Annotated in this window: 51 protein-coding genes and 2 pseudogenes (1 of these 53 running past the window's edge); 40 read left to right on the forward strand and 13 right to left on the reverse strand. The window is 51.7% G+C overall.

Translation table 11 applies throughout. From position 1 onward, the window contains the following. The first annotated feature begins 449 nt into the window (after positions 1 to 449). The 7 genes from ppc to glmS all read left to right on the forward strand — a co-directional run bounded on the left by ppc (position 450) and on the right by glmS (position 11,139). Positions 450 to 3,245: a phosphoenolpyruvate carboxylase gene (gene ppc / locus PCH05_RS19385; RefSeq protein WP_127604906.1), complete on the forward strand. Its 2,796-nt coding sequence runs from the start codon at positions 450 to 452 to the stop codon at positions 3,243 to 3,245. Between the two features lie 261 nt (positions 3,246 to 3,506). Then, entirely contained in the window at positions 3,507 to 4,073 is a 567-nt protein-coding gene (gene sigW, locus PCH05_RS19390) for an RNA polymerase sigma factor SigW (RefSeq protein ID WP_127604908.1), read from the forward strand. 122 nt (positions 4,074 to 4,195) lie between these two features. Continuing rightward, positions 4,196 to 4,810, forward strand: a complete 615-nt coding sequence (locus PCH05_RS19395) for a zf-HC2 domain-containing protein (protein ID WP_127604910.1) — start codon at positions 4,196 to 4,198, stop codon at positions 4,808 to 4,810. A gap of 202 nt (positions 4,811 to 5,012) precedes the next feature. After that, entirely contained in the window at positions 5,013 to 5,843 is an 831-nt protein-coding gene (gene cdaA, locus PCH05_RS19400; RefSeq protein WP_127604912.1) for a diadenylate cyclase CdaA, read from the forward strand. Continuing rightward, complete coding sequence (locus PCH05_RS19405; RefSeq protein WP_164766720.1) at positions 5,836 to 7,239, forward strand: CdaR family protein; 1,404 nt, start codon at positions 5,836 to 5,838, stop codon at positions 7,237 to 7,239. The genes cdaA and PCH05_RS19405 overlap by 8 nt, the downstream gene beginning before the upstream one ends. A gap of 68 nt (positions 7,240 to 7,307) precedes the next feature. After that, positions 7,308 to 8,648, forward strand: coding sequence for a phosphoglucosamine mutase (glmM, locus tag PCH05_RS19410; protein WP_127604916.1), 1,341 nt, complete (start codon positions 7,308 to 7,310; stop codon positions 8,646 to 8,648). Positions 8,649 to 9,306: 658 nt separating this feature from the next. Beyond that, on the forward strand, positions 9,307 to 11,139 hold the full coding sequence (glmS, locus tag PCH05_RS19415; RefSeq protein WP_127604918.1) for a glutamine--fructose-6-phosphate transaminase (isomerizing): 1,833 nt from the start codon (positions 9,307 to 9,309) through the stop codon (positions 11,137 to 11,139). Between the two features lie 193 nt (positions 11,140 to 11,332). Here glmS and PCH05_RS19420 read toward each other — a convergent pair. Further along, positions 11,333 to 11,950: pseudogene (locus PCH05_RS19420) on the reverse strand (SDR family NAD(P)-dependent oxidoreductase); the annotation flags it as partial. Between the two features lie 198 nt (positions 11,951 to 12,148). On the opposite strand from PCH05_RS19420, the gene PCH05_RS19425 reads away from it, so the two are divergent. Further along, entirely contained in the window at positions 12,149 to 12,508 is a 360-nt protein-coding gene (locus PCH05_RS19425; RefSeq protein ID WP_127604920.1) for a MerR family transcriptional regulator, read from the forward strand. Between the two features lie 309 nt (positions 12,509 to 12,817). On the opposite strand, the gene PCH05_RS19430 is transcribed toward PCH05_RS19425, so the two are convergent. Next, the gene (locus PCH05_RS19430) at positions 12,818 to 13,291 is read right to left on the reverse strand and encodes an SRPBCC family protein (RefSeq protein WP_127604922.1); all 474 of its coding nucleotides are present in this window, start codon (positions 13,289 to 13,291) and stop codon (positions 12,818 to 12,820) included. A 109-nt stretch (positions 13,292 to 13,400) separates the two neighbouring features. Between PCH05_RS19430 and PCH05_RS19435 the strand changes: the two genes are divergently transcribed. Then, positions 13,401 to 13,814 carry a winged helix-turn-helix transcriptional regulator gene (locus tag PCH05_RS19435; protein WP_127604924.1) on the forward strand — a complete coding sequence of 138 codons (414 nt, stop codon included), beginning with the start codon at positions 13,401 to 13,403 and terminating at the stop codon, positions 13,812 to 13,814. A gap of 214 nt (positions 13,815 to 14,028) precedes the next feature. On the opposite strand, the gene PCH05_RS19440 is transcribed toward PCH05_RS19435, so the two are convergent. Then, a complete protein-coding gene (locus PCH05_RS19440; RefSeq protein ID WP_127604926.1) occupies positions 14,029 to 14,850 on the reverse strand; it encodes a DUF2785 domain-containing protein in 822 nt (273 codons plus the stop codon). 167 nt (positions 14,851 to 15,017) lie between these two features. Next, positions 15,018 to 16,213: pseudogene (locus tag PCH05_RS19445) on the reverse strand (MFS transporter). A gap of 329 nt (positions 16,214 to 16,542) precedes the next feature. Between PCH05_RS19445 and PCH05_RS19450 the strand changes: the two are divergent. Beyond that, positions 16,543 to 17,124, forward strand: a complete 582-nt coding sequence (locus PCH05_RS19450; RefSeq protein ID WP_127604928.1) for a TetR/AcrR family transcriptional regulator — start codon at positions 16,543 to 16,545, stop codon at positions 17,122 to 17,124. A gap of 114 nt (positions 17,125 to 17,238) precedes the next feature. On the opposite strand, the gene PCH05_RS19455 is transcribed toward PCH05_RS19450, so the two are convergent. Beyond that, positions 17,239 to 18,378 (reverse strand): tyrosine-protein phosphatase, encoded by a 1,140-nt coding sequence (locus PCH05_RS19455; protein ID WP_246049766.1) that lies wholly within the window; start codon positions 18,376 to 18,378, stop codon positions 17,239 to 17,241. Between the two features lie 178 nt (positions 18,379 to 18,556). On the opposite strand from PCH05_RS19455, the gene PCH05_RS19460 reads away from it, so the two are divergent. Continuing rightward, positions 18,557 to 18,988 carry an ester cyclase gene (locus tag PCH05_RS19460; RefSeq protein ID WP_127604930.1) on the forward strand — a complete coding sequence of 144 codons (432 nt, stop codon included), beginning with the start codon at positions 18,557 to 18,559 and terminating at the stop codon, positions 18,986 to 18,988. A gap of 70 nt (positions 18,989 to 19,058) precedes the next feature. Here PCH05_RS19460 and PCH05_RS19465 read toward each other — a convergent pair whose 3' ends face one another. Beyond that, positions 19,059 to 19,331 carry a CD3324 family protein gene (locus PCH05_RS19465; RefSeq protein ID WP_127604932.1) on the reverse strand — a complete coding sequence of 91 codons (273 nt, stop codon included), beginning with the start codon at positions 19,329 to 19,331 and terminating at the stop codon, positions 19,059 to 19,061. 707 nt (positions 19,332 to 20,038) lie between these two features. Here PCH05_RS19465 and PCH05_RS19470 point away from each other — a divergent pair. Genes PCH05_RS19470 through PCH05_RS19480 form a run of 3 tightly spaced genes read left to right on the forward strand, consistent with a single transcriptional unit; the run spans position 20,039 to position 23,122 of the window. Beyond that, the gene (locus PCH05_RS19470; protein WP_246049767.1) at positions 20,039 to 21,235 is read left to right on the forward strand and encodes a type 2 periplasmic-binding domain-containing protein; all 1,197 of its coding nucleotides are present in this window, start codon (positions 20,039 to 20,041) and stop codon (positions 21,233 to 21,235) included. A 60-nt stretch (positions 21,236 to 21,295) separates the two neighbouring features. Beyond that, positions 21,296 to 22,264, forward strand: a complete 969-nt coding sequence (locus tag PCH05_RS19475) for a carbohydrate ABC transporter permease (RefSeq protein WP_127604936.1) — start codon at positions 21,296 to 21,298, stop codon at positions 22,262 to 22,264. Between the two features lie 3 nt (positions 22,265 to 22,267). Then, complete coding sequence (locus PCH05_RS19480; protein ID WP_127604938.1) at positions 22,268 to 23,122, forward strand: carbohydrate ABC transporter permease; 855 nt, start codon at positions 22,268 to 22,270, stop codon at positions 23,120 to 23,122. A 164-nt stretch (positions 23,123 to 23,286) separates the two neighbouring features. Here the strand turns inward: PCH05_RS19480 and PCH05_RS19485 are convergent, their stop codons facing one another. Continuing rightward, positions 23,287 to 24,147 carry an EamA family transporter gene (locus tag PCH05_RS19485; protein WP_127604940.1) on the reverse strand — a complete coding sequence of 287 codons (861 nt, stop codon included), beginning with the start codon at positions 24,145 to 24,147 and terminating at the stop codon, positions 23,287 to 23,289. Positions 24,148 to 24,167: 20 nt separating this feature from the next. After that, positions 24,168 to 25,127 carry a metallophosphoesterase family protein gene (locus PCH05_RS19490; protein WP_127604942.1) on the reverse strand — a complete coding sequence of 320 codons (960 nt, stop codon included), beginning with the start codon at positions 25,125 to 25,127 and terminating at the stop codon, positions 24,168 to 24,170. Positions 25,128 to 25,396: 269 nt separating this feature from the next. Between PCH05_RS19490 and PCH05_RS19495 the strand changes: the two genes are divergently transcribed. The 6 genes from PCH05_RS19495 to PCH05_RS19520 all read left to right on the forward strand — a co-directional run bounded on the left by PCH05_RS19495 (position 25,397) and on the right by PCH05_RS19520 (position 29,271). Continuing rightward, positions 25,397 to 26,173, forward strand: a complete 777-nt coding sequence (locus tag PCH05_RS19495; RefSeq protein WP_127604944.1) for a DeoR/GlpR family DNA-binding transcription regulator — start codon at positions 25,397 to 25,399, stop codon at positions 26,171 to 26,173. Positions 26,174 to 26,332: 159 nt separating this feature from the next. Continuing rightward, the gene (locus PCH05_RS19500; RefSeq protein ID WP_246049769.1) at positions 26,333 to 26,734 is read left to right on the forward strand and encodes a YflT domain-containing protein; all 402 of its coding nucleotides are present in this window, start codon (positions 26,333 to 26,335) and stop codon (positions 26,732 to 26,734) included. A 209-nt stretch (positions 26,735 to 26,943) separates the two neighbouring features. After that, positions 26,944 to 27,462: a TetR/AcrR family transcriptional regulator gene (locus tag PCH05_RS19505; protein ID WP_127604948.1), complete on the forward strand. Its 519-nt coding sequence runs from the start codon at positions 26,944 to 26,946 to the stop codon at positions 27,460 to 27,462. A 92-nt stretch (positions 27,463 to 27,554) separates the two neighbouring features. Next, a complete protein-coding gene (locus PCH05_RS19510; RefSeq protein WP_127604951.1) occupies positions 27,555 to 28,121 on the forward strand; it encodes an NAD(P)H-dependent oxidoreductase in 567 nt (188 codons plus the stop codon). A 202-nt stretch (positions 28,122 to 28,323) separates the two neighbouring features. After that, positions 28,324 to 28,785 carry a DinB family protein gene (locus PCH05_RS19515; protein ID WP_127604953.1) on the forward strand — a complete coding sequence of 154 codons (462 nt, stop codon included), beginning with the start codon at positions 28,324 to 28,326 and terminating at the stop codon, positions 28,783 to 28,785. A gap of 9 nt (positions 28,786 to 28,794) precedes the next feature. Continuing rightward, positions 28,795 to 29,271, forward strand: a complete 477-nt coding sequence (locus PCH05_RS19520) for a GNAT family N-acetyltransferase (RefSeq protein ID WP_127604955.1) — start codon at positions 28,795 to 28,797, stop codon at positions 29,269 to 29,271. Between the two features lie 19 nt (positions 29,272 to 29,290). On the opposite strand, the gene PCH05_RS19525 is transcribed toward PCH05_RS19520, so the two are convergent. Next, positions 29,291 to 30,067 carry a WD40/YVTN/BNR-like repeat-containing protein gene (locus PCH05_RS19525; RefSeq protein WP_127604957.1) on the reverse strand — a complete coding sequence of 259 codons (777 nt, stop codon included), beginning with the start codon at positions 30,065 to 30,067 and terminating at the stop codon, positions 29,291 to 29,293. Positions 30,068 to 30,245: 178 nt separating this feature from the next. Between PCH05_RS19525 and PCH05_RS19530 the strand changes: the two genes are divergently transcribed. The 8 genes from PCH05_RS19530 (at position 30,246) to PCH05_RS19555 (ending at position 35,070) form a co-directional block, all read left to right on the forward strand. Continuing rightward, positions 30,246 to 30,512 carry a phage tail protein gene (locus PCH05_RS19530; protein WP_127604959.1) on the forward strand — a complete coding sequence of 89 codons (267 nt, stop codon included), beginning with the start codon at positions 30,246 to 30,248 and terminating at the stop codon, positions 30,510 to 30,512. 77 nt (positions 30,513 to 30,589) lie between these two features. Beyond that, positions 30,590 to 31,021 (forward strand): MarR family winged helix-turn-helix transcriptional regulator, encoded by a 432-nt coding sequence (locus tag PCH05_RS19535; RefSeq protein ID WP_127604961.1) that lies wholly within the window; start codon positions 30,590 to 30,592, stop codon positions 31,019 to 31,021. 52 nt (positions 31,022 to 31,073) lie between these two features. Next, complete coding sequence (locus PCH05_RS19540; RefSeq protein ID WP_127604963.1) at positions 31,074 to 31,634, forward strand: NADPH-dependent FMN reductase; 561 nt, start codon at positions 31,074 to 31,076, stop codon at positions 31,632 to 31,634. Positions 31,635 to 31,799: 165 nt separating this feature from the next. Continuing rightward, on the forward strand, positions 31,800 to 31,937 hold the full coding sequence (locus PCH05_RS27370; protein WP_164766721.1) for a hypothetical protein: 138 nt from the start codon (positions 31,800 to 31,802) through the stop codon (positions 31,935 to 31,937). 9 nt (positions 31,938 to 31,946) lie between these two features. Then, positions 31,947 to 32,147, forward strand: coding sequence for a DUF5684 domain-containing protein (locus tag PCH05_RS27375; RefSeq protein WP_281278783.1), 201 nt, complete (start codon positions 31,947 to 31,949; stop codon positions 32,145 to 32,147). A 199-nt stretch (positions 32,148 to 32,346) separates the two neighbouring features. Continuing rightward, a complete protein-coding gene (locus tag PCH05_RS19545; protein WP_246049771.1) occupies positions 32,347 to 33,882 on the forward strand; it encodes a glycoside hydrolase family 31 protein in 1,536 nt (511 codons plus the stop codon). Between the two features lie 237 nt (positions 33,883 to 34,119). Next, entirely contained in the window at positions 34,120 to 34,392 is a 273-nt protein-coding gene (locus PCH05_RS19550) for a CD3324 family protein (RefSeq protein WP_127604965.1), read from the forward strand. 132 nt (positions 34,393 to 34,524) lie between these two features. After that, complete coding sequence (locus PCH05_RS19555; protein WP_127604967.1) at positions 34,525 to 35,070, forward strand: GNAT family N-acetyltransferase; 546 nt, start codon at positions 34,525 to 34,527, stop codon at positions 35,068 to 35,070. A 9-nt stretch (positions 35,071 to 35,079) separates the two neighbouring features. Here the strand turns inward: PCH05_RS19555 and PCH05_RS19560 are convergent, their stop codons facing one another. Next, a complete protein-coding gene (locus PCH05_RS19560) occupies positions 35,080 to 35,532 on the reverse strand; it encodes a GNAT family N-acetyltransferase (protein WP_127604969.1) in 453 nt (150 codons plus the stop codon). Next, entirely contained in the window at positions 35,529 to 35,903 is a 375-nt protein-coding gene (locus PCH05_RS27380) for a hypothetical protein (RefSeq protein ID WP_164766723.1), read from the reverse strand. Before PCH05_RS27380 ends, PCH05_RS19560 begins: the two co-directional genes overlap by 4 nt. Between PCH05_RS27380 and PCH05_RS19565 the strand changes: the two genes are divergently transcribed. The 5 genes from PCH05_RS19565 (at position 35,881) to PCH05_RS19585 (ending at position 43,688) form a co-directional block, all read left to right on the forward strand. After that, positions 35,881 to 37,494, forward strand: a complete 1,614-nt coding sequence (locus tag PCH05_RS19565) for a methyl-accepting chemotaxis protein (RefSeq protein ID WP_164766724.1) — start codon at positions 35,881 to 35,883, stop codon at positions 37,492 to 37,494. The two genes, PCH05_RS27380 and PCH05_RS19565, sit on opposite strands and share 23 nt — an antisense overlap. A gap of 189 nt (positions 37,495 to 37,683) precedes the next feature. Further along, complete coding sequence (locus tag PCH05_RS19570; protein ID WP_127604974.1) at positions 37,684 to 38,358, forward strand: carboxylesterase family protein; 675 nt, start codon at positions 37,684 to 37,686, stop codon at positions 38,356 to 38,358. Further along, positions 38,358 to 38,843 (forward strand): helix-hairpin-helix domain-containing protein, encoded by a 486-nt coding sequence (locus tag PCH05_RS19575; protein WP_127604976.1) that lies wholly within the window; start codon positions 38,358 to 38,360, stop codon positions 38,841 to 38,843. The genes PCH05_RS19570 and PCH05_RS19575 overlap by 1 nt, the downstream gene beginning before the upstream one ends. A gap of 268 nt (positions 38,844 to 39,111) precedes the next feature. Continuing rightward, positions 39,112 to 40,740: an SWIM zinc finger family protein gene (locus PCH05_RS19580; RefSeq protein ID WP_127604978.1), complete on the forward strand. Its 1,629-nt coding sequence runs from the start codon at positions 39,112 to 39,114 to the stop codon at positions 40,738 to 40,740. Next, positions 40,737 to 43,688, forward strand: coding sequence for a DEAD/DEAH box helicase (locus PCH05_RS19585; RefSeq protein ID WP_127604980.1), 2,952 nt, complete (start codon positions 40,737 to 40,739; stop codon positions 43,686 to 43,688). Before PCH05_RS19580 ends, PCH05_RS19585 begins: the two co-directional genes overlap by 4 nt. A gap of 94 nt (positions 43,689 to 43,782) precedes the next feature. Here PCH05_RS19585 and PCH05_RS19590 read toward each other — a convergent pair whose 3' ends face one another. Further along, a complete protein-coding gene (locus PCH05_RS19590) occupies positions 43,783 to 47,949 on the reverse strand; it encodes a S8 family serine peptidase (RefSeq protein WP_246049773.1) in 4,167 nt (1,388 codons plus the stop codon). A gap of 39 nt (positions 47,950 to 47,988) precedes the next feature. Between PCH05_RS19590 and PCH05_RS19595 the strand changes: the two genes are divergently transcribed. The 5 genes from PCH05_RS19595 (at position 47,989) to PCH05_RS19615 (ending at position 55,624) form a co-directional block, all read left to right on the forward strand. Continuing rightward, positions 47,989 to 49,479, forward strand: coding sequence for a response regulator transcription factor (locus tag PCH05_RS19595; RefSeq protein ID WP_281278784.1), 1,491 nt, complete (start codon positions 47,989 to 47,991; stop codon positions 49,477 to 49,479). 104 nt (positions 49,480 to 49,583) lie between these two features. Then, positions 49,584 to 51,281 carry a type 2 periplasmic-binding domain-containing protein gene (locus PCH05_RS19600; protein WP_127604984.1) on the forward strand — a complete coding sequence of 566 codons (1,698 nt, stop codon included), beginning with the start codon at positions 49,584 to 49,586 and terminating at the stop codon, positions 51,279 to 51,281. A gap of 235 nt (positions 51,282 to 51,516) precedes the next feature. After that, the gene (locus PCH05_RS19605; RefSeq protein WP_127604986.1) at positions 51,517 to 52,410 is read left to right on the forward strand and encodes an ABC transporter permease; all 894 of its coding nucleotides are present in this window, start codon (positions 51,517 to 51,519) and stop codon (positions 52,408 to 52,410) included. A gap of 79 nt (positions 52,411 to 52,489) precedes the next feature. Further along, positions 52,490 to 53,368 carry a carbohydrate ABC transporter permease gene (locus tag PCH05_RS19610; RefSeq protein ID WP_127604988.1) on the forward strand — a complete coding sequence of 293 codons (879 nt, stop codon included), beginning with the start codon at positions 52,490 to 52,492 and terminating at the stop codon, positions 53,366 to 53,368. 180 nt (positions 53,369 to 53,548) lie between these two features. Further along, positions 53,549 to 55,624, forward strand: a complete 2,076-nt coding sequence (locus PCH05_RS19615; protein WP_127604990.1) for a beta-galactosidase — start codon at positions 53,549 to 53,551, stop codon at positions 55,622 to 55,624. Positions 55,625 to 55,752: 128 nt separating this feature from the next. On the opposite strand, the gene PCH05_RS19620 is transcribed toward PCH05_RS19615, so the two are convergent. Further along, the gene (locus tag PCH05_RS19620) at positions 55,753 to 56,667 is read right to left on the reverse strand and encodes a LysR family transcriptional regulator (protein WP_127604992.1); all 915 of its coding nucleotides are present in this window, start codon (positions 56,665 to 56,667) and stop codon (positions 55,753 to 55,755) included. Positions 56,668 to 56,792: 125 nt separating this feature from the next. On the opposite strand from PCH05_RS19620, the gene PCH05_RS19625 reads away from it, so the two are divergent. After that, a complete protein-coding gene (locus PCH05_RS19625; protein WP_127604994.1) occupies positions 56,793 to 57,182 on the forward strand; it encodes a tautomerase family protein in 390 nt (129 codons plus the stop codon). 76 nt (positions 57,183 to 57,258) lie between these two features. Beyond that, positions 57,259 to 57,671: the 5' portion of an SDR family NAD(P)-dependent oxidoreductase gene (locus tag PCH05_RS19630; protein WP_127604996.1), read on the forward strand. The gene runs 328 nt beyond the window's last position; the window shows 413 of its 741 coding nt (coding positions 1–413); the start codon lies at positions 57,259 to 57,261; its stop codon lies off the right edge, out of view.

The raw sequence follows: 57,671 nt of genomic DNA on the forward strand, positions 1-57,671 counted from the left end.
TATGTAAACTCAAACGCCGAAAGGCGTTTTTTTGTTATTCTCCAGGATTCAAAATTTTAGGCTGCTATGGTTAATATCGATGTATCAGAAGCAAGCTAAAATGGGTAATACATAAGCAGGAGTCCAGGCGACAGATTCAATCATCAATTCTACCTTGATGCGAAAACAGGAATATTTTGGATGTCAGGAAATCTAACTGAATAAATAATTATAATATGGATTGATTATGTAGAGTTCGATGCTTGTCTTCCCATTATTTGCAAGACTACATAAAATAACCTGTAATTGCGCCATGTATATAAATACAGGAAGCGTGTTTCGAAGGCGGCTAATATTTTTTTGCTTTATCGCGAAAAAGTGAAGATTTTCGATTTATTTTGGTGTATGATGTTTAGAAAGCGTTACAAAAGAGATAGCAATTCAAACGGGATGGAGATGGGAGGAGTAGCATGACTGAACTTACGGTTACCGCAAATAAGAGCAATTCAAACAACCTACTGCGGCGCGATGTGCGATTCTTGGGAAACATCCTCGGTGAAGTGCTTGTCCATCAGGGCGGCAACGAGCTTTTGGATATTGTTGAAAAGATTCGCGAGACCAGCAAGTCATTACGTTCTGTTTTTTTACCTGAATTGTATGAGGACTTCAAGAAAATCATTCGAACCCTTGAGCCTGATATTCGCCACCAGGTCATTCGTGCTTTTGCGATCTATTTCCAATTGGTGAACATTGCGGAGCAAAATCACCGGATTCGCCGCAAGCGTGATTACGAAAGATCGGCGGGAGAAACGGTTCAGCCGGGATCCATCGAAAGTGCCGTTCAAGATCTGAAGGATCGTCAATTCACTTTCACAGAAGTGCAAGAGATTATCGAAAGCCTGTCGCTTGAGCTTGTCATGACGGCTCACCCGACTGAAGCGATGCGCAGAGCCATTTTGGACATTCACAAACGGATTTCCGAGGATGTTATGCTGCTGGACAATCCGACCCTTACTTTCCGTGAACGCGAACAGCTGCGCGAGAAGCTCCTGAACGAAGTCATTACCCTATGGCAAACGGATGAGCTCAGAGCCGGCAAACCGACCGTTCTCGACGAAGTCAGAAACGGCATGTACTATTTTCACGAAACGCTGTTCCATGTGCTCCCTGACGTTTATCAGGAACTGGAACGCTGCTTAAATAAATATTATCCAGAGCATAACTGGCATGTGCCTACGTACCTGCGTTTTGGTTCCTGGATCGGCGGTGACCGCGACGGTAACCCGTCGGTGAAAGCCGACATCACTTGGGAAACGCTGCGGATGCAGCGCAGACTCGCTATTCGCGAGTACCAGCGGATTTTATCCGAGTATATGCAGTACTTGAGTTTCAGCACTTCCATCGTCAATGTGTCCGACGAACTTCTGGAGTCCATTGCGAATGACCGGAATCAGGTGGAAGTTCTGAGACGCAGCGTATGGCATAACGAAAAGGAACCCTATCGGATCAAGCTTGTCTATATGATGGAAAAAGTAAGCAACGTGACCGACGAGAGCAAAAAGGGTTCGCCAGATGCTTATCAATCACCATCCGAATTCATCGAAGATTTGAAAATCATTGACCGCAGCCTTCGTTTCCACTTTGCTGACTATGTCGCTGATACGTATATTCAGAAATTAATACGCCAGGTAGAGCTGTTTGGTTTCCACACCGCAGCACTTGATATCCGCCAGCACAGCCAAGAGCACGAGAATGCGATGAAGGAAGTTCTGGCGCAGGTTGATCTGACGCCGGATTATTCCAAACTTTCCGAAGAGGAAAAAATTTCGCTTTTGGCCAAACTGCTTAGCGAGCCAAGACCGATTACTTCTAACTATCATGAGTACAGCGCGAGCACGAAGGAATGCCTGGATGTGTTCCGCACCGTATACAAGGCTCAGCAGGAGTATGGTACGCAGTGCATCACGAGCTATCTGATCAGTATGGCCGAAGGCGCAAGCGACATCATGGAAGTCATGGTCTTCGCCAAAGAGGTTGGATTGTTCCGCCAAAATAGTGATGGAACGGTTGATTGCACACTGCAATCGGTGCCTCTTTTCGAGACGATCGAGGATCTTCATGCTGCGCCGGAAATTATGAAGAGTCTGTTCCAGCTTCCGATCTATCGAGCAAGCATTGCTTCCAGAAATGATCTGCAGGAAATCATGCTCGGCTATTCGGATAGCAATAAGGATGGCGGCGCCGTTACCGCGAACTGGGAACTGCGCGTCGCGCTGAAGGAATTGACGGCCGTTGCCGATGAGTTCGGCATCAAGCTGAAGTTCTTCCATGGACGCGGCGGAGCGCTTGGACGCGGTGGCATGCCGCTCAACCGTTCGATTCTGGCTCAGCCGGCTTCTACGATTGGCGGGGGCATCAAGATTACGGAGCAGGGAGAGGTCATCTCGTCCCGTTACTCCTTGAAGGGCATCGCTTACCGCAGTCTGGAGCAAGCTACGTCCGCCCTGATTACAGCGGCGATCAACAAGCAAACTCCGCAAGAGGATGATGCGCGCGAAGCTTACTGGGATGGAATTGTACGGGAAATGTCTGAGGTTTCCCGCAATAAATACCAGGATTTGATCTTCCGCGATCCGGACTTCCTGTCGTTCTTCAAAGAGTCGACGCCGCTTCCTGAAGTGGGTGAGTTGAACATCGGTTCACGTCCTTCCAAACGGAAAAACAGCGACCGCTTTGAGGATCTGCGGGCCATTCCATGGGTATTCTCGTGGACGCAGAGCCGTTTCCTGCTGCCGGCATGGTATGCTGCGGGAACGGGCCTGCAGAACTTTTATCAGAACAAAGAAGAGAACCTGAAGATCATGCAGGAAATGTATGAGAAATTCTCCTTCTTTACTTCCTTGATCGATTCGCTTCAAATGGCGATTGCCAAGGCAGATATGGTCATTGCGCATGAATATGCGAATATGTCCAAGAACGATGAAGCCCGCCAGCGCATCTTCAACCTGATTGAAGAGGAGTTTAAGCTGACTTCGGAGCTCATTCTGAAAATTACGGGACAGAAGGAAATTCTCGATAACGTCCCTGTCATCCAGGAATCGATCCGCCTGCGTAATCCTTACGTCGATCCGCTTAGCTATCTGCAGGTTCAACTGCTTAGCGAGCTGCGCGGTCTGCGTGAAAAGGATGAGGATGATGCCGAGCTGCTGCGTGAGGTGCTTCTCACCATCAACGGAATTGCCGCAGGTCTCCGGAACACAGGCTGATACTCTAGCGTAAGGGACATCGAAAGAAAGCCGAATAAGGGAAAGCCGGGATTCAAGCGATTGAAACCCGGGCTTTCCCTTTTTTAGTTATCAGTTAAGCATAAAATCCGAAGCATGGCGATCTATGAAGCTGTAACCGGTTATAGGTGTTTTTTGCTATGCCATACGAGCTTGTCTTGCATTTTTGCGGGAGTTGAATTACGATTTGAATGATGTGAAAAATAGATCGTTACCCATCAGCAAGTCTGGGGGAATATATTGGTGGATAATATAGAGAACAGGTTAACCAAGCTGGCTCTGAAAGGGGATCAGCGTGCCTTTGCAGAGATTGTAGAGCTGTATAAGGATAAAATATATCATTTGGCCTATCGAATGCTGAACAACCGCCATGAGGCGGAGGATATCGTGCAGGAAACCTTTTTGCGCGTATATAAAAATCTGGACCGGTACGATCCGAACCAGAAGTTTTCGACGTGGATTTATCGCATTGCCACGAATTTATGTATCGACAGGCTGAGGAAAAAGAAGCCGACCTATTCGCTCGACGCGGAAATGAACGATCAGGAAGGCATGGATGGCTATTCGATGATCCCGAGCGATAACCGGACACCGGAAAGCGAAACGCTGTTGTCTGAAACGCAGGAAATCATTTATCAAGCGATTGAAACGCTTCCGGCGAAATACAAGTCTGTTATGATTTTGAGGTATTTGCAGGATTTATCCTTGCAGGAAATCAGCGACGTGCTGGGCATGCCTGTGACAACCATTAAGACGCGGGTACACCGCGGGCGGGAGTTTCTGCGCAAAAAATTGGAGTCCAAACTGTAAAATTCCTTTTTTTTATTGAAACATTCTAAAAAGAAGTACGTATTACAAGTTAAACAAGTCTTGTGCCCTTCGAATGGATAGGGTTTCGAATACATCTATAATGAACGAAAGGATTGGCTCATATGGAATGCAACTTGGCCGTCTCTTTAATGCATGATTATCTGGATGACGACTTGCCCAAGGACCAGCAGCTGGCTCTAAAGACCCATTTGCTGACCTGCCCTGATTGTCGTCTGCAGTTCAAAGAGCTGGAGCGGACAGATATGCTGATGTTCTCCCTGAACCATCATGCACCGACCGCGCCTCTTGAGCTGACCCACCGGATCATGAGTGCCTTGCCTCAGGAAAAAAGACAGCAGCCTTGGCTGAGATGGATCAGAAGACATCCTGCCATTACGGCCGCCGCCGTTTTCCTTGTGGTGATGTTCATCAGTTCCGTGAGCTTCTGGGATCAGGACACACAGCTCGTGGTCAAGGGAAGCGACCTGGATCAGGTTGTGATTGAGGGAGACACGGTTATTGTCCCGGAAGGAAAAACTATAGCCGGCAATTTAACGGTAGAAAATGGAAAAACTCAAATTTACGGCGAAGTCAATGGGGATCTGACGGTGATCGACGGGTCATTGTACCAGGCTTCCACAGCCCATATTTCCGGTAGGGTCAAAAAGGTTGATCAAGCGTTGGACTGGATCTGGTATAAAATAACAAATGCATTCTCCGATGTCGCCTATCGTTAAAAAACCTATGCTGCAGCTGAATTCACGGCGCCTCTTCTCTGAAAGAAGGCGCCTTTTTGCTGGAAGAATGCTTAAATTCAACCAATTTGGAGCTTCGGCCGCTTGCAACCTGAAGTTGATCGTTATAACCTAGAAGATATAGGGGAAATTATATTACATAGAGACCCATTTTACATTCAAGGGGAAGTGCGGGGGCCTAAGTATGAGTTATTTTACGGATCTGACATGGAAGGAATCCATCAAGGATATCATCGATATTGCGATTGTTACATACATTATTTATCATGTCATTTTGCTCGTTCGGGGTACCAGAGCCGTTCAACTCCTGAAAGGTATTCTGGTTCTGGTCATTATATGGGCGCTAAGCACATGGTTCGATTTGTTTACACTGAGATGGCTGATGAATCAAATTTTCAACTTCGGTATTTTTGCCATCTTTATTATCTTCCAGCCGGAGCTTCGCAGAGCGCTGGAACAGCTCGGTCGCGGCAAAATATTCGGCCGGTCCTCCGCAGAGGATGAGGAATTCAACAAACTGATCGGCGAAGTCATTAAGGCCGTAAATTATTTAGCACGCAGAAAGATCGGCGCATTAATTGTTTTTGAACGCCAGACAGGACTGAACGAATACACCGAATCGGGTATTCCGATGCAGTCGATGATCAGCTCACAGCTCTTGATCAATATTTTCATCCCGAATACGCCGCTCCACGATGGAGCCGTCATTATACAGAACAACCAAATTGCTGCCGCCGCATGTTATTTGCCGCTGTCGGAGAACCCCTTTATCAGTAAGGAACTAGGTACACGGCACCGTGCCGCGATCGGGATCAGTGAGGTCGGCGATGCCGTCTCGGTTGTCGTTTCGGAAGAAACAGGTCAAATCTCCCTTGCAATCAATGGACAGGTTGTGCGCGACATCAAGGAGGAATCCCTGATTTCGAAGCTGTATGAGGAGCTCCGTCCGAATTCCACCCCTAAAGAGAAACGCCCGATGTTCTGGCGCCGGAAGGGGACTGATAAAGATGAATAAGTGGATCAACAACAACAATTTCGCGAAAATTTTGGCGCTTGCCGTTAGCGTGTTGCTGTGGAGCATGGTCCATTTAAACAGCGATACGCCTACGCCTACAGCGAAAATAGATACGAGGATTATTGAAAACGTCAAGGTTCAGCCTTACGGACTGGATGAAAAGAAATATATACTCAGCGCCATGGACACCGATCGGGTCCGCATTGAGATTAAGGGGAAAAAGACGGATCTCTTATCCGCCTTTTCTGGCGAGTATAAAATCAAGCTGGACCTTAGCAATGCGAAGGTCGGAACCAGCACGCTGCCGCTCAGCGTCGATATCCCGAAAGGGCTCGAGATCGTGAATATCCAGCCGTCGACGGTGACGGTGAATATCGAAGAGAGAAATACGGCAACGTTTCCGGTATCAATCGTGACCAAAGGGACACCAGCGGAGGGGTATCAGGTCGGTACGGTGACCCCACAGCCTGCAACCGTGAAAGTGACGCTTCCGGAGAGCGAGCTTCGCGAGGTAGCGAAGGTTCAAGGAACCGTGACTATTGACGGGGAGAGCAGCTCGATCAAAGAAAAAAGGATCAAGCTGATCGCCTATGACAAAAAGGGGCAGGAAATCGAGGGAGCCGTGCTTGAACCGTCCACGGTTTCGGCCGATGTGGTCATTTCACCACCCTTTAAGGAAATTCCGATAGAACTGCAATATACGGGCAAGCTTCCTGAGGGACTTGTGATTTCGAAAGCTCAGCCTAGCGCAAGCAAGGTGAAGCTATACGGCTCGCAAGAGGACCTGGCGGGAGTAAAGTCCTATACCAATATTAGCGTGGATTTGGGGCAGATCACGCAGGCGGGAACAATAGTTCTTCCTGTGGACTTGACGCCACCTTCCGGTTTTGAGAAAATCGAGCCGAGCTCCTTGGAAGTGGAAATCACCACGGTTTCCAATTCGCAGCGGACCATGAACGACATTCCGATCACGATCAAAAATGAGAACAGCGATCTGGATGCCACGATTATCAGTCCGGCCAGCCGCGTGATGTCGCTGACGCTCAGCGGTGCTCCGGGTCTGCTGAACAGTCTGACTTCAAGCGATATCCAGCTGATTGCAAGCGTCGGGAATCTGAGCCCGGGAACGCATCAAGTAACGCTGCAGCTCGTGCTGCCGCGTTATATATCCCGTGCCGATCAGGGCAGCCCGCTGACGGCGACGATTGAGGTAAAGGAGAAGGCTTCGACTCCCGCAACGACGACCCCGGAAACCGGGTCGGACGGAAAGGGAAAGGATAAGAATCCAAACCAGGAGAATCATTCCGGGACGGGAAGCGATGATCCAGGCGGTTCGGGTCCGAATGACCCCGTGACGCCGAACGGTTCGGGAGAAGCGGGAGATCCAGGAAATTAGCGAATGGAATACGATGGAATTTAAAATGAATCTTTGTAAACAGAGAGCCTATAAAAAGGAGAACAATCATGGGGAAATATTTTGGTACTGACGGCGTCCGCGGTGTCGCAAACAAGGAATTGACCGCAGAAATGGCATACAGCATCGGCCGCTGCGGCGGTTATGTATTAACGGGAGACGTTGAGAAACCGACGGTCGTCATCGGAATGGATACGCGCGTTTCGGGCGTCATGCTGGAATCGGCTCTGGTGGCTGGCATGCTGTCCATCGGCGCGCATGTAGTGCGGCTTGGCGTCGTATCGACACCGGCGGTCGCTTATATTACGAGATTGCTGAAAGCAGATGCGGGCGTGATGATCTCTGCGTCGCATAATCCGGTGGAAGATAACGGGATTAAGTTTTTTGGCGGGGACGGATTCAAGCTGTCCGATGAGACGGAACTGAAGATCGAAGCATTGATGGACGCAGAGACCGATAACCTGCCGCGTCCGGTGGGTAAAGACCTGGGCAACGTCATTGTAGATAACGATTCGAAATATAAATATTTGGAATATCTGAAATCGACGATCAGCCACAGCTTTGACGGCCTGAAAATCGTGCTCGACTGCGCGAACGGTGCTGCTTATGAGCTGGCTCCGAAGCTGTTCGAAGAGCTGGGCGCGGAAGTTGTAAAGATCGGCGCCGAGCCGAACGGTCTGAACATTAACGATCATTGCGGTTCCACGCATCCGGAGAAGCTCAAGGAAGAGGTCATCAAGTCAAAGGCCGACCTGGGCCTCGCTTTTGACGGCGATGCGGACCGTTTGATTGCGATCGACAACAACGGCGAGGAAGTCGATGGCGACTTTATCCTCTGCATTTGCGGAGATGCCATGAATAAGCAAGGCAAGCTGAACAACGGTACGATCGTCTCGACGGTCATGAGTAATATCGGCTTTTATAAAGCTACGGAGAAACTGGGCCTGAAAACAGCCAAGACAGCCGTAGGCGACCGCTACGTCATGGAAGAGATGCGCAAGAACGGCTATAACCTGGGCGGCGAGCAGTCCGGCCATGTGATTTTCCTGGATTACAACACAACCGGCGACGGCATTCTGACAGCAATTCAGCTGGTAGACACCATTTCGGCTTCCGGCAAAAAGCTGAGCGAGCTGAGAACAATGATGCGCCAGTATCCTCAAGTGCTTGTGAATGTCCGTGTTGAGGACAAGAGCAAATATGAAGGCAACCCCGCCATTGAAGCAGCTATTGCCGAAGTGGAAGGCATTCTGGGCGACAATGGCCGCGTGCTGGTACGTCCTTCGGGTACGGAATCGCTGATTCGCGTGATGGCAGAGGGTCCGGATAAGGACCAGCTGGATCAGTACGTGAATCAGATCGTCGAGGTTGTGAAGCGGGAGCTTGTGTAAGACCTAGGATGTGTTTTTGTCGTAAAATGAAGCAACTTTTATCATGGGCCGGTGAAACTAATGTTCAGGTTTCATCGGCTTTCATTTCAGGTGAATAGGGAAAAAGAGGGCTTGGCACGGTCTTCAGCCCGGATTGCCAAACGGGTTCGACTTGAATATAATAGGAACTACGTTTGTCGAAACTTTTCTGAAAAGGCAGACGGGTTCTTGAAAATTCAGAAATACATGTCATTCAAATACAGAAAGCGGGGATCGTGAGGTTTAGAATTAAAAGCGCCAGAACTTGGGCTCGCGCGGGGAATGAATTCGTTCGCAACCGTTGGAGCGGATTCACGGCAGCGCCAAGTTGACGAGGTGAAGGTGTTCGAAACATTCGGCGGGGACCTTCCGGTGATTCACCAGAACCGAAAACCGAAAACGGAAAATGAATGGGCGACCGTTCACACAACGCTTCCGGTGGGTGAAAAGAAAATCATAATTCATGAGTGTGCGGGCAAGATAGCAGTAAGTGCAGCAGCCGAGAAACAGTACATTCGTGAAACGTACCTTGTAAATTTCATACAAAGTTTGTTTTCCCGTACGTTCCGGTTATGCCGCACGGCTATTCCTGTACGCTCTCTAAACCCATTTTGGAGAAGTGAACGGAGGAATTTTAATTATGTGTGGTATTGTTGGATATATTGGTCAGAAGGATACGCAGGAAGTATTGATCGAGGGATTGAAGAAGCTGGAGTACCGTGGTTACGATTCCGCAGGGATTGCAGTATTCACCGATAAGGGATTGCAAATCGCCAAGGCGAAGGGCCGGATCGCGAATCTGGAGTCGAAGCTGGAGGTAACGCCTTTGGTGGGGAACGCTGGCATCGGGCATACCCGCTGGGCAACCCACGGCAAACCATCGGATGTGAACTCCCATCCTCATACGGACAACAGCCATAAGTTTTCTGTCGTGCATAACGGCATTGTCGAAAACTATATGGAGCTGAAGGATGAGCTGATCGAGCAAGGTCATATTTTTGTGTCGGAAACCGATACGGAAGTCATTTCTCACCTGATTGCCCGGGAATATGATGGCGACATCGTCAAAGCGGTGCAGCAAGCGATTACGCATATGCGCGGCGCTTTTGCACTAGGCGTGCTGACGGAATATGAACCGGAAAAACTGGTTGCTGTTCGTCAGGCAAGTCCGCTCATTATCGGTATCGGTGAAGGCGAGAACTTTATCGGTTCGGACATTCCGGCGATTCTGCAATATACGCGCAATGTGTATATTCTGAACGACGGTGAGATGGCGGTACTGACCAAAGACTCTGTCGAATTGATGACCATTGAAGGGAATTTTATTTCTCGGGAAATGATTCATGTCGACTGGGATGCGGTCACTGCGGAAAAAGGCGGCTTTGAGCATTTTATGCTTAAAGAGATCCACGAGCAGCCAAAAGCTTATCGCGACACGATGCGCGGACGGATCGACGAATCCGGCAAAAAAGTCATTTTGCCTGAGCTGAAGTTGACTCCGGAGCAAATCAAAAACATCAGCAATGTGCAAATCATTGCCTGCGGTACTGCTTTCCATGCAGGTCTTGTTGGACGCCATGCGATCGAATCGCTGGTACGCATTCCTGTCGAAACGGATGTTGCGTCTGAATACCGTTACCGTTCGCCAATCGTGACACCGAATACGCTTGTGATCGTCGTGAGCCAATCGGGTGAAACCGCGGATACGCTGGCAGCCCTGCGCGAGGCTCAGTCTCACGGTGCGCATGTGCTCGCCATTACCAACGTGGTGGGAAGCTCCATCGCCCGCGATGCGGATGATGTGATCGTAACCCTGGCGGGTCCGGAAATCGCCGTGGCTTCGACCAAAGCGTATACGTCCCAACTGATCGCGTTCTACCTGTTGTCGCTGTACCTGGCAGAGGTGCGCGGCACGCAGACAGAGGAAGAGGTTGCACGGATTATTGCAGCGATGCAGGCCCTGCCTGAGCAGCTGGAGAGCATGCTGGCGAAGCCGGATGCGATCAAAGCCTATGCCGAACAAATTTCCAAGCATGAGCACTTATTCTTTATTGGACGCGGCATGGACTATGCAGTGGCACAGGAAGGCTCGCTGAAGCTGAAAGAAATTTCCTATATCCACTCCGAGGCGTATGCTGCCGGTGAACTGAAGCACGGTACGCTGGCCTTGATCGAAGAAGGCATTCCGGTTATTGCCCTGGCAACCCAGGAAGCGGTGCTTGAGAAGACCGTGAGCAACATCAAGGAAGTCAGCGCGCGCGGCGCCGACATCATGGCGATTACGCATGAAGAGCATGTGGCCAGCCTGTTGAAATCCGTGAATCAGGCGTTTGCCATTCCGCAAACCCTGCCGCTGCTGACCCCGGCACTGTCCGTCGTTCCGCTACAGCTGCTGGCCTACTACGCTTCCCTCGCGAGAGGAAACGACGTGGATAAGCCGCGGAATTTGGCGAAGAGCGTGACGGTGGAGTAAGGGGAAGTCGTTTCGAGCAAATTAGCCTCGTAGCGAGCCATTTAAAGTTAAATCAAAGTCGAGCAGATCCAGGATGATTTCCTGGTATTTGCTCGGCTTTTCTTTTATTTTAGGGGATGGGAATTAGAGGAGAGAATAGGGGGAATAGGACATTTCAAATCTTATCTCAGATGTTTAAGGCTCGAATTTTTGTTTACCAAGCGTAAATGTCATTCTCATCCAAAAATTCGCCGTTATGACGTTTGCCGTCTAAGACATATCCCACGATAATGGCTGCAGCGGCTTCCTTGGATTTACCGCCTGCGGCATTGCCGTTGAGATCGGTGGTTGTGAAGCCCGGCGTTACCGCAAATACTTGAGCGCCGCTGTCTCTAACCTCATAAGCCATTGATAACGTCATGGCGTTGTTGGCCGTCTTTGAGGAGTTATAATCAAAAGCGTTTAGTGTAGATTCCGCATGCTGCATATGATCCAGGGAAGCCATGTCGGTGGAGACGTTGATGACGGTTCCTTCGCTGTTCTTGATCAACGGAAACAAATGCTGATTCAAGCGGAAGGTACCGAAAAAGTTAACCTCAAACGCGTTCCGCAAATCCTCCTCTTTCGTATCCATAAACGAACGGGAGAAAGCGCCCGGCATGCCGGCGTTGTTAATCAGCAGCTTCAGGTCGGGATAATTTTGTGTAATCGTGCTGGCGGCTTGTTCAATAGATTTTAGGTCTTCCATGTCGATTTGAACAAAGTCCACGTCCAGCCCTTGTGAAGTCAACTCAGAAACGGCTACTCTGCCGCGTTCAGCGCTGCGGGCGCCGAGAAGGACCTTCTAGCCGGCTTCTCCCAGCTGCTTAACGATTTCAAATCCGATTCCTTTATTGGCGCCGGTTACGAAGGCGGTTTTTTTCATGCAAATCCCTCATTTCTTTAGATTGGTTATGTTACCCGATGTATAAGTTACTATGCTACACTTAGTGTAGGTCAACGAAAACTTTTTTTTATAAGCGAGGGGTATATGCTTACAATCGGAGAAGTCGCGAAGGAAGTCGGAATCAACATCGGTGCGATCCGTTTTTACGAAAGAAAGGGATTGCTGGAACCGGCGGCGCGCAACGAGCAGAATAACCGTTTATATACGGAGCATGAGTTGAAATGGCTGGTGTTTATCAAATGTCTGCGTGAAACCGGAATGAGCGTGGAGGATATCAAAAGGTATTACGACAAGGTCAATGAGGGCACCTCGACCCTGCCGGAGCGAATTAAATTGATTCAAGACCAGAAGCAAAAGCTGCTGGATGATATTGAAGCGAAAAAAGCCCAGCTCGTCCATTTGGAGCACAAGCTTGAACGGTATTATCGCGGGGAGAATTACTAGGACGCGCCGGAGTAGCGAAAAGATAAAATTAAAGTGGATCATAGAGCTTTACACTAAAAAACGGTTTCCCCTATTCCATATTGGAGAGGGGGTACCGTTTTTGCTTCGGAGCTTCCTAGCTAAAATACATTTTGCTATACCGCCAAGTCTTTAAAGTTTGCCGTTACAGAGTACGCGGTGAACTGTACCACAAATAACAGCAAGTTTTTTAGAAGAAACCCGCAGGAGTCCATGTTGATTATTACAGCGCAATCTCTTGGCAAAGCTTCAGTCGCTAAGCGCCGAGCTTCTGTCTATGGCATTGGGTTTCTAAGAGTTCGCAATGCCGTGTTTGTTTGCAATTTGCTCGCTTTGGTTGGGCTGGCCCTTACCCGTGGTGATCAAATCTCGAAGGCTGCCGCTTATGTAGATGCCCCAGGAGTCTTTACAGACGGCGTAGCACTCATACGCGGGAACGAGTCCTACGTGCGTAAATCGAACTTCTGTTTTGCCGTCCTTTTGGGTGATTTCAAAGACAATGTCGGTATCCGTCCACTCGCTCTTGTCCTTGACGAAGTTAAAGTAGTTGTCTGCAATGTGCCAAGCAACCTTTTTACCTGGAACAAGCTCGGTGATTTGGATGGTGCAGCGGTGAATATCCTCGTGGTGGTACTTAAATTCACCAAGTGCGTCGGTACTGCCCTCAATTTCCTCTGACCACCATCCGCGGACGTTATTGATGGCGGCGAAGACTTCTTCGGGGCTTTGGTCAACCTTAAAAGAAGTGCTGTAACTTTGATTCATACGATCTCTCCCCTCGTTCATAGTTAATTACACACAGAGTATAAAGTTTGTACTTGCAAAACGCAAGTACAAACTTGCAAAATGCAAGCACGAATTGTATAATCTTTTCATGAAAAAGCGATCCTCTACTGTTTGTCCAATCGTATATGCGCTCGACATATGGGGTGATCCCTGGAGCCTAGTCATCCTTCGTGACGTCCTTATCCATAACAAGCGGTATTACCGCGAGTTTCTTGCTTCACGCGAGCACATCTCAACGAATATTTTGAGCGCACGGCTCCAATCACTCGTTGAAGCAGGCCTGCTCATCAAGATAGAAGGAGATACTAACCGCGCACAGACCATGTACCGACCAACACAAAAGGCACTTGACCTGTTTCCAGTCGTTTTTGCCATTATGCACTGGGGCCTGAAATACAATCCCAATACCGATATGACTATACCGATCATGCAAGAACTAACAACAAACGAAAAAGGGCTGGAGCAGCGCCTTTTGCAGAATTTCGATGATATTACATCATAAAAAAACGTGACGCAATTCTGACGGCGAGTACGGCTTCATCCTGAATCGGATTTGCAGCTCCCGCGATTGGAAGCATAAATGGCTTCGTCCTTTATTTTGAGGGGACGGAGCCATTAGTCTTTGTTGGGGAAATAAAGGGAGGGGGATCGCTAGCCTGTACCTTATTTGAAGTGGGGATTGCCCAGAGAGGGTGCAAGTTCCCTCTTTTTCTTCATCAGCAATAGTATACTTTTTCTACTTTATATAAGGTTTGCTCGATCGTTGGGCAGAGAGCGGCATCAACTTCATAAAATTTAACTCGGAAGTATAAGCTTTTCAAAAAGTTCTTTATATTATTTTTTTGCTTAAAGGCAGGTAGAAATTCCGGGTTTTTCTCCACACGACCGAAACTTTGAATCCATTGCTCTACATCAGTCTGACTAAGTAATTTTCGATTTAAAATACGAATTACGGGTCTTGCCATTCTCTCATCTTCCCCATCAGAGTACACCCGATCTGTTAGAGTCATCTTGTCGTGCACCAAATCGAGGATGGTTATAAGGTCGGTTCTCTCCAGCTCGGAACATTGAGCCAAATCGTCTAAAGCATCTGCTGCATGGGCGATGGCATGGGCCCAGCCCTTTTCTTCGTCATACCCACGGTAATCCCGCTCTTCTTGTACATTGTAAAACACGCTCTCCTTGATCAGATGAACCTGCTCTCTTGAGAGAAAAGGTGATTCTCTGTGCCTCATCAAGAGCAGCGGTATGACCAGCATAGAGAAGGATCGGGTGAAGACAGAGTCTGTATTCGCTTCCCCCAGCCTAAAAAGCAGATGGTCTTTATCCAAAATAACAGGTAGAAGCTGTTCCAGTTCGTTCGCAGCTAGAGAACTACCGGGAATCCAATGTGATAAGGTTGTATAGATGAGATCATCACGCAGCTCAGCATCCAAAGAACCGATGTTGGTTATCATTTCTTGTACCAACTGGAATGTAGCGGGAGGTGCTTGGTAGCCATTCTCTTTGATGAATAGCAGCTTTTCTTTTAAATTCATTTGACACGCTCCTACTAGAAATTATCCGAACTGGCTTTTCCAAAGGTTTATACCGACGTTTATGTTTCTCCCGTACTCCGTGTTTACGGATCGGATCCGCCGATCAGATACTATTCCATCATAGAGCATAATGTATATTTTTACTATTTTGGTAAGAGGTCGTTCCATTAAGCGACATCCGCTTCTCCAACCTGCCGAGTGAAACGGCGCGTGATTCCCCAGAATACGAGGGCGAGCGCACTGATAGTGGCACCCAGGATGCAGACGCCGATCCAGCCGAAAGCGGCGTAGGCATTGGTGGCCAGAATGGCGCCGGTCGCGCTGCCGATAGAGTAGAACATCATGTAGGCGGCCGTCAGTCTGCTTTTGGCCTCGGGGCGGACCGCCATGATCATGGCCTGGTTGGTGACGTGCACGGCCTGCACGGCCAGGTCGAGCAGGATAATCCCGACGATTAATCCAAGCAGGGACCGCTCTGCTAAGCCGATGAACAACCATGATGCCGTCAAGAGCGCGAGGGCAATGCCCGTCGTGCGCTGTCCCCATCCACGGTCGGCAAGCCGTCCGGCTTTCGCGGCGGATAATGCACCGGCCGCGCCGGCCAAGCCGAATGCCCCGATCGCCGTATGGGAAAGGGAATACGGAGCAGCGCTCAGCGGCAGAACCAGGGAGCTCCATAAGATGCTGAAGGCCGTAAAAATCAATGTCGCGAGTCCGCCGCGGACGAGCAGTGTTCGTTCTTGCGCGAAGAGCAGGAGGGTCGATCGAAGCAGCTTGGGATAAGATAGAGGCGCTGGCGTTCAACCTGCGGCAGGGCCCGGTACAATAAGCCGACCAAAAGGAGCATGAGGGCTCCGGAGGTGAGATAGACCGAGCGCCAACCGCCTACATCGGTCAATAGGCCGGCAAAGGTTCTTGCCAGCAGGATGCCGATGACGATGCCGCTTTGAACGAATCCGACGACGCGCCCGCGCTCGGCGGGGGCAGCTAGTGTCGAAGCATAGGCGACCAGGGTTTGCGTGACGGACGCGAGCAATCCGACAGCGGCCAAGCCCGCAAAAAGCACCGTGACCGTGGGAGACAGGCCAATACCGGTCAGGGCCAATACATAAAGCACCATCTGGCTGATAATCAGCTTCTTGGGACGGACGAGATCGCCGAGGGGAACGAGAAGCAGGAGCCCCACCGCGTAGCACAATTGTGTAATGGTGATGACTGCGCCAATGGTAGAGGGGGAGATTCCAAACTCATTCGAGATTTGATCGAGCAGCGGCTGCGCACAGTAAACATTCGCGACCGCGACGCCGCAGGCCAAGGCGAACAGGATTAACGTGTAGCGGGATAGGGAAGAAGAATTATTCATGGGGTCACTCCGTTCATCTTTTAATACCAATCGATACGGAATGGTGCACAGCAAATATAAAGCGGAACGGTTGGCGCTGTCAACTCCATTTTTGATTGGATGAGGAAGGATCATGCGAATACTCACAAGATATATAGTCAACAATGAAGCGGGAAGCCTGATGGGATGTCATCCGACGCATTGACATAAAACAGAAGGATGGCTAAAATAAAATATACCGATCAGTAAATTAAAAAACAGCATTTGGCTTGCAATACAGTCGAAGGCAATGGCATATGAAACAGAGATATGGATAGATCATGAGGATCACAGAAAGGAGGAGGGCAGACATGGTACGGCAACGGGAATTCGATAAGGAACAAGCGCTGGATGAAGCGATGGAGCTCTTTTGGAAAAAAGGGTATGAAGCCACCTCCATCAGCGATTTAACGGCAGCCATGGGCATTCAGCGGCCCAGCTTATATGCGGCATTCGGCGGTAAAGAAGAGCTTTTCGAAGCGGCGCTGCGGAAATATTTGAATCTGCACGCGGCCCGCATTCGGGCTAAACTTCATACGAACCCATCCGTTAAAGAGGCTATCCGTGCTTTCTTCGGGGACTTGGTGGAGGAGGGGTACCGCGAAACGCCAAGCAAAGGGTGCTTTTGCATCAATACGATGGTCGAGCTTGCCCCGCATGACGAGAAATTCGAAATCCTCACCCGGGAGCATGAAATGTATCTTGCCGTGATTTTTCAAGAAGCCATCCGCAAGGGGATGAAGTCTGGAGAGCTTGCTGGCAGTCTGGACGCGAAGGGGCTGGCACAGACGCTGGTCGTTGCGCTGATCGGACTGACGGTGCTGCTGAAATCCCGTCCGGAGCGTTCGTTCGCGGATCATTCCGTGGGGATGGTTTTATCGCTGCTTCACTAAACAATCATTCCTATTAAAAAAGAGACGATTCCCAAGTGGCATGAACTCCACCGGAAAATCGCCTCTCTATTGATTCATGTCAGAGCTGTGCGGATTCAAAATCGCCGCTTGGAACTATTCGAGATACATCTTTTTCAGCTTGGCCTGCTCGGCTGCGCTCAGTCCCAGTCCTTTTTCCAGAAAGCCCTGGATGGAGCCGTACTTCGACGCCATTTCATCGAATGCCGCGTTGATGTATTCCGGACGAACGTCCATCAGCGCTCGAATGACCTCGATGGCGTTATCATCCGTCAGGTTGAACTGTTTAACCATGGCGTCAACGGCCGCCTTATTATACACCTCGCGGTATGTGTTGCTGAGGAGGAAGTCCTGCACGACCGTTTCTTTGGGAACGCCAAGCGCAAGCAGCATCAGCGCGGAGCCGAGTCCCGTGCGGTCTTTGCCGGCGGTACAGTGCTGAACGAGGGCGGTCGAAGCCGGGTCCAGCATCATGTCGAACAGCTTGACGTAAGCTTCCGGATGGTCGACCATGTCGCGGTTGGCGGCAACCAGCACATCGCCGGGCTTACCCATTTTGTCGAATTCCCCGGTGGCCATATATGTCATGATGTCGGTGCCGCTGCCGGACTGGCTGAACACCGGATTGCGGACGTATGCTGCGCCTGTAATCGTTGGATCGGGCTTCTTCTGCACTTCTTCATCCGTCCGGTAATCGACGATCGTCTTCAAGCCGCTTTTTTGCAAATAAGAGATGTCGCTGGGAGTCAGGCCGGCCAGCTCATCCGAACGGAACAGCTTGCCATATTTGACGGTTTTGCCGTCCGTGGTCCGATAGCCGCCCAGATCGCGGAAGTTGGTTGCGCCTTGAAGCGGGAGCAGGCGTTCGGCGGTTCTGATTTCAGCGCCGTTACCGCCTTTGATTTTGAAATAAACGCGGCTTCCCGGATTCGGGTCTGCCGTATGCAAGCCGCCGAAGGCTGCGTAGGTGCGCGCAAGCTCCTTCCAGGCGCTGTCGGGCTGGCTGCTCCAGTACACTTTGGCCGGTCCGAGATCGGCTGTTGCCTGCCAGTGCAGCTTCAGGGTTCCGTCTTTCTCGCGTTCTACGGTCGCATTCGTAAACACGGCCTTTTTAGCAGATGCCTGGTTAAGGTGCTTGCTGGGAGCAGCTGCCGCATCGGCATGGCTGATCACGGTTCCCAGCGGTGATGCGGTAAGAAAAAGTGCGGTGCCAAGCAAAATTGTTTTTTTCATCATGTCTGCGTTTTCTCCCTTTCATCAAAAAACTCATTGCTGTCTTTAATCATGGGGGAGAAGTGTTGATTTGAAGTCTTGCTTACGTAAATGGAAGGTAAAACTTGCTCGTTATTTACGTTTTTGATACCGCTGAAACATCATGGACACGGTATCCATAAACCAATCGGGAGGGAATGACATGACGTCAGAGCAAATCGTTAGAGCATTTTTCGAGGAGGTGCGTTCCGGGCGGAGTCTGGAGCGTGCGAATATATGGATGGCGGAGCAGGTTTACGCGCATCAAGTGGTATCGGAAGCGGAAGAGACCGTCATCCGGACCCCGCAGCAATATGCGGATCATGTCAGGGAAATGATGGCGGCTTACGGCCCATTTTCCTTGGAAGTGCAGGAATGTATCGCGCAGGAGGATAAAGTGTTCGTCCGATGGAAGCAGGTCGGGAGCCATATCGGTGAAGTCGACGGATTCGCCCCGACGGGTCTCCCCGTGATAGAAATCGCCAGCGCTGTCTACCGGGTTGAAGCCGGAAAAATCGTGGAGTATTGGATTCAAATCGACCGGTCCGGGATCCGGGTTCAGCTCGAGCGGAATCAACGCATGAACCGGAGTTGAGAGAAGACCTGATAGCGTCTCTCCCGAAAGCGGCGAGCTTGCCAAATGAAAAAGCACCGATCCTGCCGGATCAGCGCTTGGGCTTGGAGTACACGATTTTGCGGATTGAATCCACGGATAGGTGGTATTCATCAGCCAGCTGCGGAATTTTGCCGCCGCCTGCGAACGCTTTTCGAATGGCTGCGTTCCGGTCGTCGATCTGCTTGCGGGTTCCGGAACGGCTGCCCCATTGCTTGGGGGCTTCGTCCAGCCGGGGAATGTAGATCGTATCTCCTTGAACATATTTTTGAATTTCGGAAATTAACGTTTCGGGTAATACGTTTGCGGCTTTTACATAGGCCATTTTAGCCAGCTCCTTATTGTGTATTTCTGTCTAATAAGGGGCAAAGCGAAAATACCGGAAAAGCATGCATCGGCGAATCAGTGGTTGTTTCGCCTCATGCAAAGGTTCGCCTTCCGATACCTTCTCTTTGCATGAGTGGTCTGTAATGCCATTGCTTTCTTGACCAAAGTCATCATGAATCCACCTCCTTTACGTCGTGTGTTTCCCATTATATAACAATATTAAAGGCGATTGACGGCCAATCTTCATTTTCAAGCTGTTTTTGCAAAGAAAACAAGAGGTGACCCTGTAAAGGGCACCTCTTTTTGTCTCGGATTATGAAGATACCAAGATACAGATCTCTTGGTGTCATTTTTATGTCCTGCACAGAACGGAATCTAAAAAAAGTGGAATTTTTGCCAAAGGCGGGTTCCTTATGCAAGAGGAGGATAGGCTCTATAATTATGTATGCGGTTACAAGAAACCGAGAGATGAATAAAAAGGGGAGGCAAAGTATGAAACGCATCAAAAGCATGAAAAGTATGTTTGTCGGAATCTCTGCAATGCTCATGATATCATCTGCTCTTACAGCGTGTGGCGGCAATTCGGACTCATCCAGCCCAAGCACAAGTTCAACCCCATCAGACACCACTTCCACGGCTCCAGCCAAAGGTGATGGCTCGAAAGTCACTATCAATTTGTGGAGCTTCACGGACGAGATTCCGAATATGACCAAAAAATATATGGAAACCCATCCCGACGCGAATGTGGATTTCAAAACCACGGTCATCGCGACGACAGATGGCGCTTATCAGCCGGCTCTTGACCAGGCGCTGGCCGCTGGCGGTAAAGATGCCCCGGACATTTATGCAGCAGAATCGGCATTCGTGCTCAAGTATTCGCAAGGCGATGCATCGAGCTATGCCGCCAACTATGCAGATCTGGGCCTTGACGACCAGATGGTTAAAGACGCGGGTATCGCTCAATATTCGGTTGATATCGGCAGCAAAGAAGGCGAGCTGAAAGCCCTCGGCTATCAAGCGACCGGCGGTGCCTTTATCTATCGCCGCTCGATTGCCAAGGATGTATTTGGAACGGACGATCCGGCTACGATCAAGAATGAAATCGGACCAGGCTGGGATAAATTCTTCGATGCAGCTGCGAAGCTGAAAGCGAAAGGATACGGCATCGTTTCCGGCGACGGCGATATTTGGCATCCAATCGAAAACAGCTCCGACAAGGGTTGGATTGTCGATGGCAAGCTTCATATTGATCCGAAGCGCGAACAGTTCCTTGATCTCTCCAAAAAGCTGAAAGACAACGGCTACCACAACGATACGACGGACTGGACGGAAGCGTGGTATGCGGATATGTCCGGCGCCGGCAAGCAGCCAATCTTCGGATTCTTCGGTCCCGCTTGGCTCATCAACTACGTGATGAACGGTCAAGTGAAGGACACCAATGGTGACTGGGCTGTTGCTGAGCCTACGACAGGCTTCTTCTGGGGAGGCACCTGGCTGCTCGCCAATAAGGATGCTGTCAAGGACGACGCAAAGAAAAAGGCTGTTGCAGACTTTATCAAATGGGTAACGCTCGATACCTCCGAAACAGGACTTCAATATTACTGGGCTAACGGTACGATGAAGGAAGGCGAGCAAGGCACGAAGGACAGCGTTGCATCCTCCGTCGTCATGTCGAAGTCAAACGGCGAAGTTGCGCTGCTCGGCGGGCAGAACATGTTCGATGTGTTCGTACCGGCCAACGCCAACGCTTCAGGTAAAAACTTGACGCAATACGACGAAACAATTAACAAACTCTGGCGCGATCAAACACGCGAGTACACCGCAGGCAACAAGTCCCGCGACGATGCGATCAAAACCTTCAAACAGCAAGTCAAAGACCAGCTTGGTATTGATAGCGAATAAAAAGCAGCTGAAGGGGCGGGGGTTTACCCGCCCCTTCATATCAACTAATGAGGTGAGAGCATGCGCCGCAAAGGTGTCAACTATTCGAAATACGGCTATATGTTTACCTTTCCGTTTGTCCTGGCATTTGTGGTTTTCTCGCTGTATCCCATTTTATACACCGCAGTGATCGGATTCACTGATATGAAAGGGATCATACCTAAACCGATTCATTTTCTGGATAATCCTTTTCAAAATTTCAAAGAACTCCTCTTTGATAACGCTTCGTTCAGGAAGTCTCTGATCAACACGGGGTTGCTCTGGATATTCAACTTCATACCCCAGATGGTACTTGCACTCTTGCTTACCGCGTGGTTCACGAACCGCCGCCTTAACATCAAGGGACAAGGCGCATTTAAAGTGCTGCTCTATATGCCGAATATCATTACTGCAAGTACGATCGCCGTGCTGTTCAGCACGCTGTTTGCCTATCCGATGGGCCCTGTAAACAGTTTGTTTCAAATGCTGGGATGGTCCGACGCACCGATCTTCTTCCTTCAGAATAAGGGGACGGCGCGCGGCATTGTGTCGTTCATCCAATTCTGGATGTGGTACGGCAACACCATGATCGTTCTGATCGCAGGCGTTGCAGGCATCAATCCCGCTCTCTTCGAGTCCGCGGCAATAGACGGGGCTAACGGATTTCAGACCTTCTTCCGCATCACGCTCCCGAGCCTGCGTACGATATTGCTTTTCACGTTGATTACATCCTTGGTCGGTGGTTTGACCATGTTCGATATACCGCAATTGTTCCTTGCCGGCGGACCTGACGACTCCACGCTAACGACATCCATGTTTATCTACGGTCAAGCGTTCAAGGGCAGCTATATGTATAACCGTGCCGCAGCGGCGAGCATGATCATGTTCGCGATCACGGCAGTGCTGTCCGGATTCCTGTTCTACCTGATGCGCGACCGCGACGAGGCCAGATTGAAAAAGGCAGAGAAAAAATACAGAAAAGCTGCCGAAGCAGCCGTTAGGGAGGTGTAGCACATGGCAAAAGTTCAGAGAAGCAGTACCGTCAACCAAAAAATCAGCAGAACAATTATTTATATCGTCTGCATTTCTTTAGCGGTACTCAGCATCCTTCTATTTTGGATCATGTTCGTCAACGCCACGCGCTCCACACCGGAAATCCAGAGCGGTCTGTCGCTGATTCCTTCGACTCATATGATGAGCAACCTGAGAGTGCTGCTCGACAAGAGCTTTGATCCATGGAAAGGGTTCTTGAATTCGTTTATTATCTCCAGTTCCGCAACGATCTGCACCGTCTATTTCTCGTCCTTGACGGCCTATGGGCTCGTGGCTTATAACTGGAAGCTTCGCCAGCCATTTTTCACTTTTATCCTGTGTGTTATGATGATTCCTTCCCAGGCAAGCGCGATCGGATTCTATCAGTTCATGTATAAATTACATTGGACCAATAACTTCCTTCCGCTGATTCTGCCCGCGATTGCAGCGCCGGCGGTGGTGTTCTTCATGCGCCAATACCTGCTTGCGACCCTGTCGATGGAGATCGTGGAAGCAGCGCGCGTCGACGGATCCGGTGAATTCTCCACATTTAACCGGATTATCTTACCTCTAATGATGCCGGCAGTGGCAACGCAGGCGATCTTTGCCTTTGTCGCTAACTGGAACAACCTGTTCATGCCGTTGATTCTGTTGACGCAGAAGGATAAATATACGATGCCGATCATGGTCAGCTTGCTTCGAGGTGATATTTACAAGACGGAGTTCGGCTCCATCTACATGGGGTTGGCCCTGACAGCATTACCGCTGTTTGTGGTTTACTTCCTGTTATCCCGGTATATTATCGCGGGGGTGGCGCTGGGAGGCGTGAAAGAATAATACGAAATGTGGAACCAATACTAACGTGGAATCCATATGCGGATAACAAAGAGGTGCCTGCAAAGGGCGCCTTTTTCTATGTTTTTATTTCTGGCAAACAGGCTGTAAACAGCAGAAAAGACGGCTTGATGGAGCCGTCTTTCGCATTTTATTTATTCAAGGGATCATCCCAGCATCCCGATCAGCAGTATCCCGCAGAACACCACGATAGAGGTCGAAATCCGCTTCACTCCCTGCTGCTCCTTCAGGAGAAGTACCCCGAGGAACGTCGCGAATACGGTGCCGATTTCCCGCAGCGGACTGATATGAGCCATCGGAGCCTGCTGCATCGCGAAGAGAAAGAGCAGATAGGAGCCGGGGTTCAGGATCGCCCCGAGGAAGATGGTTGAGCGGTTTCGGTTCCATTCCTGCTTGAGCTGACGCGATTTCAGGACGAGCGGGGTTAAGCCCAGGACAAATCCGATATTCGTGACCTCAAGCAGCGATAACGGAGAGACATGCTGAAGGTTCAGCTTATCCACGAACACATAGCTGGTGGTGCACAAGCCCACGCACAGAGCCAAGCCGAATGGCTTTAAGCTTTGCGGCTGCGCAGCCTGCGCTTTTTTTCGCCGCGATCCTATGCCGCTGAGAAGGAAAAAGCCGCCAATCATGAGCACGATGCCGATCCAGCCGAATGCGGACAGCGATTCCTTGAGGAAAAGCACCCCGATGATCGGGACCAGCAGCGTGCTGGTTCCCCGCATGATCGGATAGATTTGCGACAAATCGCCGAGCTCGTAGGTTTTGGACAACAGCCAGGAATAGAGCGCCTGCAGCAGCACGGACAACAGCAGTAAACCGTATGCACCGGCGGTAAGCGGATGGATCCACAGCTCCGTAACCAGCACAGGCAGCAGCAGGACCGCAGGGATCATCATGATCGACCACAGAAATACGCCTTTGTTGAGGCTTTGCTTGGTGAACATACTCCAGACGGCATGCGCCATCCCCGAAGCAAGCACGAGTAGTATAGGTAAAAGCATGCGAGAAGACTCCTTAGATGTTAATTTTCGTCGTCACCGGGATGATGGACAGGCTGCTGCGTAACAACCGAGCCGTCGTCCAAGCGAAGCCAGGTAGTAAAATCGGCTTCGCCTGCGGTCAGGCGAATCACGCGCGCGCCGCGCTTGAATCCTTCCCGGCCATAGGTGTTATACCCGGTCGCCCGTCCGTAGCACAGGCGGATGCCGTGCAGGTCGCCGTAATAATCATTGACGTGATCATGTCCGCAGAAGGTGCCGACGACATCGCCCATCTCGAGCAGCGCCGTGAACAATCCCGAGTTGATGGGAGCGCAGCAGACGGGCTCATATTTATTTCCGTAGCAGGTCTGTTGATCCCAGACTTCCTGATATTCGGGCACGGGGATATGGAAGAAGGCGAGGGCGGGCAGCTTGCTGGCTTGGTCCGCCGGATTCAGTCGCGCGGACTCGTTCACGAGCCAGTCGATCTGATCGCGTCTTACCCAGTTGTAATAAGGAACATGCTCCAGCGGCGACAGGTTGCCGGAATCCAGGAAATATAGATTCGCCGCCGGCTTTCCCTCGGCATCCACCAGTTGGACGGTGTAATTGCCTACGCCCGTAATGTCCGCCGGTCCTGCTTCGGCAACCGTATGAGGATGCGATACAGCGACTTTCATCAGCTCCTCGCGGGTAATATGGTTTTCCGTGTCATGATTGCCAAACACAACGGCCCAAGGAATGCTGCGCTGCTCGACAGCGGCGACGGCATCCCGGAAAGCCTGGGAAGGATTCTCACAGTCGGAGTAGCCCGCCGAAACATGGCCGGTATAGATGACATCCCCTGTAAAGACGACCATATCGGGTTTCTCCGCGTCCAGCGTCAGCTCCATCAAAGCGCGCGTGCGATGATCCTCGGGTTCTCCGTTTTTCCAATGAAGATCGGTGAACTGTACGATGGTAAACGTTCCGTCCTGCCGGAAAGATAGTTGTCGACTCATCAAGATTTTCCCCCTTGAAGTATATCGTTGTTATTATGTTGATTTATGTATATTTCATGTTGTTTTCGTGTTGATTGTATGCTCTGCGTAAAATGTTGTCAATTGTTTTTTACATTTGCTTTACAAATGGTTTTACAAATATATGATGCCATTCGTTCCTGTGTGCTTCCGAGGTTTGACAAGGCTTGCAAACAGCTTATACACTGAGAAGAAACAACAACAAAACACATAAAAGCAAGCAGGTACGGCGATGTAAGGAGGAATGTGATATGTCCCTAACCTATGAGGAGCGGAAGCAAACCATTCTTGCGCGGCTAAGCACGGAGGGAAAAGTGCAGGTGCATGCCCTGGCGGAGCTGTTTCAAGTTTCAACGGAGACGATTCGCCGCGATCTGGATCGCCTGGAGAAGGAAGGGCGGCTGCGGAAAGTATACGGCGGAGCGGTTCAGACCCGTTCCGAGCGGATCGAGCCTACCTTTATCAAGCGGGCGCAAATGCATCCGGGGGAGAAACGTGCCATCGGCCAGACGGCCGCCGCGCTGATTGGCGAAGGTGAGACCGTGCTGCTGGATAACGGAACGACCACGCTGGAAATTATGCGGGCGTTGAAGGAACGCGCGGACGTGACGGTCATTACAAGCTCTGTGCCTATTTTGGCATGCGCACTGGAAGGCTTTCAGGGAAAAGTGATTTTCGCGGGCGGTGACGTGAACTTGGGAATCCAGGCAGCGACAGGCGCGATTGCCCATCAGCTGCTGGAACAATTTAAGGTCAACAAAGCGTTCATATCAGCAGGAGGGATTTCGCTGTCTGACGGGATCACGGAGTACAATCTGGAGGAAGCGCTGCTGTCACGCAAAATGATGCAGCGGACGGAGGAATCTATTTTGGTCGCCGATCATTCCAAATTCGGGGTAACTACCTTTGCCCAGATCGCGCCGATTGAGCATATCTCCATGATCGTGACGGATCGCGGCTGTTCCCAGGAATGGATCGAAGCGCTGAATAGGCTGGATGTAGAAGTTTTGATCGGCGGGCAGAGCTAAGCACCGGCAGGTCATTTGGCGAAAAAATTCGAATTTAAAGAATCGGCATCCGATTGCCGGCACGCGTCTTCCAGTCTTATCAAGGTTCATCTTCCTCTAATCCGGTTATTAACGTTGTAGCAGACGCTGCAGATCATAACCCATAGAGGAGGAACCATGATGGAAACCAATGTAACGAATATGACAAAAGTTCAAACCGTAAGAACTGCCGGTGAAGTTCGGGCGCAGGTGGACAAATTCGTGGCGGAAGGCTACAGCATGGACCGCATTTACGTCTTGGCTCACGATAAGGACAGAACGGACCGCGTAGCAGACCAAACGGGCACCGAGCAAATCGGTATGGACGAAGAAGGCATGGGTACCGCGATTGCGAATATTTTCCGTTCACGCGGCGACGAGCTTCGGGCGAAAATGAAATCCATGGGAATCTCCGACAATGGGGCGGAACGTCTTGAAGAGGACATGGACCGTGACCGGATCGTCGTCATTGCCTGGGGCGGCAAAGAGTACGACAACGATGATTTTGACCCGACGATTACTTATTTTCCATACATGATGTAATACGTTAGAAAAGCGAAAAGAGCCTGCACTCAGATGACTGAGGCAGGCTTTTTGCTTGAGAGCTTTGTAAGCTGCGATTTCCTGCTGAGAATTGGAGCTCCCCAATCGCACATTTCTTCAATAAACAATTGCAAATCAGAATAAGATGGAATACAATGGGTCCATAGTGAGTGATTGATCAATCAATATCGGAAAAGAGGTGAACGAATATGGCAAAAGGGACTTCATCTGCTAATCGCCGGACGGATATCGTATCTGCAGCGATCGAGGTTTTTGCGGAAATCGGTTATTACCGTGCAACGACGGCTCAAGTCGCGGAGCGAGCTTCCATCTCGCAGCCTTATGTGTACCGTTTTTTTACGAAGGAATCCCTGCTGGTCGAAGCACTTGAAGTGTCGTGGCAGCGAATTATGGAAGCATTTAAGCGTGTGATCGGGACCTCTTCGCCGGAGCAGCTGGAGATCGGGTTAATCCGGGCTTACGAGGAAATCATAGAGTCGCACCGAAACGAGATTCTGCTTCAGATGCAGGCCCAAACCATCCGTGAGACGCCCATCCGGGACGCGATGAGAGAGGGCATGGGCCAGGTAAAGGAACTGGTGCAGAATGCATTTGAACAAGCGGGCCTCCCGGAGGCAGCTGTGAAAACATCTGATTTTCTGGCCAGGGGGATGCTATGCAACGTATCGATGGCCATGGAAATGCCGGATCTGATGGTAAAGAAATAAGAGAAATTTTTTTTCTAATATTGTAATTGATCAATCACTCACAATATAAACTGAACAATAAAATCAGTGGAAAAATGAGAGGAGACCAAATCATGAATCATTTGATTATTTACGCTCATCCGAGAAAAGAAAGCTTTAATCATGCCATTCTGCAAACCGCCGTCCAAGGACTGCGGCAAAAGGGACATGAGGTCATCGTTCGCGATTTGTATGCCATGGAATTCCAGCCAGTCATCACCAGCAGTGAAATACTTGGCGGTGTTGGCGAAGACATCGTGCAGGAACAGGAATATTTGAAATGGGCAGACGTGATTACGTTTATTTATCCGATCTGGTGGACCGGGCTGCCGGCGATCCTGAAAGGCTACATTGAGCGGGTGTTTTCCTATGGCTTTGCGTACCGGTACGTGAACGGCGAACAGATGGGTCTGTTAAAAGGGAAAAAGACGGTCATTATCAACACGCAGGGCAAATCGCATGCCCAGTATGCGGCGAGTGGCATGGATCAGGCCTTGCGGCTGACCTCTGACAAAGGGATTTTCGAATACTGCGGACTTGATGTGATGTATCATCTATTCCTTGAATCCGTGCCCCAATCCGATGAAGCCACGCGGGCGGCATGGCTGCAGCAGATTGCGGAGATGGCAAGTAAGGCGTAAAGGCGTAAAGGCTAAAGAAAAGTACCCGATGCATGCAAAAATGTGATTGATCAATCAATAACGAATGGTTTACAATGTTGGCAATAAGCTTGCTTCATGATGGAGGCAGGCTTTTTTCTTGCTTGCAGCCATTTACCACCCATCGAAAAGCAAGGTAAACTAGAGACAGGAATGGGCTGAATAGCCTTCAGGAGGTTAGCATATGAAAGAGGTTATAGCACGGTTACATCATTGGATTGAGAAGGTGCCCGCAAGCTTCAACGCACAATCTGAAACGGAAATCTCCAAGCGGCCGCAGCCGAACAAGTGGTCCAAAAAGGAAATTCTCGGTCATTTGTGCGACTCTGCGCAAAATAACCTGCAGCGGTTTATTCGTGCACAATATGAGGAACAGCCGCAAACGGTCATCCGATACGACCAGGATGCCTGGGTTCAGCTGATGGGATATCAGACGCTTCCTTTTGAGCAAGTATTAAGCTTATGGGTAAGCCTTCACAAGCAGGTGGCCGCGGTGATGGAACATACGCCAAAGGAGCGGCTGCAGAATACCTATCCGTTCGGTGACGGGCAGCTTGTGACCCTGGAGTGGATGATGCGGGACTATGTGGACCATTTGGAGCATCATCTGAAGCAAATATTCGGAAATCATATCGTAAAGGAGTAGAACTTGCGCATGGTTTATAATCAAGTCAGCCTGCAACGTTACAACGACAAGTACCAGGAAGCCCTTGCCGCCTTTCAGCTTCCCGGGGAGCAAGCCCAATTCACGGCGATGCCCGCTGAGGTGCTTGATGCAGGGCCCGGACGTCATCCCATTGTGATTGTAAACGATGAGGAGCCTGTCGGGTTTTTCATTCTGCATACGAGCGAAAGAGTCAAGGATTACAGCGAGAACCCGGGAGCCATGTTGTTAACGGCATTATCCATTAATCATGTTGAACAAGGCAAAGGTTATGCCAAAAAGGGGATGCTCCTGCTTCAAGCGTTGGTGAAGGAGCAGTTTCCAGAATACGACGAGGTCGTATTGGCGGTGAATCACAAAAACCTTCCCGCCCAGAAGCTGTACGAGAAGGTGGGGTTCCAAGATACCGGACGAAGAAGGGAAGGAAAGCTCGGAGAGCAGTTGGTATATGCTTTAAACGTATCTTGATGCTCTCCGATGATTCATATTAAAAATCTGCGGCAAGATTCCAGAAGCGGCCTTGATCCGAAGATTCCCAGGCTTGCTTGCCGATCATGATTTTCCAAGGAGCGTTGTTACCTGCATTGCTCCCTCCGAAATCCCATCGGATGTTGCCAAGAACACCTGTCATATCGGTATCCAGAACGGCCGACCAGTCCATACCGCCGGTGTGAGTCAGCAGGATGACGGGCTTATGGCTGGTATTATCCGCGATCACCATCCCGTTTTCCTTCGTGAAAAAGGTTGGAGGCAGCGCCCGGAACTGTTCATGGCGAAATTTTTCCGGGATGGCTACTGGCTGATGCGTCCAGTTCAGGCCGCCATCCTGCGTCAAGTACAAGCCGACATCGCCTTCCGCTGGGGAAGACGTGATGATCCATCCGACCTGCTCACTGAGAAAAAAAAGACCCGTATGCTGGATACGCGGCAAGGTAGAGCCTGGCTCCGTGGTATCGCCGAGCTTACTCCAGGTGGTTCCTCCGTCCGCGGTACGGTATAAGCTCATATCTTCTTGTGACGCGCCGCCGCTGGTATATTCCGCTCTCCACTGCACCTGGCTGTCCAACCGGTACGTATCCGTTCTGTCCGCGACATCGTTTTTCTGCCTCTCGGGCAGATATGAGGGATTTGTGCCCGCTGTGTTGTTTGGGCTCGTTTCCGTGATCTTGTCAGGCTCTTCCGATACGGTCTTGGAAACGGGCTCCCGGCAGGCCGTTATCAAACAGAGACCGCACAGCAGCAGCGTAATGCTGATTTTTTTCATCGCACCCTCCTTATTTCCTTAGACGACAATATATGGTATTTGTTGCGGTGCTTGGAGAGGATCGCAAGGCATGTTCAGAATTTGTTCAGAGCGCACATGTACAATAACTTTAACGATGGTCGACAACGTGGAGCATTTCTAAGGATCTTATTTCTGAAAAAGAGAGGGAGCCAGGCCGATGAACAAGCCGTATCTTGGTGAAATCCGCAGGTTTAGCGGGAAGTCCGCTCCGGCAGGATGGATTTTTTGTGATGGACAGGAGCTTTCGGTGGAACAATATCAGCATCTGTATGCCGTCATCGGCGTCAATTACGGGGGCGATGGACAGACCACGTTCAAGCTGCCGAAGCTCCATGGCGGATCGAAGCCATCCGGAAAGCCAAGCCAAGCTTCGGAAGAACGTTTTATCATGGCCACACAAGGCTTGTTCCCGGATTGGATGTAAACGGATTTGACAAATTCTTGCTTGAAGAACATAATGGACTGGTCAACAGTTGTTATATCAACTAACGAGGTGATAGGGTGGGATCTAGCGTATTCGACAACATCGGGGTTCTGATTCATACCGTTGATTTGGAGATCACGCAGTATTTGAAAAGACAGCTGGCCCCATATCAATTGGCCCCGGAGCAGCATCTGATTCTGGCTCTGCTGATGGAAAGGGAAGGGATGTCACAGAACGCGATCGCCGAGCAGCTCGGCAAAGATAAATCCAGCATCACCCGGATGATCTTCAGCCTGGAAGGGAAAGGCTATATCCGGCGGCTGGAGTGCTCGAACGACCGGCGTTCAGTTGAAGTGTACCTGACTGATAAGGGCAAAGAGCTGAGAGAAGCAGTGAACACCATCGGCCAAACGACTCGTGAGCTGTTAAGCAAAGGGTTGACGGAAGAGGAAACCTCAGAGCTTCGAAGACTGCTTGGACAAGTGCGTGAGAACGTACGGCAGGTATAAGTGTCTTCGGCCTGAAACATACTAATCAAACAACCATTGGAGGAATGTCAAAATGAAAGTCGTAGCACTCGTGGGGAGCATCCGCAAAGATTCCTATAACGCAAAGCTGGCGGGTTATGTGAAAAACAAATACAAGGAGCAAATGGACGTTGAAATTTTGAAACTCCGCGATGTTCCTTTTTATGATCAGGATATTGAGAATGATCCTCCTGCGGCAGTCCAAGAATTGCGTCAGAAGGTGGCAGCTGCTGACGCGGTTTTATGGGTAACGCCCGAATACAACTATTCGATCCCTGGCGTCCTGAAGAACGTCATTGACTGGCTCTCCCGCGGCGACCGCGTTATGGTAGGCAAGCCTTCCTTCATTATGGGCGCTTCCATGGGACTGATGGGTACCGTCCGTGCCCAGGAGCATCTGCGCGATATCCTGTTCTCGCCAGGCATCAACTCGCCGCTGCTTCCAGGCAATGAAGTCTATGTCGGCATCGTTCACGAGAAAATGGACGAAAACGGAAACCTCAAGGACGAAGCAACGGTGATTTTCCTGGATACCGTCATTACCAATTTCGTAAAATGGTACAACCAGCAGGCATCCGCGGCAGCATTGAAATAAATATGTTGAAAGATCCCGGCAGGCTTAGGCTGCCGGGATTTTTGTTATGGTTTGAAGACATGAAATTGCATTTATCGAACATATAATCAATGAATCAGAGAGGGATTGAGGAGGAAATATCGAATTAGGAATTTCATATCATGTTCATGTTGTAGGAGGTCGATGATGCCGGGATACTTGATTTTACTCTATATTATCGTTTATTTCGTGATTTGCGGGGGCTACGCTCAGATCGCGAAAAAGGCGTACTATGATGATATTGCCTGGTTTGCTTTCATTCCGATCCTGAGCAATATTCTGTAGCTGAAGCTGATTCGGGTCAACGCCTGGTGGGTTCTGATCTGCTTCGTACCGGTTGTGAACATCGTGTTCATGATCATTTGGCAGGTGAAGCTGCTGAATGCGATCGGAAAACACGGAGCTTATGTTTTATTTTGCATTTTTTTGCCCCCGGTCTATGTCATCTTATGGATCGTATGGGGATATTCCAGCAAAACGGAATACGTATTGTAAAAGCCGCCTCCAAACCAATGAGGCGTTTTTTTATTTTCCATGGTCGAAAACCGCCTTTTCCCCGATGCTGGCACTGGGCGTGACTCCGCTGCTGAATTTTTTCTACATCTCATGCAGAAATATATGCCCGAATTGGATAGCGGCCGGTTCCGTGAAAGGATAAGATGGGCTTAGGATGGCTTAAAAAGGAGAGTGAAGCATGGAGGACAAAATGATGATTCCGCTGGTGCAAGGCGAGCGCTGGTGGGGTGGCCGAGCTGCGGACGGCATGAGCATGCCTTACGGGGCAAGCCCTTTCGAAGCGGATTTGAATGAGACACTGGGAGCGAATCAGGCGGCGCCGCTGCTGGTGTCCAATAAAGGGAGATATATCTGGTCGGAGGAGCCGTTCGCCTTTTCGTTCACGCCCAAGCACGATCATCTGATCATTACGAAGGGAGCTTCCGAGACTACCGTGAGCGAAGGACACGGGAATCTTCGCGAGGCGTTTAAGACAGCTGCGGTCAGACATTTCCCCGCAAAGGGAGCCTACCCGGACGAGCTTCTGTTTACGGCGCCGCAGTATAACCTGTGGATCGAGCTTTTATATGAGCCGACCCAAGCGAAGGTGTTGGCTTATGCCAAGGCGGTGCTGGAGCAGGGCATGCCGCCGGGCGTCCTCATGATTGACGACAACTGGCATGAACCTTACGGAACATGGCGTTTTCACTCGGGGAGATTTCCCGATCCGAAAGGGATGATCGATCAGCTTCACGGCATGGGCTTCAAGGTCATGCTGTGGGTATGCCCGTTTGTCAGTCCTGATTCGAGAACCTTCCGCGAACTGGAAGGCAAAGGCTACCTGCTCAAGGACGCTCAGGGAAATACGGCGATCCGGCGCTGGTGGAACGGCTGCAGCGCCGTTCTGGACGGCACGCATGAAGGCGCAGCGTCCTGGTTCCACGCGCAGCTCGATTTTCTCCAGACGGCCTACGGCGTGGACGGCTTTAAGCTGGACGCGGGAGATATCGAATTTTATAAGGACGATGACCAGACGGCTGTTTCCACCAGTCCCCATGGGCAATGCGAAGCTTGGGCCCGCATCGGACTACGGTATGCTCTGAATGAGTACCGGGCCTGCTGGAAGCTGGGCGGGGAACCGCTGGCGCAGCGGCTCAAGGACAAGCTGCATGCCTGGGACGGCAACGGCTTATCGGCGCTCATTCCGGATGCCCTTGCGCAGGGCCTGCTTGGACATCCGTTTACCTGCCCCGATATGATCGGCGGCGGGGAGTATTCGCATTTTCAGCAGCATTCGGATGCGCTCGACCAGGAGCTGTTCGTCCGTTCGGCGCAGTGCGCGGCGCTGTTTCCGATGATGCAGTTTTCTGCTGCACCTTGGCGGGTACTGGATGAGGAGCATCTGCGCTGCTGCGTGGAAGCAGCCGATCTGCACAGCCGCCTGGGAAGCGAAATTCTCGACATTGCCAAGCAGGCTGCGCAGGATGGAGAGCCGATGCTGCGGCATCTGGCTTACTCGTTTGCGGACATGGGATATGAGGATATTCATGACCAATTCATGCTGGGCGAGCGGATTTTAGTGGCTCCGGTTCTGCACAAGGGAGCCGTAAGCCGCAGCATCTCGTTTCCGCCGGGGTCATGGCAAGGTGACGATGGCAGTCTGGTGCAGGGCCCATGCATCTTAGTGGTGGAGGCGCCGCTAAGCCGGCTTCCATGGTACCGAAAGCTGGATTAATGCCGTTGATTAAAGTACATTGAAAGCAGATGAACAGGCAGGAGGAATGATAGCGTGAGATTCGCGAACAGTTTCAGGGAAAGCTCCATGCAAAGTCTGGATGGCGTACAGCGGCGGTTAGTTGCATGGAGCGGCGCAGACCGACCGCCCCGTCCTGCACGGCAGGGCTGAAATGGCTGTAGTCATGAAGACTTTGCTTCCTTAAAATCCAATTTGAGCTTTAAGGAGCAGAGCAGAATGAAAACGAAATACATGAATGCGGAAACGGTTGTTCCCAAGCGGCTGCTGGACGAACTGCAGCAGTATGTACAGGGAGACTGGATTTATATCCCGGCGGTCAAGGGATCGCGCAAAGCCTGGGGGGAGCGCTCCGGCAGCAGGCAAGCGCTGCGGCGCCGAAATGGCGATATCCGCCAGCGGTTTGCCGAAGGAAGCTCCCTCGAGCAATTATCATCCGAGTATGGCTTGGCTTACGACACCGTTAAAAAAATCGTATATACGAAAGCATGAAAAAGCGAGCCCGCCGGATTCCAAAGATCCTGCGGGCTGTTTGTACGGTTCCAATATGCTTAGGCAGCGTTTTCGGTATATCTCCCGTCCATCCCGGCTTCTATAATGTGGGTAGCTGAAGGGGGAATAACCATGAACATATCGGTCGAATTATGCGCACCGGAAGATAAAAGCATCATCCTGAATCTGTACCCACTGTATCTGTATGACCTTGCCGAAATCCGGAAGGTCCTTCCGAACGCGTACGGCGTATTTGAAGACACGGACGACTACAAGACGCTGCAGGAGCAGACGGCTCTTTTTGATATTTGGTGGCAGAAGGAGAACGTTCTGTTTCCTTATCTGATCCGGGTAGACGGTTTGCCGGCAGGCTTCGGGCTCATCGCGACCCCGCCTTATCTGGTGGATGAAAGCGAGTATATGATGAATGAATTTTTTGTGATGCGGCCATTCCGCGGGAATGGCGTGGGGGAGCAGGCGGCGATCGAGCTTTTCAACCGGTTTCCCGGCAAGTGGATGCTGTTCACAACGCCTACCGCCGATAATCTCCGCACCCAACATTTTTGGAGGAAAACGTTAGGGAACTATGCTCCGGGCCTGTACAAAGAGACGGATGAGGAATTGCCCCATTTTGGCCATTGCAAAGTATTCCGGTTTGAGAGCGGCGGAATCCGTTAAGGGTTATGCCTAAGGGTTTTCGAATGTTTTTATATAATTTTTCTGGTCCTTCGTAAACCGGTAGCCCCGCTGTTCATACAATCGGTGAGCTGCTGTTCTGCTCGGGTGGGACAGCAGCTTGATCCCGTTAAATCCGTTGTTTCGTCCCCACTGCTCCAGTTTCTCAATCAAGGCGGTGCCTACTCCGCGCCGACGATGGTTTTCTTGGACGACAAACCCCAATACATTCACCATAGCTTCGGAAAAAAGCAGCTCGTATGGGCTTCCATGAATGTAGCCCACCACCTGGCTGTTCTCTTCATAAACAAAAATAATATCCTCGGTATGCTGCAAAATGGTTTCAATTTTCTTTTTCACCTTTTCTTCAGAAAAGACGGCATAACGGGGATTGAAAACTTGGTTCAACAAATAAATATCCGGATAATCCGCCACTTGAATTTCCCTTACCACCGCAGATTTCATCTGCCAACACCTCCATGGCGCGTTCTGAATTTCGACACCAGCCGTGCGATTCGCTTAAGAAGCGATTTTACATCGCGGCAGATGTCATGTTTATTTTTATCATCATAAAAACCACTCAAAATGTCGATATAAAATTCATCACAGTGCTGCGCATGCATGGCATATTTTTTGAACGGCATAGCAGCAATGAACTTCATAGCGCATAGGGTGGTTATCATGAAAAGGAAAAATAGTTTGGTTTTCAAGTCGAGCATTATGTTGGCCGTTTTGTTTTTTTTGTTGGAGAGCGTATTGACGATGATCAGCCAATCGCAGATGAAAAGCCAGCACATGGAGGAGCTTTCCAATATGGAGTGGACGCTGAATTCCATTATTGTGCAAGACATTCCTTCCATTGAAAAGGCAAAATCGCTCCTTGGCTCCGGTGATGAAATGAAGGATGAGCACATTCAGCAGGTGCAAAACAAACTCGACAGCATGAATGATAATCAGATCATTGCAAACAGTTACCTTTATATGCCCGATATGGATACCAGCGGAGGCAGCCCCAAGTTAAAGCTGATATTAGGCAACCAGGAGATGTATAAATCGGGGTTGAATCCAGGAAGCGTGTATGAAGCCAAGGGTGCGTTTGCGGATGCGCTGAAAGAGATGGAAAAGAGCGGATATGCGACTTCCAAGGTCTATACGGACGATTACGGCAAATGGGTCAGCATCGTCAGCTCGCTCAAGGACAGCAGCGGAAAAACAGTCGCTATATTCGGTGTGGATTACAATTATTCAGAAATTGCCGATAAACAGAGTTCCATTGTCGTCAAAACGAGTATCATCGGTTCGATCATCGTTCTGGCATTTATATTGATCGTCATATTCATGGTGAGAATCACGCTGCGCCCGATTACCCGTTTATCCCAATTGAGCATCAAAGTAGCGGAGGGGGATCTGTCCGTAGAGGCTCCGGTGAAAAATAAAGATGAGGTCGGTGTCTTGTCAGCGAACTTCAATACCATGATCGGCAATATCCGCCATTTGATTCACAATGTTCAGCAGACTTCCGACAAGGTGACGCATTCCTCCAAAGCGCTGGCAGCGAGCGCGGATCAGACCTCGAGTGCCACCGAGGAAATTACCCGCGCCATCCAGGAGGTTGCCCAGGGTTCGGAGACGCAGCTGCAGTCAGCGGTCGAAAGCCAGATTGCGATGGAGGAAATGACGGTCGGCATTCAGCGTATTGCAGAGTATTCTTCCTTGTTGTCCGAGCATGCTCATGAAGTGGCGCAAAAAGCCGAGACAGGCAATCAGGTTGTCCAGCAATCGGTACAGGAGATGCAGGGAATTCACACCAGCGTTTCGGATACCGTGAACGTACTGAAGGAGCTGGAAGAGCGCTCGCATGAAATCGAGGAAATCGTCGGAATCATCTCGAACATCGCGGGTCAAACGAATCTGCTCGCCCTGAACGCATCCATTGAAGCGGCCCGAGTGGGCGAGCAGGGTAGGGGGTTTGCCGTCGTCGCACAGGAGGTGCGCAAGCTGGCGGAGTTGTCCGGCCAATCCTCCGAGCGGATATCCGTCATGCTGAGCGAAATTTCCTCCTACGTCAACCGCGCATCAACCGCGATGAATGCCAGCATGAATCAAGTGGTGCAGGGCTCCGCATCGGTGCAGCAGGCGGGAGCCGCATTCGGCGAGATCGTCACTTCCCTGCAAAGCGTGAACGAGCAGGTCCATGAGGTATCCGCTTCGGCCGAGCAGATGTCGGCGGGAAGCGAGCAGGTTGCTGCTTCGCTCGATGAGCTGGCCCGGATCGGACGAAGCGCGTCCGGTCATTCCCAGAGCGTCGCCGCGTCTTCCGAGGAGCAGATGGCTTCCATGCAGGAGATCGCCAGCTCCGCAGCTATGCTGCAAAGCATGGCGGACGATTTGGAGAAGGAAGTACGCAAATTCAAGCTGAAGGCATAGCTGCCTATAGAGAAAGGTCACCCGGTGCGGGTGATCTTTTTTTGCGTTGTCTTGGTCCGTCCAATAAATCCCGATGCCAAGAAGGAGATCGGTCCTATACTGGCGTAAATAGGGGAGAACGAATCCGTATGATATACAGGCATCGACCGAGATGACTACCAAACGGATAACAGAAAGCGAGGTATGGCCATGAGTCAACAAGCCTGCAGGCTGGAGAAAGAAATTACGAAGAAAGTAACACTGGAATACTGGCTTCACTTACCTGAAAATTATGATCGGGATTCCGGTTCAAAGTTTCCCGTGATCCTGTTCCTCCACGGGTCGGGAGAGCGCGGCAGCGACTTGTCTGCCGTGAAAGTCCACGGTGTGCCCCATATTGCCGATCAGGATCCTTCGTTTCCGTTCATCGCGATCTCACCGCAGTGTCCGGATCATTCGGATTGGAACGCGGAAAAGGATGCCGTCATCGCGGTTTTGGATGAGGTGATGGCAGCGTATCCTACCGATCCGGCACGCGTATATTTAACGGGATTAAGCATGGGCGGCTATGGCGCTTGGCAGCTGGCCGCAGAACATCCGGGCCGTTTCGCGGCCGTGGTTCCGGTCTGCGGGGGCGGCAATCCGCATCATGCCGCTGCGCTGGCGGAAACGCCAATTTGGGCATTCCATGGAGCGAAGGATGATGTTGTGCCGCTTTCTGAATCGGAGATGATGGTTGAGGCGATTCAGGCAGCCGGCGGTGACGTGAAGCTCACGGTCTATCCGGAAGCCAATCATGATTCATGGACGGAAACGTACGACAACCGGGACGTGTACGACTGGCTGCTTGCGCATTCGCTAAATAATTCCAAGAGGGATCAATAATGAGTACACGGCCGGCGCCCAAGCTTCCCTTGACTCCGGAAGAAAAAGCAGGCCTGCGTTCGCATAAAATCAAGCTGAACGAGGTTGCCGGTCTGGATGTTCCGGATTTGGCAGCCATACTCGCCGCGACACCGGAGAGGGCTTCGTATTTACGCGCACTCGCGCAGTTTCAGACCGTTCCCTCCATCGGTCCAAGGGTTGCCGAGCGGGTTGCCGCGATCGGATACCGTTCCCTCGAAGAGCTGAGACCGCTGACCGGTCCGGATCTGCTGGAGCAACTGGAGAACCATTTCGGATTTTGGGAAGATCCGTGTTTGGAGGACGCGCTTTGGTGCATGGTTCATCATGCCAACCATCCGGACAGCGAACGATGCTGGTTTGACTTTACCGAGGCACGGAAAGCGTACCGGGAGAAATACGGATACCCGGAGACGAGACCGAAAACCGCGTGGCATGAAGTGAAATCCACCGGGAAGCCAGACTGATGGTTCAGGGAAACTCCATATAAAGAAGCATGAAGCCGAAGAAACGCCAGCGGAACCGCGCCGGACGTTTTTTCGGCTTTTTTAAGTTATCAGAAAGAATGAACAGTCAAATTTTCCCGATAAAAAAATAAGCATGGTATCGATCAGACCAGGTGTTGAAGCGCTGAAAAAGTTAAAATATGATGGTTGTACGGATAGCTCCGTTAAATTGAATATGAGATAATAGCTGAGCTAAGCATGATAAACTCCGCAGGGAGACGATGACATAATGAACACGAACGATACGATTGACGATATAGCATGGCAGACGTTGATCCAGGCTGTCGCAGAACAGTTTAGCGATCTGACGATTAAGCGGGGATTTCAGTATTATAAGCAGGGGCTCGTCCATGCCCTGCAGGCAGCGGATCCGGGTCATGTCGAAGCGGTCGTCGAAGGCGGCGAGCATTACCGGGTTGACCTGAATGTGAACCGATTGGCCGAAAGCCGCTGTTCTTGTCCCGCATCCGGCCACTGCAAGCATATGACGGCGGTTCTTCTTGATTTCGTGGGCAAGCAGGGAAGATCCGTCCACGCCATCGTAAACGCGCATTCCACGGCAATATTCAGGCCATCAGAGGCCGCATTGCCTCATGAGGCGCCTTCAACGCGGAAGGGGGAGCCCGTTGACGCTTTGCGCGAAAAGGCGGCTCAAATTCCGTCCATGAGCATCGCCGAATGGCATGGCCTGTTCAAGCTGTGCATTACGCCGCTGGAATTCAGCAGCCCGAATGCCCATTTTGCGAGAAATGCGATCGATTTGATCTATGCGGTCAAACCTGACCTTTCACCGGTCATGGCGCAGCTGTTCGCTTTGCATGCCCATCTGTTCCTGCTGATGAAGCTGGTTAAGCCGGTGCAGCAGCCGGTTCGCCTTGGCAGTACCTATATGGGATATCACACGCAGGTTGCGGCGGACGAGCTGCTGGAAGCGATCCATCGGACCTTGGAAGACGGACTCGATATCAGCACGGAGCCCGAGCATTGGCCGCGTGTTATCAAGACGCTGACGTATCTGCGGAGACAGATGCTGACGGAGCCCAAAGGCTCGCAGTATGTGTTTGCCGTCTATGACGGGCTTTGGCTGAAATGGATTCATCCGAACCAGGAAGATACGGCCATCTATTCCGAAGAGCTTCAGAAGCTGCAGACGGCCGAAGAAGAGCTTGGCGGCACGCTGTCACGGCAGCCTTGGATGCTTGCGCAGAGCAGAATCCATTTTCTGATCGGGGAGGACCGGCAGGCATGGACCTGGCTGCAGACGGCAGACAAAGGCTCGATCATCCCGCATGAATTTCTGGTATCCTTCCTGAAAATTTTGGTGACCACCGAAGATTGGCCCCGTCTGCAAGCCTGGCTCGTCCAGATCGCCCCGATGCTCAGCAGCCGCCGGAAGGGTCATTTGCAGGATTATATGTCCTATTGGAACATGGCGGTAGAGCAGCTTCCCGGTTCCGAGACGCAGATGTGGAAGACGCTGGCGGACATGCTTCCGTATTCACGCGAAATCTATGAGGAGACGCTGCTGGCTTACGGGCAGTGGCAGAAGTGGATGGACATGCAGCTGAGCACCGGCAAAGAGCCGCTCGACATTCGGGTCAGCGTCCTGCAGCCGATCGAGAAAAATGCGCCTGAACTGCTGCTTCCTTTCTATCACCAGGCGGTTGAACGTTATATTCTGCTTAAAAACAGATCGAGCTATAAAGCAGCGGTGAAGCTGCTGAAGCGCTTATCCAAGCTGTACAAAAAAATGAAGCGTGAGGAACGGTGGGAGCAGTTTATGCTTGCATTCACGAGCCGCCACAGCCGGCTGCGCGCATTGCAGGAGGAGCTTCGGAAAGGAAAACTGATATCATGAGCATGCACACCGATCAAATCACGGTCCATGTCCGTTTAAGCGCCTATGGAGATGCATTATTGTACGGGGCGACCGCCGGGCAGCGCCCGCTAACGGGACTTGAATTGAAGCAAAGGCTGTTTGCTTGGCATGAACCTTCTTTTTACGGGACGGAGCTTGAAATTCAGCAGGTACAGAATTTGGAGCTGGTCGTGCTTCCCGCCGAGCAGGTTCTGCCGTTTCTGGCGGAGGGCATGCTGCTTGAGCATATCGAATGGGCATGGGATGAGGAAGGGGATGCGCTGGTTCGGCTGGCCCCCGCGCTTCAGGCCTGCATCGAGAAGAGGCGCTTTATGCCGAGTCTTCGCGGGTTTCAGGCCGGAAAGCTGAGCTGGTCGTGGGAGGAAGCGGCGCTGGATACGGAGTCCCGCAGACAAATCGAAAGCGGCAGCGCCGAGTTCAGGGACGGGCTGCAGGCAGCGTTCTCCTCGGCGGTCTTCAGCAGCTGCTATGGGACGGAAGAGACGGCGTCCGATCTGCGGAGGGAATATCCGATGCTGTTCCATAAAGGCGGCGCAGTGGCCGGCTTAAACGAGCAGGCTTGGCTGATTTCGATCGGCTGGAAGGCGGATATGGCTCCTTTCCGACCGCTGCTGCAGCTGCTCGAGCCGGATGAAGCCGAGCCGATCTGGCGCCTTCAGCTCGTGCTGCAGGACAAGCTGGATCTGTCCGTGCTGATCCCCATCCGGCTGGGGAAGGACGGCTATGCATCCGGCGTGTGGCCGGATGCATGGTCCGCTCATGTACAGGAGCGGTCCCCCGGATGGATGGAGCATTTGCGCGCCAGTTTGCCGGGGGCGGTTCGGGAAGGACGCAGCGACGATCTGCTCGGCCGGCCGCTGTCCGATGCCGAGGCATGGCGGTTTCTCACCGTGGACAGCCGCCGTCTGCTCGAATCGGGCTGGCAGGTGCTGCTTCCGGCTTGGTGGGAAGCCGCCAGGCGGAAAAAGCCCAAGCTGCGCGCCAAAGTCCGCCAGAACGAAGGCGAAGAAGCCAAGCCGAAAGGCGGAGGCTCCTTGTTCGGACTGGATTCGATTATCCAGTTCGATTGGCGCGTCGCCATCGGGGAAGCCCAGCTCACGGAAGAAGAATTCAAGGAGCTGGTTGCCCGCAATGAGCGGCTCGTCAAATTCCGGGGCGAGTGGATGACGCTCGATCCGGCGCTGATCAAGCAAATCGGCCAGATGATGGAAGGGGTCGACAGCTCGCAGGGCTTGTCCCTTCAGGATGTGCTGCACCTGCATCTTCAGCAGCGCGAGGAGAAGCCGGAATTTGCGGCGGAAGAGGAACAGCCGGAGGAAGAGCAGCCGCGCATTGAGCTCGAGGTCGAGCTGAATGAGCATATGATGAAGCTGATGCGTCAGCTGAACCAGCAGGAAGAGCGGCCGAAGCCTGCCGTGCCTCAGGGGCTGAAGGCGGAGCTGCGCTCTTATCAATACGAAGGGTATTCATGGCTGGCTTTCCTGCGCCGTTTCGGCCTGGGCGCCTGCCTGGCGGACGACATGGGCCTCGGCAAAACAGTGCAGTTCATCACGTATTTGCTGCATCTGAAGGAAAACCCGGCGGAGTCCGGGAACAGGCTGCCTTCGCTGCTGATCTGCCCGACATCGGTGCTGGGGAACTGGCAGAAGGAATTAAACCGGTTTGCACCAACGCTGAATGTGGTGCTGCATTATGGAAGCCGGCGTTCCGGCGAAAAAGCCTTCCGCGAGGAAATTCGGCAGGCGGACATCGTACTGACGTCGTACGCCACGGCAACGCTCGATCAAGAACTGCTGCAGGCGTTCACTTGGGAGTCGCTGTGCCTCGACGAGGCGCAGAATATCAAGAACGCCCAAACGAAGCAGTCGGCTGCCGTGAAGAGCTTCCCGGCGCGGCACCGGATCGCGCTGACGGGCACGCCGATCGAAAACCGGCTGTCGGAGCTGTGGTCCTTGTACGACTTCATGAACCCGGGCTTTTTGGGCACGCTGCGCGCGTTTACGACCCGGTTTATCCAGCCAATCGAGAAGGAGCAGGACGAGGAGCGCACGAGGCAGCTGCAGCGGCTGGTCAAGCCGTTCATGCTGCGCCGGAAGAAGAAGGATCCGGCTATCCAGCTGGACCTGCCGGACAAAAACGAAATGAAAACGTATATTCATTTGACGGCCGAGCAGAGCGCCATCTACGATCAGACCGTGAACGATCTGATGAACCGGGTGCAGAAGCTCGAAGGCATCCAGCGCAAAGGAGCGATCCTGTCCGCACTGACCCATTTGAAGCAGGTCTGCGACCATCCGCTGCTGATGGGCGGCGAAGGGGCCGACTATGCCGCCGATCCGGACGGCGGCTTGGACGCAGCGATGCTGGTCAGCCGCTCGGCTAAGCTGGAGCGGCTGCTGGAGATGGTACGGGAGCTGCGTGAGGAAGGGGAGCGCTGCCTCATCTTCACGCAGTATATCGGCATGGGCGAGATGCTGCAGCGCGTGCTCGCGCAGGAGCTGCAGGAGCCGGTGCTCTATTTGCACGGCGGCACCTCGAAATCGGGACGCGACCGGATGATCGAGCGGTTCCAGTCCCGCACACTGCCGCCTGAAGAACAGCCAAACGTGTTCATCTTGTCGATTAAGGCAGGCGGCGTCGGACTCAACCTGACCGCCGCCAACCATGTCTTCCACTTTGACCGCTGGTGGAACCCGGCGGTGGAGAACCAGGCGACGGACCGGGCCTACCGGATGGGGCAGACCAAAGACGTGCAGGTGCATAAATTTATCTCCCTCGGTACGCTTGAGGAGCGCATCGACGAGATGCTGGAGAGCAAGCAGCAGCTCAGCGACAATGTCATTTCTAGCACGGAGAACTGGATCACCGAACTATCGACCGAGGCTTTGCGGGAGCTGTTCACTTTGAGAGGCGACTGGAATGGCTGAGAAAAATTACATTTTATAAAAAACACCCCCATAGCCAGGAGTGGAGTAAATGCTCCATGGCTTGGGGGTGTTGTATTACGATTTAATTAATCGTTCAATCAATCAGATTGGTTTTAACCAACAGCTGATGCAGGGCAGCAGCGGCTGTTTCCCGGTTAACGGAAGCACTTGGATTAAAGACGTTACCGTCACCACCGAAAATTCCTTTGGAAGCCAGAGATTTTACGGCATCTTTTGCGTACGGCGCAACTTTGGCATCGTCATTATACGCGCTAAAGGACGGATTGGACGCCTTTACTTCTATGCCGGTCAACTGAAGGGCTCTATTCAAAATGACGGCCATTTCTTGACGTGTAACGATATTGCTTGGCGCAAACTGGTCTTTGTTAATGCCTAAAATCAATCCTGCTTCATAAGCGGCCGCCAAATCATTCGCATACCAGGCGGATGCATTCACGTCCGTGAAGCTGGAAGCTTTGCTAGACCGAAGTCCAAGCGAACGAGAAAGCAGGGCGGTGAATTCGGCCCGAGTCAGATTGCTCTTCGGCGAGAAGACGCCTTCGGCCGTTCCGTCAACGATCAACTTGTTAGCCAAGGCCGTAATATCGGATGCGGCAGGCGACGAAGCGATATCATTGAATTTCACCGTGCGGCTAACGACAGCGTATACCGAGAAACCCGGGCGGTTTACGGTTACGATCGTAGATCCGTCCTGTTGTTTTTTAACGACCGAAGAAATAGGGGTTACTTTTCCGTTTTCTTCGAACAAGACGCCAGCAGTATTCGGCTCAATGCTGCCTGGAACGGTAAAAGATCGCTTGATGAAGGTTTTATTCGAAACCTGAACCGGCGCTTGAGTGGTGCCCGATACCCAGAAGGCTTCAATAGAAACCGGAGAACCAATAACTTTATCTCCCGGTTTTTGTCCTTCAAATGCAGGCTTTTGATCTTCAGCCTTTTTGATTACTAGATCGAAACCTGCATTAGCAGGAGCGTTTCCGAGTACGGAGACGGGGACCGCGACGGCAGACCCACCTGCGCTAACCACGATCGTACTGCCGGATGGCAGGCTGCTTAATTGTTTGATTTGATCAGCAGTCAGCGTAACTTTCACTTGATCAAGTTTCGTGCCGGGAACTTGGATGATAACAGCCGTAGCTGCATTTTCCGCCGACGAGATGGCGGCTTTCAAATCAGCATCGGTTACCGTTGCTGAGGTTACGCCGTTTTCAGTCGTTGTTTTGGGCGCTACGCTAACTTGTTTTTGTCCTTGCTCAACAACTGAATTTGCAGAACCACCGGTAGATGGCTGCGATGGTGTGGTCGGCGTAGTCGGACTAGTCGAGGATCCGCCGCCGGAATTTCCGGAGCCATCTGATCCGCCGCCTGTATTGCCACCGCCACTCGTTTCTTTCGATTCATCTACGCGGAATGAAGTTACGCCACTGTAAATGATTTTTGAACCATCGGGCCTTTTAGCTATCGATCCTGTTGCCGTAAATTGCACTGCTACAACTTCGATTTTATAAATTCCATCTTTTAAGTAAGCGGTGGTAGGTTCCTCGTTTTCATCCAGAACCGGATTTCCGGCTGCGTCATATGGATGATAGGCATTTGTGATTCCCTTTAGAGTATAGACTTGTGATTTGAAATATTCATTTGTCGTATCCGTAGATTGAACATCAAGGAATCCGATAGTCTCATCATCCAGGTTCACCAGGTCGATCTCATAGTAGTTGGTATCAGCGGCCGACAACTTAAAGGAAAGATCGGTAGAAGTCTTCGTTGTACGGTTAGGATAGACAACGGTATTGGAAACGTTCATTTCCTGAATACCAAATCCGGTCGCAGGCTTCTCCTTGCCTACATTTACGACAAACGGAAGGTGCAATTCTGGTTGGTTTGCACTTCTTAGTGTGACTTGACCTTCATAGAAACTGTTCTCTTTAGCATTGGAACCAACTTTAAGGGACAATTCAAATGGTACGGTTTTTTTCCCTTGTGCCGTAATCTGGTTGGTGCTTAGAGTCGCTTCGATGTCAGAATGATCCCCGTGCCAATCAATGGTAGCCTCATAGGTAAGCTCAGCATTCCCTGTGTTTTTGAGTTGCAGGCTCTTAGTCTGCTTAAGTGCTCCTGGAGCAACCAGGCCAAAGCTCGTGGAAGAATTATAATTAATGACGTTTTTAGGATTGAAATTCTTATCCAAAATTGTGATTGGTTCTACTGCTTCAAGCAATGCATTCGTATGGATCGCATTAATAACGTTTGTACGTCCGGCGCCTTGCTGGTATACGTCATAGTCAGGCAGGATATCTGCCGTATTGGCGAGTGCTGCACGAACGTCAAACGGGTTCCAGTCCGGATGGGCTTCTTTGATCAGCAGCGCCAGTCCTGCAACATGCGGTGTAGCCATGCTGGTACCGCTAATTCGGCTATATGCTTTATCATAGGTTGCTTCTGGTTTATCTTTTCCATATGCAGGCCATGTTGAGAGAATGTTGACGCCTGGCGCTGTAACATCCGGTTTGATGCTCAGGTTGTCGTCCGAATCAGGTCCCCAAGAGGAAAAGTCGGCGAGTTCATCACCTGGGATAATTGTATGTGGAAAATCAGAACTAAAATCAAACCGCAATTCCGTGTTCGGGTTCTCTTGGAGTGCTCTCGCCAAAGCACGTCCTTCCGTTCCCTTCATATCGAAAGTTGGAATGAAGTCAAAGTTGTCGCCTACAGTTACGTCGGCAAAACCGTCGCGGAGTGGGATACTTTCGCTAAGGTCCGCATCGGTACCTTTGTTGATACCATTGAAGATGACGATTGCTTTAGCTCCATGCTTTTTGGCGTTAGAGATTTTATCGACAAAAGCGAGGGTTCCGCGCGAAGCGAAAGCAATTTTGCCCTCGACATTCTTGTTAGCATAATCTTTATCATCGCCAAGACCGACATATACCACTTCTTGTGGTTCTGTACCGACAATATCGGAGAAGTTTTCATGTGCCGTTTCCCAGCCCATCATCTGAAGCTCTCCATAAGTGGAGTACGTTGCTGTAGTTACAGTTGGGTTATCGGCATCTACAAGGGTAGGGACCAAACTGCCTGTATAATGCTTGCTTTCGCTGGTAACAGCACCCACGGCAATGCTGAGCTGAGCCGTTGCCGGCGATCCCATGGTATAGTAGTTAGGTCCGGCATTTCCATTCGCAATGACGGCAACGACACCAGACAGAACCGCATTGTTAATAGCGACGGCGTCAGGCGAATTTACGTCTTTCTCGGAATCGGAACCGAGGGAAAGGTTGATGACATCCATCCCATCCTTAACGGCGCGTTCAATACCATCAATTACTTGAGCCGATGATCCTGATGATTTGCTTGGGTCATCAAGGTTGCGTCCGAGCACTTTATAGGCGTATAGCTCGGCTCCATATGCAACTCCCTTTTGAGCAATATCGGTATTTTTGTTGGCGTATTGCCCGATAATTGTTCCGGCTACATGCGTGCCGTGGTAGGTGCCCTCATAACCGGTATGAAACGGATCATCCTCTTTAGAAAGTGGAACTTCTTCATAAGGATCATTGTCGTTATAGAATGAGTCGTACCCGCCTTTGTATGCCGGAGCAATATCTGGGTGGGTATAGTCGACACCCGTATCGATGACACCAATTTTAAGTCCTTTTCCTGTATAACCTTCCGCCCAAGCATCGGTGGCCCCGATTTGTTTTAGAGGGTTGATGTCATATCTTTCTTCGGTACCTGTTGATGAGGCCTCGATCGGTAGAGCATACCAAGTACTATTCTCCTGGATAGATTTTACGCCAGGAATCTTGGCAAGTTCAGGGATTTCGTTGGCGGGCACGCTGACTTCAAAACCATTCAATACCGTGTCGTATTGGTAGTTGACTTTCAGATCGATGCCCTGGTCCGAAACTTCGTCGAGGAAGGACTCCTGTTGGCTTTGTACAGTCGATTCCGTTGCGGATTTGGCGAGAGAACTAATGCCTTGCTTCGCCGCATATTTGCCAACGGCGGCAGGTTGGCCGCTAAGTTGGATGATAACCCGTACTTTCTTAGAAGAATTGGTATTGATTTGTGGTGACACATACGTGGGTTGCGACGCTTCAATGATGGATTGCAGTTCCTGATTGGAAATCTTAAAGCTCGAAGAAGGTGAGGCGAGAGTCATGCCTGGAACGGCACCGATAGTCATGCCTAGGGCAAGGGTGATGATCGGCAGTTTACGTGATAAAAGACCTTTCTTCAAACAAATCCCTCCATTGATATATAATGAAGCACCATTGATATTGTCGTCTCGGATATCCGGATGCCCGGGATGGACGGGCTGCAGCTGATGGAGCAGATCCAGCAGGAGTGGCCGCATATCCGCTGCATGCTTCTGACGGGCTACTCCGATTTCGAATATGCCAAGAAGGCGCTGCGGCTGCAAGCCTTTGATTATATTTTGAAGCCGGTCAACGATGAGGAGTTCATCCTGAGCTTGAGCCATGCCGTGGAATCCCTCAAGGATGAATGGGAGGCCGCGGAGAAATATGACCGGCTGCTGTACGCGATGAAATCGGATTCCGGCGTGCTGAAAACGAGCCTCATGCATGATCTGGTGCTGGGCCGCACCTGGTCACCGAAGGCCGTGATGGAGAAGCTCCAGCAATACGACATCCCCATTGCGGCGGATGAATCGGCAGTCATGATATTGGTCCAGCTTGGCAGGCAGTTTTCGCACTTTGACCATCCTTCCTTGATGCTGATGGAATATGCCGTGGGGAATATCGCGGAGGAGATTTTTTCGGAGGTGATGCATATTTGGCACTGCAAAGCCCCGCATGACTGCCTGCTGATTGTGGCTTCGCTGAAGCCGGCGTACCGTGACAGCATCGGGCTGCAGCCGGATTTCGAGCAGCTTCGCAGACGCAAGCTGCATGAGCTCGCAGAGGATTTCCGTACTCAGGTAGGACGTTATTTAAAAGGGGATTTGGCGCTGGTCATTACCGACTGGTTTCCGTTTCCAGCGAACATGGCGCATGCGTACCGCTCGGGCCTCAGCAGCTTCATGATGTCCGGCGGTGAAGAGGCCGGCACGATTCTCTATCTGGAGGATACGCAGCAGGCTTGCGGCACGCCGATGAAATCGTTCGAGACCCTCTACAAGCCGCCCACGCTGATTCATTTGCTTGAATCGAAGCAATGGGAAGCTGCCCGGCAGAAGGTGAACGAGGTGTTTGCGGATTTGGAGAACGCCCGCTATTCGCGCGAGCATCTGTATGAGGTATATCTCCTGATGACCAATGCCTTCATGTATATTGCGCATAAACAGGGACAGTTTGCTTACCAGATTGACCAATCGGGCTTTGACTTGCTGCATGATCAAGGAATGATCCTGTCGCCGGACAAGCTGAGGAGCTGGGCCTGCGGCATGCTGGACAAGATACAATCCGAGCTGTCCGCAAGCGAGCATTACACCCGGGGGTATATCATTCATCAGGTGCAGGAACTGGTGTCCGGGGATCTGGGGCAGGATACGTCGGTGAAGACGATCGCGGACAAGGTCTATCTCCATCCGGTTTACCTGTCCAAAATTTATAAGGCCGAGACCGGCGAGAGCCTGGGAGATTACATCATCCGCATGCGAATGGAGCGGGCGCTGTATCTGTTGAAAAAAACGAATAAAAAAATATACGAAATCACCGCTGAGCTCGGCTACCAGAATCCGCAGTATTTCAGCAAAATGTTCAAAAAGCATTACGGGTTAAATCCCAATGAATTCAGGGATCAGTAACAGGTTGCAAAAGGTGCAGAAATCTTCGGAGAATGACATAGGCCGCTTGGCCGGGCGCTCCTATAATGAAAACTGTAGCAAGATGAGAAATAAGGGGGAGCGATATGAAGACTTATTCGAAGAAAGCGTGGACGTTTGTGTGCAGCCTGATGCTGGTCAGCACGCTGTTTGCCGGATGTTCAGGTTCCAAGGGGGAGACAACCCAAACTGCTGATACGGGAGCGAAGCCGCAAGCCGAAGCTCAAGTTGAAAACGCTTATAAAGACAAATATGATCCTCCCGTTACGATCACGACCGTCTGGGGCGTGGACCCGGAGCTGAAATTCAAGAACGGGGAAACCATCGAAAATAACGTGGCGACGAAGTGGGCCAAGGATACGCTCGGCATCGACATCCAATCGTTATGGTCGGTCACCGATACCAACAATGCGTTTGCGACCAAGCTCCGGCTCGCGATGTCCTCCGGCCAGCAGATGCCGGATGTCGTGACGATCGGGGATGCGCAGCTGGCGCAGGATTTGATCGATTCGGGCATGTTCCAGGATGCGGGCGAATTATTTGATAAATATGCGTCGGATACGTGGAAGCAGGCCATGGAGCAGGATCCGAACGTATGGAATCCTTACATCCGCGACGGCAAGAGAATGGGTATTCCGGTTCTGGACTACGCCTACAACCACGACTATCTGCTCTGGATCCGCCAGGACTGGCTGGATAAGCTCGGACTCTCCGCTCCGACAACGATCGATGAGCTGGAGAAGGTGATGGATGCCTTCAAAAACAACAATCCCGACGGCCTGAAGCCGGATGAAGTGATCCCGCTCAGCATCGGCTTCAAAACGACGATGAATACCTGGATGGGCGACCCTTCCTGGGTGTTTGGAGCGTACGGAACGATTCCGCAGCAGTGGAACAAGGGAGCGGACGGCAAGCTGGAGTATGGCTCGATTAACCCGGCCATGAAGCAGGGGCTGCAGAAGCTGAGCGAATGGTTCAGCAAAGGCTACATTCCGAAGGAAGCGGCGCTCTGGGACGAGAATAAAACAGCAGAGCCTGCGGTTGCGGGGAAAGCCGGAATTCTGCCGGGTCCGTATTGGATGAGCGGCTGGCCGCTGGCGGATACGGTCAAAAACGTGAAGTCGGCCGTATGGAAGCCGATCGCGCTGCCGGCAGGTCCGGACGGCAAAGCGGGACGCCACGGGACGCTGTTTACGAACGGCGTGACGCTGATCAACAAAAACATGAAGCATCCGGAAGCGGTATTCACCTATCAGAACTATATGTTCGAAAATCTGGCCAACTCCCAGCCTGGCGGCGTATTTGATAACGGACTGTTCAAAGGATACGACTACGATATGGATGCAAGCGGCAAGGCCCTTCGCTATGAGGATATCCCGGGGGGCTATGTGAACAGCCTGCGCTACTTGCTTGTCAGAGACGGAGCCCGGATACCGGATGCGCAGATGAAGGCGCTGCTGAACCTGGCCGACGGCAAGGAAGCCACGACACGTCTGGAGAAGGAAGTGAAGCTGAACTACGGCCTCGAGACGCCGGAAGCGGCGAAAGTGCTGATGGGACAGGAAGGCATTGCTTATCCGAACATGTACACGGGGCCAACGACCTCCACGATGAAGACCAAAATGGATTACCTAAACAAAATCGAGAACCAGACCTTTAACGAGATCATTTACGGCAAGCAGGGGCTGGACAGCTTCGATAAATTCGTCGAGACCTGGAAGGGATCGGGCGGGGAACAAATTACAAACGAGGTCAATGACTGGTATTCCAAGCTAAGTAAATAGCGATGAGAAGAGGGATGTCCCCGGCTGCCGATCCGGCAGGGGACGTCCTTTTTTTGTATAACAATCGAAGCCTGTCCATCCCGCTATCATAAGAAAACAAACTTCTACATGCTTTTTTTTAACTGGTTGCAATTATGCCATTTATGTTGGTTTTATGAGCTACTGCGGCTTTTACGGCGTTGCTATAATGACGGTACAAACGGGAAAAGATGCCCATTCATAGGGGGAGACGACAATGAATATCAAGAAAACCTGGCCGCTGCATGTGATGGTGCTGCCCTCGCTGCTGCTGCTCATTCTGTTCAGTTACGTGCCGATGGCGGGGATCGTCATGGCATTTCAAAATTTCAAGCCTTGGCTTGGCTTTACGCACTCTGAATGGGTAGGGCTGGACAATTTCCACACCTTGTTCGCAAGACAGGACAGTATGGAGGTGATTTGGAACACGCTGATCATCTCCGCGTTGAAAATCGTGCTGAACCTCGCAGCTCCATTTACCTTTGCGCTGCTGCTGAATGAAGTTCGAAAGGCCTTCTTCAAACGGTTTGTCCAAACGCTCGTGTATCTTCCGCATTTTCTTTCATGGGTCATTCTTGGCGGGATTTTGCTGGATGTGCTCTCCACGGACGGCGGCTTCGTTAACCGGATCCTCAGCTCCTGGTTCGGGATCAGCCCGATCTTTTTCCTCGGAGACAACGACTGGTTCCGCTTTACCGTCATCCTCTCGGATGTTTGGAAGGATTTCGGATTCGGGACGATTGTTTTTCTGGCGGCCCTCTCGAACGTGAATCCATCGCTGTATGAAGCAGCGGAGGTGGACGGGGCATCACGCTGGAAGCAGACCCTGCACATCACCATTCCTTCCATGCTGCCGATCGCGGTCGTTGTCGGGACGCTGGCTCTCGGGAATATTTTGAATGCCGGCTTTGATCAAATCTTCAACCTGTACAATCCGCTCGTTTACCAAAAAGGCGATATTATCGATACCTTCGTGTATCGTACGGCGATCCTGAACGGTGAAATGGGACTTGGAACCGCGATCGGGCTGTTCAAATCCGTTATCTCGATGATCCTGATTTTTATTTCGTATCGAATGGCCTATAAGCTGGCAAACTACCGGATTTTCTAAGAGAACATCCAGTAAAGCAGCATTCCTTATCAAGCAACCGTTGATCGCGATTTTTCGTCTTAGAGGGAGGACATGAACGATGTATCATAAAACCGCTTCATACCGTATTTTCACCGTCGCCAATACGCTGGTGCTGCTCTGCCTATCGCTGCTGTGCGTGGTGCCGCTGCTGCATGTGCTGGCCGTTTCGTTCAGCGCCAAATCCGCGGCGGATGCCAATCTGGTCGGACTGTGGCCCGTGCACTTTTCGCTGGAAGCGTACAAAAAAACGGTCGACAACCCGGTATTCCTGCATTCCATCTGGGTTTCCGTGAAAAGAACCGTAATCGGCACGGCGCTGACGCTGCTGCTCGCATTTCTGGCGGCCTATCCGCTGTCAAAGGAAACGAGCGTCTTCAAGGCGAGAAACGTTTACTCCTGGCTGTTCGTGTTCACGATGATTTTCAGCGGGGGCCTGGTTCCTTTTTATATCGTGATTCAAAACCTTCATCTCATTAATTCCTTTTGGGTGCTGGTGCTGCCGGGAGCGGTGAACGTGTATTTGACGATTCTGCTGCTCAACTTCTTCCGCGGGATTCCGAAGGATCTGGAGGAAGCGGCATTCATCGACGGGGCGGGGCATTTTCGCACGCTGTTCTCGATTTTCTTGCCGGTATCCCTGCCGGCGATCGCCACGCTGGCCTTGTTCAGCGTCGTGTTTCACTGGAATTCCTGGTTTGACGGACTGTTGTACCTGAACAATTCCAGCTCCTTTCCGCTGGCGACGTTCCTGCAGACCGTCATCGTCCAGAAGGACATGAGCTCTATGAGCATCGATCCGAAGGAAGCGGCGCTGCTGTCGCAAAAAACGGTGAATGCCGCCCAGATTTTCATCGGCGCGCTGCCCGTGCTGCTGGCTTACCCTTTTCTGCAAAAATATTTCGTCAAAGGCCTGGTGATGGGTTCGGTGAAGGAATAAGCAGAGCTGGGGAGGCTGCGATGATTCTGGGTCAGGGAACAGTCATCACCGTTTGCATGAATAATACCATGTTGAATCTGAAAGGATTTCCATACGTGGCGTAGAAGTTACGATGAGTTGAAGAGTGAACGAAAAAATGACGCCTTTATCAATCATAAACGGCAGAAAGAGGGATACTCCATGACCACTTCATTTCCGCCCATCAGCCCGAAGCTGAAGGGATTTATGCATGGCGCAGACTACAACCCGGATCAGTGGCAGCATGCACCCGAAATACTCGAGGAGGATATCCGCCTGATGAAGCTGGCAAAGTGCAACGTCATGGCGATCGGCATTTTTGCCTGGGCGGCGCTGGAGCCGGAGGAAGGCATCTTTACGTTCGAATGGCTGGACCGGGTACTGGACCGTTTTGCAGCGAACGGCATCTATGCCTGGCTGGCTACGCCAAGCGGCGCAAGGCCGGCCTGGATGTCCGCCAAGTACCCCGAGGTGCTTCGCGTGGAAGCGAACCGCGTGCGCAATCTGCACGGGGGACGCCATAACCATTGCTACTCCTCGCCGGTATACCGTGCAAAGGTCCGCATCATGAATACGAAGCTGGCGGAACGTTATGCCCATCATCCGGCTGTGATCGGCTGGCATATCTCCAATGAATACGGGGGCGAATGCCACTGCGACTTCTGTCAGGAAGCCTTCCGCGAATGGCTGCAGGAACGGTACGGCACGCTTGCGGCGCTGAACCAGGCCTGGTGGACAACCTTCTGGAGCCATACCTACACCGACTGGTCGCAGATCGAATCGCCCGCGCCGCACGGGGAACGGATGGTGCACGGCCATAATCTGGACTGGAGAAGGTTCGTCACCGACCGTACGGTCGACTTCTGCCGCCACGAGATTGCGCCCTTGCGGGCGATCCGGCCAGAGCTGCCGGTCACCGCGAACATGATGGACTGGTTCGAGGGTCTCGATTATCGCAAGTTCGCCGATATTCTCGATGTCATCTCCTGGGATGCCTATCCAACCTGGCATGATCTGCAGGATCAGGGGGCGCTCGCCGCATGGTTCTCGTTCAACCATGATTTGTTCCGGTCCCTCAAGGGCGGGCAGCCGTTCATGCTGATGGAGAGCACGCCGAGCATGACCAACTGGCAGGCGGTCAGCAAGCTGAAGCGTCCCGGCATGCATCTGTTGTCCTCGCTTCAAGCCGTGGCGCACGGATCGGATACAGTGCAGTATTTCCAGTGGCGCAAGAGCCGCGGCTCCAGTGAGAAGCTGCACGGCGCCGTCGTGGACCATGTGGGGCATGAGCATACCCGGGTCTTCAGCGATGTGGCGGAGCTGGGGGGAATCCTTGAGAAGATTGCCAGTGTCGCTGGATCGGCCGTTCCGGCCCAGGTAGCCATCATCGCCGATTGGGATAACCGCTGGGCGGTGAAGGATTCGCAAGGGCCGCTGAATCGGGGCATCGATTATGAGCGTACGGTCATGCAGCACTACCGGGCCTTCTGGGAGCTTGGCGTGCCGGTGGACGTGATCGGTTCGGATGATCATTTTGCACATTACAAGCTGATCGTGGCTCCGATGATGTATCTGTGCACGGAGCAGGCCGGCGCGGCGATTGAAGCTTTCGTTGCCGGTGGCGGAACGTTTGTGACGACGTATTGGTCGGGCATCGTGAACGAAAGCGATCTGTGCCATCTCGGCGGCTTTCCCGGACCGCTGCGTAGTACGCTTGGCATTTGGTCCGAGGAGATCGACGGCCTGCATGAGGGAGAGTACAATGCTCTCGTACGGCGTGACGACAAGCTGCCGGGCTTGAAGGAGAGCTATGAGGTTTATGATTTATGCGATCTGATCCATACGGAAGGAGCGGAGGTGTTGGCGGAATACCGGGAGGATTTTTATGCAGGACGTCCGGCATTGACCGTCAACGCCTTCGGAAAAGGAAAAGCGTACTATTTGGCGGCCCGGGCGAAGGAACCGTTCTATGCCGATTTCTATGGTCAGCTCATTCAAGAAGCTGGCGTATCCAGGGTGATAGATACGGAGCTCCCTTCCGATGTGACCGCGCAGATGCGTACGGACGGAGAGAACGATTATGTATTTCTGCTCAATTTCAGCGGTCAAGCGCAGGAGATCGGGCTGGCTGGGCAGGCATTCACCGACTTGTTCAGCGGTCGTGCCGAGCAGGCTGCCGTTCATCTGGACGTGCATGGTTTGCGGCTGCTGAAACGGACGAAGGCAGGGCGAATTTAAAGATAGTTACGGTAGGAAAGCCGACTATTAAGCAGGCACCGCAGAAAGCATTTCAGAAATTCAACACAAACCGCCGCATTGGGAAAAAGGAAAGAGCCCGGGGGAAATCACCCCCGGGCTTATTGTATCTACAAGATAAAGGTGCCGGCTTTCAATGAATCGGCGGCCGGGAGTTCCTTTTTCAGCGCTTCGTATAGCCTGCCAGCCGCCAGCCGCGGCGGATAATCAGGCTCTCTGCATAACAGGCCGCAGGTCATATCGACCTCGTCATCCATCAGCGGCCGGATGACGGTGCCAGCCGGTTCGGGCTGGAGTACCGAAGCCGGAACGAGCGCCGCCCCGATGCCGCATTGCACATAATACTTCAAGGCGGACATGCTGCCGATTTCCACGGTGTCGAGCGGAGGGCCGCCAGGCTCCTGCAGGAGCATTTCCAGCTTGCGGCGATAGGGGCAATCGGCAGCCGTGATCAGCAGCCGGTGTCTCCGCAGATCCTGAACGGAAATGGTTTGCTTCCCGGTCAAGGGATGCTGCTCCGGCAGCAGCACGACAAAATGCTCTGTCAGCACAGGCTCGAAGTAGAGTCCGGTCCCGAGCAGCGGCGGGGAGCAGACAGCGAGGTCGAGCTCGCCGTGCAGAAGCTGCTGGCTGAGCACCGGAGAGCTCGCGATGCTGACGGATACGCGTATCTGCGGAAACTCATGCAGAAACTGGGCAAGAATGCCCGGCAGCCGGTAGCTCGCAATCGGCTCCACGACCCCGAGGCGGATATGGCCGGCTGCGCCTGCGACCAGCTCCGTCATCGTCGTTTGCAGCTGCTCGATATCGCGGACGATATGCGCGCTTTGTTCCAGAAACAGGCGGCCGGCCTCCGTCAATTCGAAGGTTCTGCCGCGCTCCATGAGACGCATGCCGAGATCGGTTTCAAGCTTCTGCATCTGCATGGTAACGGTGGATTGGGCGTAATTGAGTTCCTCCGCTGCCCGGTTGAAGCTTCCGAGGGCCGCAATCCGGTGAAAGGTTTTGACTGACTTCAAATCCATAGAATCGATGCATCTCCTGTGGTTCAATTATTTTGAAGGAATCATTCATTTAATTCAATTATACAAATATATAATCCTCATATACAATGACCTTGTCAATGAAAAGAATACAGGAGGAGAGAGCGATGCCGTTTATTCGCATAGACCTGCATGAAGGAAAGCCGGCGGAGGAGCTGTCCATGATCAGCCGTTCCATTCATCAGGCGATGGTCGAGACGATCGATGTACCGGAGGACGATTATTTTCAGGTGATCACGACGCATGCGCCCGGAGAGCTGTTATATGATCGGCACTACATGAATATCGACAGATCGGAGGAGCAGATCTTCATCCAGATCACGATGAAGGAAGGCCGCACACTCCGGAAAAAGCGGGCCCTGTTTGCCCGGATTGCGGAACTGCTGCAAGCGAACGCGGGCGTGAGGCCGCAGGACGTGATGGTCATTTTGACGGAGAATAAGCAGGAAAACTGGTCGTTTGGCCATGGGATCGCGCAGCTTGCCGCGGAAGAATAGGCTGGCGGCCATGACAGCTGCATGACGATGGGGACCGGTCGCGTGTATTTACTCAGATTAAAGGAGAGGATTAACGATGGAGCTTAGCGGCAAAAAAGCACTCGTTACAGGCGGAGGAACAGGAATCGGACGGGCGGTATCGCTGGCGCTGGCGGAACGTGGAGCCGCAGTGGCCGTGAACTATTCGCGGTCGGTGCAGGAAGCCGAAGAAACGGTGCGCATGATTCGAAGCAAGGGCGGGCAAGCGCGGGCCATCCAGGCTGATGTATCCCGCGAACAGGAGGTTCTCGCGATGGTGGATACCCTGGCAGGCGAATGGGGCGGCATCGATGTATTGGTTAATAACGCCAGCATAACCCGCCACATCGCGATGGAGGATCTGGACTTGGTGACGGATGATGCTTGGGATGAGCTTTTTCACATCAACGTCAGAGGCATGTTTTATTGTGCAAGAGCCGTCGCCCCTTGGATGAAGCGGCAGCGGCAGGG

This window comes from Paenibacillus chibensis (assembly GCF_004001045.1).
In the GTDB taxonomy this organism is placed as follows: Bacteria; Bacillota; Bacilli; order Paenibacillales; family Paenibacillaceae; genus Paenibacillus_AQ; species Paenibacillus_AQ chibensis.

Excerpts from the sequence above, each read along its gene's own strand:
- ppc (WP_127604906.1), top strand. The coding sequence starts at position 450 with ATGACTGAACTTACGGTTACCGCAAATAAGAGCAATTCAAACAACCTA.
- PCH05_RS19395 (WP_127604910.1), top strand. The coding sequence starts at position 4,196 with ATGGAATGCAACTTGGCCGTCTCTTTAATGCATGATTATCTGGATGAC.
- cdaA (WP_127604912.1), top strand. The coding sequence starts at position 5,013 with ATGAGTTATTTTACGGATCTGACATGGAAGGAATCCATCAAGGATATC.
- PCH05_RS19405 (WP_164766720.1), top strand. The coding sequence starts at position 5,836 with ATGAATAAGTGGATCAACAACAACAATTTCGCGAAAATTTTGGCGCTT.
- glmM (WP_127604916.1), top strand. The coding sequence starts at position 7,308 with ATGGGGAAATATTTTGGTACTGACGGCGTCCGCGGTGTCGCAAACAAG.
- glmS (WP_127604918.1), top strand. The coding sequence starts at position 9,307 with ATGTGTGGTATTGTTGGATATATTGGTCAGAAGGATACGCAGGAAGTA.
- PCH05_RS19425 (WP_127604920.1), top strand. The coding sequence starts at position 12,149 with ATGCTTACAATCGGAGAAGTCGCGAAGGAAGTCGGAATCAACATCGGT.
- PCH05_RS19430 (WP_127604922.1), bottom strand. The coding sequence starts at position 13,291 with ATGAATCAAAGTTACAGCACTTCTTTTAAGGTTGACCAAAGCCCCGAA.
- PCH05_RS19435 (WP_127604924.1), top strand. The coding sequence starts at position 13,401 with ATGAAAAAGCGATCCTCTACTGTTTGTCCAATCGTATATGCGCTCGAC.
- PCH05_RS19440 (WP_127604926.1), bottom strand. The coding sequence starts at position 14,850 with ATGAATTTAAAAGAAAAGCTGCTATTCATCAAAGAGAATGGCTACCAA.
- PCH05_RS19450 (WP_127604928.1), top strand. The coding sequence starts at position 16,543 with ATGGTACGGCAACGGGAATTCGATAAGGAACAAGCGCTGGATGAAGCG.
- PCH05_RS19455 (WP_246049766.1), bottom strand. The coding sequence starts at position 18,378 with ATGATGAAAAAAACAATTTTGCTTGGCACCGCACTTTTTCTTACCGCA.
- PCH05_RS19460 (WP_127604930.1), top strand. The coding sequence starts at position 18,557 with ATGACGTCAGAGCAAATCGTTAGAGCATTTTTCGAGGAGGTGCGTTCC.
- PCH05_RS19465 (WP_127604932.1), bottom strand. The coding sequence starts at position 19,331 with ATGGCCTATGTAAAAGCCGCAAACGTATTACCCGAAACGTTAATTTCC.
- PCH05_RS19470 (WP_246049767.1), top strand. The coding sequence starts at position 20,039 with ATGACCAAAAAATATATGGAAACCCATCCCGACGCGAATGTGGATTTC.
- PCH05_RS19475 (WP_127604936.1), top strand. The coding sequence starts at position 21,296 with ATGCGCCGCAAAGGTGTCAACTATTCGAAATACGGCTATATGTTTACC.
- PCH05_RS19480 (WP_127604938.1), top strand. The coding sequence starts at position 22,268 with ATGGCAAAAGTTCAGAGAAGCAGTACCGTCAACCAAAAAATCAGCAGA.
- PCH05_RS19485 (WP_127604940.1), bottom strand. The coding sequence starts at position 24,147 with ATGCTTTTACCTATACTACTCGTGCTTGCTTCGGGGATGGCGCATGCC.
- PCH05_RS19490 (WP_127604942.1), bottom strand. The coding sequence starts at position 25,127 with ATGAGTCGACAACTATCTTTCCGGCAGGACGGAACGTTTACCATCGTA.
- PCH05_RS19495 (WP_127604944.1), top strand. The coding sequence starts at position 25,397 with ATGTCCCTAACCTATGAGGAGCGGAAGCAAACCATTCTTGCGCGGCTA.
- PCH05_RS19500 (WP_246049769.1), top strand. The coding sequence starts at position 26,333 with ATGGAAACCAATGTAACGAATATGACAAAAGTTCAAACCGTAAGAACT.
- PCH05_RS19505 (WP_127604948.1), top strand. The coding sequence starts at position 26,944 with ATGGCAAAAGGGACTTCATCTGCTAATCGCCGGACGGATATCGTATCT.
- PCH05_RS19510 (WP_127604951.1), top strand. The coding sequence starts at position 27,555 with ATGAATCATTTGATTATTTACGCTCATCCGAGAAAAGAAAGCTTTAAT.
- PCH05_RS19515 (WP_127604953.1), top strand. The coding sequence starts at position 28,324 with ATGAAAGAGGTTATAGCACGGTTACATCATTGGATTGAGAAGGTGCCC.
- PCH05_RS19520 (WP_127604955.1), top strand. The coding sequence starts at position 28,795 with ATGGTTTATAATCAAGTCAGCCTGCAACGTTACAACGACAAGTACCAG.
- PCH05_RS19525 (WP_127604957.1), bottom strand. The coding sequence starts at position 30,067 with ATGAAAAAAATCAGCATTACGCTGCTGCTGTGCGGTCTCTGTTTGATA.
- PCH05_RS19530 (WP_127604959.1), top strand. The coding sequence starts at position 30,246 with ATGAACAAGCCGTATCTTGGTGAAATCCGCAGGTTTAGCGGGAAGTCC.
- PCH05_RS19540 (WP_127604963.1), top strand. The coding sequence starts at position 31,074 with ATGAAAGTCGTAGCACTCGTGGGGAGCATCCGCAAAGATTCCTATAAC.
- PCH05_RS27370 (WP_164766721.1), top strand. The coding sequence starts at position 31,800 with ATGCCGGGATACTTGATTTTACTCTATATTATCGTTTATTTCGTGATT.
- PCH05_RS19545 (WP_246049771.1), top strand. The coding sequence starts at position 32,347 with ATGGAGGACAAAATGATGATTCCGCTGGTGCAAGGCGAGCGCTGGTGG.
- PCH05_RS19550 (WP_127604965.1), top strand. The coding sequence starts at position 34,120 with ATGAAAACGAAATACATGAATGCGGAAACGGTTGTTCCCAAGCGGCTG.
- PCH05_RS19555 (WP_127604967.1), top strand. The coding sequence starts at position 34,525 with ATGAACATATCGGTCGAATTATGCGCACCGGAAGATAAAAGCATCATC.
- PCH05_RS19560 (WP_127604969.1), bottom strand. The coding sequence starts at position 35,532 with ATGAAATCTGCGGTGGTAAGGGAAATTCAAGTGGCGGATTATCCGGAT.
- PCH05_RS19565 (WP_164766724.1), top strand. The coding sequence starts at position 35,881 with ATGGAGTGGACGCTGAATTCCATTATTGTGCAAGACATTCCTTCCATT.
- PCH05_RS27380 (WP_164766723.1), bottom strand. The coding sequence starts at position 35,903 with ATGGAATTCAGCGTCCACTCCATATTGGAAAGCTCCTCCATGTGCTGG.
- PCH05_RS19570 (WP_127604974.1), top strand. The coding sequence starts at position 37,684 with ATGAGTCAACAAGCCTGCAGGCTGGAGAAAGAAATTACGAAGAAAGTA.
- PCH05_RS19575 (WP_127604976.1), top strand. The coding sequence starts at position 38,358 with ATGAGTACACGGCCGGCGCCCAAGCTTCCCTTGACTCCGGAAGAAAAA.
- PCH05_RS19580 (WP_127604978.1), top strand. The coding sequence starts at position 39,112 with ATGAACACGAACGATACGATTGACGATATAGCATGGCAGACGTTGATC.
- PCH05_RS19585 (WP_127604980.1), top strand. The coding sequence starts at position 40,737 with ATGAGCATGCACACCGATCAAATCACGGTCCATGTCCGTTTAAGCGCC.
- PCH05_RS19600 (WP_127604984.1), top strand. The coding sequence starts at position 49,584 with ATGAAGACTTATTCGAAGAAAGCGTGGACGTTTGTGTGCAGCCTGATG.
- PCH05_RS19605 (WP_127604986.1), top strand. The coding sequence starts at position 51,517 with ATGAATATCAAGAAAACCTGGCCGCTGCATGTGATGGTGCTGCCCTCG.
- PCH05_RS19610 (WP_127604988.1), top strand. The coding sequence starts at position 52,490 with ATGTATCATAAAACCGCTTCATACCGTATTTTCACCGTCGCCAATACG.
- PCH05_RS19615 (WP_127604990.1), top strand. The coding sequence starts at position 53,549 with ATGACCACTTCATTTCCGCCCATCAGCCCGAAGCTGAAGGGATTTATG.
- PCH05_RS19620 (WP_127604992.1), bottom strand. The coding sequence starts at position 56,667 with ATGGATTTGAAGTCAGTCAAAACCTTTCACCGGATTGCGGCCCTCGGA.
- PCH05_RS19625 (WP_127604994.1), top strand. The coding sequence starts at position 56,793 with ATGCCGTTTATTCGCATAGACCTGCATGAAGGAAAGCCGGCGGAGGAG.